Consider the following 57,671-nt stretch of genomic DNA (forward strand, 5'->3'; position numbering starts at 1 on the left):
TGGTCGAATGCACCGGTCTTGAAAACCGGCATGGGTTTATAGCCCATCTAGGGTTCAAATCCCTATCTCTCCACCATATAACAAAACAGCCCGCTTAATTAGCGGGCTTTTTTGTGCCTCATATAAAATAACGCGTTTGTTTTGTAAGTTTAAATTACGACCATAGTCTCTATTTATAAGCTACCTCGCTTAGGGCATGCTTATATTATTGAGGCTTATGTTTGTATATTTAAGGATTTTACGATGAAACATCAACTTGCAAAAAGTGTCGGGCTTTCATTACTCTCCCCAATCATTATTGGTGGTATGTTGGGTGTTTATTATGGCCTTGCTATGAGTGGCGACTTTTTATCAATATTTTTTCAATTATTGATGACGGCAATAGCAAACGCACATATTGTAGGGTTAACGATGGCCGCATTTGTAGTGCCAGGTTACTTACTTATGTTTAAGTACGCTAAAGTAAATTATTCAGGGGTTTTAACGCTTGGTTTATTAGGCGGCGCTATTTTTAGTTACTTACTTAGTGCTACTACGGGCGAGATATTTTTAATAAATAGTGTGATGTCTGGGTTTGCTGCAGGGCTGTTTTTGTTTGGGCTGCGTAAAACCGCAAAAAAATAATCGTAGCATTATTAAGCAAGCATGCTGATAAAGCGTGCATTTTCCTTTTTTTTAGCCGCAAAAGGTTTCAATTTTTCACGACAAAGAGTACCTTTAGCTACTGTATGTTTAATAAGAAGTAGTTTGGTATGCAAAAGCACGATTTTTACCAGTCATTAGTTAAGCAAACGCAATCGCTGATAGGCGGTGAATCGAATGTAATTGCTAATATGGCAAATATAAGCGCGCTGTTATTTACTTCATTAGATGATGTAAATTGGGCGGGCTTTTATTTTATGGATTCACCTACCGAATTAGTGCTTGGTCCGTTTCAAGGTAACCCAGCTTGCATTCGAATTCCGGTAGGAAAGGGTGTATGTGGAACCGCCGCTGCAACCGGACAAACACAATTAATAGAAGATGTTCACGCTTTTGATGGGCATATAGCCTGTGATGCAGCGTCAAATTCTGAAGTAGTTGTACCTATTATGAAAGCTGGTAAAGTATTTGCTGTACTTGATATAGATAGCCCAAGTATTAGCCGATTTGATACTGACGATCAAGCGGGTCTTGAAGCATTAGTAAAATGCTTAGAGGCAAGCCTATAATGAAAGACTTGCTAAATGTTCAAGACTACCTTTTTGCCGTACAAGATGTGGGCGATTGGGAAGGCGATGAAGAACATGTAGCGGAAACGCTCAATGATTTGATTCATATTGCTTGGGATCGTCTACCAGACGAAGCCGAGTGTGAATTTATCGATGAAACAATTAATGGTATTTGGGAACACCTTCGTGGTGATATGGCTGTAATTGAGGCCGACTTCGAAGAATTGGTCGACTGGGTAATACACTATGTTGATTCGTCCCTTGATGAAAAGATGTGAAAAATAGGTTCTAAAATGGAAACCACAAACAAGCTAAAAGATATGAACGAAGTGTTGGAATTTTTATATCAAGAATTCCCGCAGTGTTTTAAACAAAAAGACGGTATCAAACCGCTTAAAGTCGGTATTTTTAAAGATATTGCTGAGCGTATTGAAGGGTCTGAAAAAGTAAGCAAGACTCAAGTGCGCCAAGCGCTTAGAAAATACACGTCTAACTGGCGTTATTTAGAAGCTGTGACTAAGTCAGAGTTTCGTATTGATCTTGATGGTAATCAAGCTGAAAAAGTTGAGCAAGAGCATATCGACCATGCACAAAAAGCATTGGAAGAAAGCCGCGCGAAAATGGCTAAACGCAAAAAGCAGCAACGTCCGCGTCCAGATGCAGATGCAAAATCTTTCAAAAAGAAACCTGCTCATGCCGCTAAAAATGCTACTTCAGCAGATAAAACAGCTAAAGCCGCACCGGTTAAGCGTTCAGGAAAAATTGAACCTTTACCAGCAAGTGAGGTCAAGGTTAATAATAAGGTTAAGGTTAAACTTGGCCAAGCACTTGTTAATGCAATAATCACTGAAGTGAACAAAGACGACGTTCATGTTGAATTAGTGACTGGTATGCAAGTTAAAACCAAAGCTGACAGCTTATACATTATTTAAGCTGAAAATAAATTAAGGAGTTGTGTATGAGTAAAAAGTTTACGCTCATTCCGTTAGTTGCTGCCCTGTTTTCAGGTTCATTATTTGCTGCCGTTGAAGCCGTTACGTTAAAAGACTTACCGTTGCTCAAGCAAGAAAGTCAACATGCTACAGCCAGCAAACGAGTGGTTAACTTATTTACTCGTTCACACTATACACCGGTTCGATTTAACGATGAGCTTTCAAGTAAAGTGTACGATCGTTATATCGAATCCCTTGATTTTAATAAAAGTGTATTCTTAGCCAGCGATATTGCGTCATTTGAGCAATATCGTAATGGCTTTGATAACGCATTGGTAACCGGCAAGTTAGGCTTTACGTTTGATATTTTTAACCTAAGCCTTAAACGTCGCTTTGAGCGTTATGATTACTCGCTTTCATTACTTGAAAATGAGATGACGTTTGATAAACAAGATGAATACTTTTTTGATCGAGAAGATGCTGATTGGGTAACCACCCAAGACGAACTTGATGAAATATGGCGTGAGCGCGTTAAATATGACGCACTACGCTTAAAAATGACCGGTAAAGATTGGGAAGGTATAAAGGATGTACTTGTAAAGCGCTATAAAAATGCACAAAAGCGTTTAGTACAATCAAAATCCGAAGATGCCTTTCAAATAGTAATGAATTCGCTTGCACGCAGTATAGAGGCGCATACCTCTTATTTATCGCCGCGCCGTGCAGAGCAATTTAAAATGGATATGGACCTAGAGCTTGAAGGCATAGGTGCAGTATTAAGCCCAGACGAAGACTATACCGTTATTCGCAGTTTAGTACCGGGTGGTCCTGCCGATAAATCACAACAAATTAAAGCCGATGACCGCATTATTGGCGTTGCCCAAGACGGTAAAGAGTTTGTTGATGTGATAGGTTGGCGCTTAGATGACGTGGTTGATTTAATTAAAGGCCCTAAAGGTACAAAAGTACGTTTACAGTATCTAAAAGGCGCTGATGCGCACGGTACGCCTAAAATAGTTGAAATAACCCGAGATAAAATACGCCTAGAAGACAGAGCAGCCAAATCTGAAGTGTTTGAAGCACAGTATTCCGATTTAACCAGTAAAATAGGCGTTATTGAAATACCTGGCTTTTATAATAACTTGTCGCAAGATGTAAAAGTTGAACTAGCTAAACTAAAAGAAGCTAAAGTAGACGGTGTTATTATAGATTTACGTCAAAATGGTGGTGGTTCTTTATACGAGGCAACACAGCTTTCTGGATTGTTTTTCGACCAAGGTCCTGTGGTACAAATTCACACTCTTAATAATCGTATTGAAGAGCAGAAAGACCGCGATGGTATTACGTACTACGATGGCCCGTTAACTGTTCTAGTAGACAGATACAGTGCATCTGCTTCTGAAATTTTTGCAGCAGCGATACAAGATTATGGTCGCGGTATTGTGATTGGCGAGCAAACCTTTGGTAAAGGCACTGTGCAACAGCACAAAGGCTTAGGGCGAGCGTACGACCTGTACGACAACGAGCTTGGCAGTGTGCAGTATACAATTGCTAAGTTTTACCGCATAAATGGTGGTAGCACACAACACAAAGGCGTTATTCCTGATATTTCGTTTCCATCTGCAATCGATCCCGCAGAGTGGGGAGAAAGCAAACAAGATAATGCACTGCCGTGGGATAGCATAGTACGCGCTAGATACCAAGAAATGGGTGACTTAAAACCGATTATTACGTATTTAGATAAGCAACATGCGCAGCGTATTCAGTCAGAGCCAGAGTTTAATTATGTATTTGAAGACATTACTCGCTACAACGAAGAGAAAGACCGCAAAACTATTTCGTTAGTAGAAGCTCAGCGTATTAAAGAAAAAGATGAAAATGAAGCACGCGCTTTAGTGCGTACTAATGAGCGTTTAGCGCGTTTAGGTGAAAAACCAATCGAAAACCTAGATGATGTGCCGGAAGTAATTGAAAAGCTGGATCCATTTTTAGAGGAAGCAGCCCTGATCACTCAAGACTATATTAAATACGGGCGTATAGCCAAAAAGTAATAATTGGTTTACCTCTATAAAAAAAGGCGCAATTGCGCCTTTTTTGCTACCCATAATTTACAAGATTGTTATAATCGCTGATTACACAAAGTTGAGCTAGATCAATGTTGCTCGATTAATGCGCTGTATGTGCTAAGAAGAATAATTAACATGCATTAGATGTGTGTAGGAGTCTTTATCTTGAAGTCATTAGAAGAAAAACCAATAAAACCCGCCTCGTTTTTTGATGCACTCATTCCAATCTCAGTTCTCATTTGTTTACTTGGTGCGGCTGTTTATCTATTTGGTGATAATTCCTCTTCTGGGCCAAATCAAATAGCTTTGTTATTTGCTACTTTTGCAGCAGCATTAATAGGTCTAAAAAATGGCTACAATTGGAAAAAACTAGAAGATGCGATGATTGAAGGGATCACCTTGTCGTTAGGTGCTATCTTAATTTTACTTATGGTAGGTGCGTTAATAGGCACTTGGTTGCTTTCGGGCACAGTACCTACGCTAATTTACTATGGCTTACAGGTTATTAATCCGAGTTGGTTTTATGCAGCTAGTTGTTTAATTTGTGGCATTGTAGCAATGAGCATTGGTAGTTCGTGGACCACAGCGGCTACAATAGGTGTGGCTTTATTAGGCGTTGCTACAGGCTTAGGGTTAGAGCAAACAGTAACGGCTGGTGCGGTTATATCGGGCGCGTATTTTGGCGATAAGCTTAGTCCACTATCAGAGACTACTAATTTAGCGCCTGCGGTTGTGGGGGCAGATTTATTTGAACATATTCAGCATATGCTATGGACTACAGTACCGAGCTTTGTAATTGCCTTAATAATCTTTATATTTATGGGGTTTAACGCGACTGCATCGAGTGAAGCAGGGCGTATTGATGAAATTACTGCTATTTTGCAGCAAAACTTTAATATTGGTTTAGAAATGCTAGTGCCTTTAATTGTACTTTTGGTACTTGCGATACGCAAAATGCCAGCGTTTCCTGCCATATCGATAGGCGCGGTACTTGGCGCTGTGTGGGCTGTGTTGTTTCAATCTGATTTAATTGCCAGCCAAATAGACATAAGCCAAGGCCAGCTAATAGGCTACTTTAAATTAATTTGGACCACTTTTTTTGATGGTTTTAGTATTAGTACCCAAGACGACAATATGGATGCGCTCCTCAGTGGGGGCGGTATGTCAGGTATGCTTACAACAACCTGGCTAATTATGACGGCACTGATGTTTGGCGCTATTATGGAAAAAACGGGGCTGTTAGATGTGTTTGTTAAGAGTATTCTTAAAATCGCAAAAAGCACAGGGTCGTTAATCACTGCAACTATAGCGACTTGTATTGGTACAAACGTCATTGCGGCGGATCAATATATTGCTATTGTGGTACCGGGGCGGATGTTTAAAGAAGAATATGCAAACCGTGGTTTAAAACCGGTTAATTTATCGCGTACCTTAGAAGATGGCGGCACAATTACCAGCCCGCTGATCCCATGGAATACCTGTGGTGCCTATATGCAAAGCGTGTTACTGATCAATCCATTTGACTATGCACTGTATGCTTTCTTTAATTTAATTAACCCTGTATTGGCAATTATTTATGCTTATTTAGGTATTAAAATATTACGTATTAAACCAAAACAGACTGCTTAATTTAAACAGCCTCTTTTAAACATAAAAGGGGCTTTTTTTGGAGTATTTATGACTGCCGCACAAAAACCGCAAACACAATATTTAAAAGATTACCAAGCGCCAGACTTTTTAATTAATCACACCGAGCTTAACTTTGATTTACAGCCGTTAACAACAAGAGTCACTGCGCTACTTACATTGAGCCGCGTGGGCGCTAAAACGGCACCTTTAGTACTCGATGGCATTGATTTACGCTTAGTGTCGCTTTCAATAGATACTCATGATATTAGCGATTATAAAATAGTGGGTGAGCAACTCATTATTAATAACCTACCAGAACACTGCCAACTTAGTATAGTGACCGAAATTTCTCCGCAAACAAATACTTCTCTAGAAGGACTTTATTTATCGGGTGGGGCTTATTGTACTCAGTGTGAAGCGCAGGGTTTTAGAAAAATAACTTACTATATGGACCGTCCAGATGTTTTATCAACATTCGATGTAACCATAATAGCAGACAAAAAATACCCGCAGTTACTCTCTAATGGCAACATGGTAGATAGCGGTGAAACGCAAGACGGTCGTCATTTTGCTAAGTGGCAAGATCCGTTTAAGAAGCCAAGTTACTTATTTGCTTTAGTGGCGGGTGACTTTGATGTGTTAAATGATAGCTATACTACAAAAAGTGGTAAGAATGTTGATTTAGCCTTATTTGTAGATAAAGGTAACTTGTCAAAAACACCACATGCAATGAGCTCACTTAAAAAAGCGATGCAGTGGGATGAGACACGCTTTAATTTAGAGTATGACCTTGATATTTATATGATTGTTGCCGTTGATTTTTTCAACATGGGAGCGATGGAAAATAAAGGGCTTAATATTTTTAATAGTAAGTGTGTTTTGGCAAATCAAGAAACCGCTACCGATAAAGACTATCACACCATTGAATCTATTGTTGGGCATGAATACTTTCATAACTGGACCGGCAACCGCGTAACCTGCAGAGATTGGTTTCAGTTATCGTTAAAAGAAGGTTTAACAGTATTTAGAGATCAAGAATTTAGCAGTGATTTGGGCTCGCGAGCGCTAAACCGTATTGATGCCGTTAAAGTAATGCGTACTCACCAGTTTAGTGAAGATGCAGGGCCTATGGCGCATCCTATTCGTCCAGAAAAAGTAATTGAAATGAATAACTTTTACACTGTGACTGTATACGACAAAGGTGCTGAAGTTATACGTATGATGCACACCTTGCTTGGTGAAACTAACTTTCAAAAGGGCATGACACTTTACTTTGAACGCCACGATGGCCAAGCGGTTACCTGTGACGATTTTGTAAGTGCTATGAGTGATGCATCTAATATTAACTTAGAGCAATTTAAACGCTGGTATAGCCAATCGGGTACTCCTCGTTTAAATGTACAACAAAGTTACCATAGCGAGACGCAAACGTTTAGCCTTACCATTGAGCAGGCTGCGCCAATTAATCAGCCACAAAACGATACTTTGCATATTCCTTTTGCAATTGAGCTGTTAGATAGCAAGGGGAAAAGTGTACCGTTACAATATAAAGGTCAGAGCGTTGGTCATGTGCTTGATGTAACTAAAGCAACGCAAACATTTAATTTTGATCAGCTAGCAGAGCAACCTGTTGCCGTTTTATTGGAAGACTTTTCAGCCCCGTGTATATTAAAGCAGCACAGTAACGATCAAGACCTATTGCACATAATGCGCTTTGCGCGTAGCGACTTTTCGCGTTGGGATGCACAGCAACAGCTATTTATTAATGCGGTTAAGCGTGGTATTGCAAGTAAAAACCCTGAACCATTAAGTAATGAAATAATAGCAGCATTACAGGTATTAATAGCCAGTAGAGCAGGTGACTTGGCATTACTTGCTGAACTGTTAAAACTCCCTAGCTTTGATACCTTAGCAGCTGAGTTTGAGACGATCCCAGTTGATGCTATTCTTACTATTACGCAGCAGTTTGAACAGCAAATAGCCGATACCCTTGAACAAGAATTTATTAATTGTTACCAAGCACTTGAAGACGATGGCAGTGTTAATGCGGCTGCTGTGGCAATACGTTCATTAAAACAACAATGTTTGTATTACCTAGCAAAAACAGACAGTTTACCAGCGGCTGAATTTATAAAAGAAGCTGCAAGCTCAACTAATATGACCAATGTGCTCGGTGCGCTCAGTGGTGCTATAAAAGCGTCGCATACATTAAGTGACACCTTGCTTGCACATTTTGATAGCCAATGGCGACACGACGTATTAGTAATGGACAAATGGTTTGCACTGCAAGCCATGCAGTCGGGTGATGATGCAATTGACAATATTAAAGCACTGTATGAACATCCTTGTTTTGACTTTTCAAACCCTAACCGAGTGCGTGCTTTAATTGGCAGTTTTAGTCACTTTAATACCGCGCAATTTCATCGCCTAGATGGTCAAGGTTATGCTTTGCTTGGTGATTTACTCATTAAGCTCAATACTATTAATCCGCAAAATGCATCACGCATGTTAACGCCTTTTATGTCGTGGAAACGTTACGATAAAGTACGTTCTGCAGCAATGAAAACACAACTGCAGCGTTTAGCTGATTTAGATACGCTGAGCGACGATTTATTTGAGAAGGTTGAAAAAGCCTTAAATTAAATCATGATTGAATATTATTTTAGATTAAATTTGAGCTACAACGAATGCATGGATTACTACCATGGACGTTATAGCTCAGTACAAGTTGTAGATGACAGCGGTAAAACCATTCGATTTGCCGCAAACTACCTGCGCCCCTACATTTCTAGTTTAGGGGTGCGAGGTAGGTTTAGATTGATACTTACCCCCGAAAATAAGTTTATCCGCCTCGAACGAGTAGCCTAAGCGCTTGTATTTATGTTATAGATATACATAAATATTGCCTTTTTGTTAATTTCGATTTGTCCTATTGTTAATTTGCGTGTATAAATTACTGGTATGACGTCTTACCATTGCGTAAACGTCAGTGAATAAAAAAAGATTATGACTGATTGAAGGCGACTGTTTGTAATTTGTTTAATTCGCTTCTATCGTTACGATTACACTAAAAACAATAACTTGATCACACAAAATGACCCGCGACAGGGGGGAAACCAAAATGATAAGAAGATCGCTTTTTGTTAAAAATAAAATCGCTATAGGTTTAGCAGCCGCAAGCTTAGGGTTATCTGCAATGACTGCACAAGCGGCAGTTTTTGAAGCCGGAGGTTTTGATATAACTTTCGACTCCACTTTTTCTTATGGGCAAAGTATTCGTGTAGAAGACCGAGACTTTGGCTTAATAGGTAAAAGTAACAACCCTTCATTCGATTGGACGGGTTATAACCCAGCCTTAAACAATACCGTTTACTCATCGCAAGATGTTTGGGCGCAACCAGGATCATATTCAAACAATGGTGATGCAGGCGATTTAAACTTTGATAGTGGTGATTCGTTTTCAAAACTATTAAAGGGCACCCATGATCTATCTATCAGTAAAGATAATTATGGTTTGTTTACTCGATTTATGTATTTTTATGACTTTGAGTTAATGGATGGCGATCGTGCTTATGTAAACCCTACCTCAGGCCAAGGCGTCGATCCATGTGATGACAAAGATACAAAAGCACAAAGCTGTGCTGACATCCGTTTATTAGATGCGTATGTATGGGCAAGCTTTGATTTAAATGAAGGAAAAAATCCGCTATCAATTCGCGTTGGTCAACAAGTAATAAATTGGGGTGAAAGTACATTAATATCGCATGGTATTAACGTTAACCCAGTTGACATAGACCGTTTAAAAGCGCCTGGTGCAGAGCTTAAAGAAGCCTTTATACCTGTTGGTATGTTATGGGCATCGTTAGGTATTACTGATAACGTAACCTTAGAGGGTTTTTATCAATACCAATGGCAAGAAACACGCTTACCAGCAACGGGAACGTATTTTTCTACCAATGACTTTGCCTCTGAAAATGGTTATCAGCAAAATGTGCAGTTAGGTTTTACTTCAAATCCTGATATTGATTTAGCATTTTTAACCGACAGTTTAAATAATTTAACCTCTGACTTTGCCCTAGCAGCCTCACTCAAAGGCGTTGATCCTTCAAGTGCTCAAGGCAAAGCGCTACTGGCCGAAATGTATTTAGCCTATCCAACTAAGGTAGCACTAAAAGGTAAAGGCGATGAAGGTAAAGTAGAGCCGGATGACGGCGGCCAATACGGTTTACGTTTAGGCGTGTTTTTACCTGAATTTAATGACACGGAAGTGGCATTTTATCATGTGAATTATCATAGCCGTCGCCCGTTAGTATCTGGTCGAGTGTCTAATTTCACTCAAGCTTCACTTGCCCAAGATTTAGCAATGATTACAACGACCGAAATCACTGAAGATAATATTCATAATTTAAGAGCTTTCTCTTTAGCAAAAAATGAATACCCAGAAGACATTAAACTCTATGGTTTGAGCTTCAACACATCTTTAGGTGAAACTGCGTTTGCCGGTGAGTTTACTTTTCGCGAAGATGAACCACTACAAATTGATGACGTAGAGCTACTTTACGCTGCAATGCCAGAGCAATTAGCAGTGGCAGGTTTACGCCCTGAATTTGCAGGTATTTCACAAATGAGCCAAGGCAATGCTGTCAGTGTTGTTGGCCCAGGCGAGCTAGCAAAAGGTTATATAGAGCGTAATACCAGTCAATTACAATTTACCGCGACGCATTTATTTGGCCCATCTTTGGGTGCAGATAGCTGGGCTGTGGTAGGTGAGGTTGGTGGCGTGCGTATTCATAGTATGCCGGAGTACGATGAAATGCGTTTAAACGTTTCTGGTACTGGGCGTAGTGGCATTATGACCGGCCCAGGCAGTTCTGATTATTCTGCGCTACATATGGCGTTATCAAATGGAGCAGAGCAAAAACAATTTGCTACGGCTACATCGTGGGGTTATCGCTTAATTGCTAAAGGTGATTATTATAACCTGTATAACGGTATTAACTTTTCGCCACGTTTTGTATTTTCTCATGACGTAAATGGTAGCACGCCAGATCCTATGTTTTTGTTTATAGAGGATCGTAAATCGTTAGGTGCAACCATGAACTTTAACTATCAAAATGCGTGGTCATTAGATGTTAGCTACAACTCATTTTGGGGTGGCGGCGACATTAATACCTTCTCTGATCGCGATTACATTTCATTTAACTTAAAATATTCTATTTAGGGGTAATATTATTATGATTAAAAAACCTACCCTCATTGCTACTGCATTTTGTAGCTTGTTTGCAAGTCACGCTGCTTTAGCTAAAATTAGCAGCGAAGAAGTTGCGCGCTTAGGTGCAGACTTAACGCCACTAGGCGCTCAAAAAGCAGGCAATGCAGATGGTTCTATTCCTGCGTGGAATGGTGGTATTACCGCAGCACCGGCAGGTTATAAAGCAGGTATGCATCACTTAGACCCGTTTAATACGGATAAAGTGTTGTTTACTATTGATAAAAGCAATATTGAAAAATATAAAGCGAACTTAAGCCCTGGCCAAATTGCGTTATTTGAAGCGTATCCTGATACCTTTAAAATGCCAGTATATGCAACTCGTCGCTCTGCTTCGTTCCCGCAATTTGTATATGATGCAACTAAGCAATTTGCACCCACTGCAGAGCTAATAGAAGGCGGTAATGGGATTAAAAGTACAGCAATTGGTATTCCATTTCCTATTCCTAAAACTGGTTTAGAGGCAATTTGGAATCACTTGCTACGTTACCGTGGTCAGTCTATTGAGCGTTTTGGCGGCCAAGCAGCACCTACCGCTTCGGGTTCGTATAACTATGTTGGTTTTGATGAGCAACTACTAGTTAAATACTCAGATCCAAGTGCTACACCTGCGCAACTGCAAGACTCAAATATTTTGTTTAAGTTTAAACAAAAAGTAACCGAGCCTGCACGCCTAGCGGGTACTGCGTTATTAGTGCATGAAACCATGGACCAAATATTAACGCCACGCCAAGCATGGACCTACAACAGTGGTCAACGTCGTGTTCGTCGTGCACCTAACGTTGCTTATGATGCACCAGGTACAGCAGCTGACAGCTTACGTACTACTGATGACTTTGACATGTTTAACGGGTCACCAAACCGTTACACCTGGACATTAAAAGGTAAGCAAGAGCTTTATATTCCATACAATAGTTATAAGCTCCATAGCGATAAACTAAGCTATGACGAAATATTAATGCCAGGACATATTAACCCTGAGCATACACGCTACGAAAAGCACCGTGTGTGGGTGGTTGAAGCTAACTTAAAAGATGATACGCGCCATATTTATAAAAAACGTGTGTTTTATATTGATGAAGATAGCTGGCAAGTACAGGTTACCGATATTTACGATAACCGTGACCAACTTTACCGTGTAGCTATGGCTTATGGCCTTAACTACTATGAAGTACCAACGCAGTGGAGTACGTTAGAGGTTTATCACGATTTAAACTCTCGTCGTTACTTAGCAATTGGTTTAGATAATCAGCACAAAATGTATGATTTTTCTCAGTCGTTTAACGACAATGAGTTTACATCAAGCGCATTACGTCGCGAAGGTAGATAGTTAATAGTAGGCACCTAACCGATTGGTTAGGTGCCTTTTTTCCTTTCTCATCGCGTTTGTCTTTTTGACGCGCAGGGCTTTTCCTCACCTAAATAGACAAACAATTCCCCAGTTCAAGGCGATTTAAATTTATGAAGTATTTGGTATATGCCAGCCTGATCCTCAGCGGTGCGAGTGTTGCACAAGAAACTCCTCAATTTGCTATTAGTGCAATAAACGCCGATAAAACGTTATTGACTGATATTACCCAAACTAAAGCGGGTTTAGTGGCTGTTGGTAAGCATGGCACTGTAATTACAAGTATTAATGGTATTGATTGGCAACAAGCAGAATCGGTGCCAACTCAAGTATTGTTAACTGCGGTTGATTTTACTAATGAAAACAATGGCTGGGCCTGTGGGCACGATGCAACAATAATAAATACTACAAATGGTGGTAAAACGTGGCATTTACAACAAGCTAAGCCAGAGATAGATAAACCGTGTTTAGATATTTTATTTAAAGATGAGCTACATGGTTATGCTGTGGGGGCTTATGGCATGTTTTATCAAACCAGCGACGGTGGTAAGCACTGGCAAAAACGTTTTTTAGACTCGCTATTATTTAGTGACGATAGAGAATATTTGAGTGATTTAAAAGAACACGACCCAGAAGGTTATGAAGCAGAAACAGCCTCAATTTTGCCGCACTTTAACCGCATTGAGCAAACTCCAGACGGTTTAATGTTAGTGGGTGAAATGGGCTTAATGGCAAAAAGTACCGATGCAGGCTTAACATGGCAGCGAGTTGACGAAATTTACCCAGGATCATTTTTTGCATTTAGCGCCAATGCGCAGCAAGAGGTAGTGGCAGGATTACGAGGCAATGTTTTTACTCGCCAGCGAGGTGATCAAAATTGGCAGCACCTTGATAATAAAAAAACAGCAACGATTAACAACATCATAAATTATAACAATGAACAATGGCTAATGTTGGCCAATAGCGGCGTGATTTTTCATTTGCAAAACGCTGAGCTTACACATGAGCAGTTGGCCGACGGTAAAGCAATTCTAGATGGTGTGATTTTAAATAATAAACTAATCATGGCAACAGAAGATGGCATTAAAGTGAAGGAGTTGACCCCTTAATGCATAAGATTTTAGACTTTATAGAAAATGCGATATTTAAACATCGCTTAATTATGCTTATAAGCTTTGTGCTTATAACCTGTTTATTGGCATTTAAAGCGACACAAATTCAACTTGATGCCTCGTTTAATAAAAACATTCCGTTAAACCACGATTATATGAAGGTATACACCAAACACGAAAAGCAGTTTGGTGGCGCTAACAGTATTTTAATTTCGGTGTGTGACGACAGCGGCGATATTTTTAATCCTGAATTTTTTACCCAATTAAAAGCGGTACACGACCAGCTATATTTTATCCCAGGGGTTAATCGACCTTTAGTAAATTCAATATTTTCACCCAGCGCTCGATTTGTTGAAGTAGTTGAAGATGGTTTTGCCGGCGGGCCAATAATTCCTGCTAATTTTAAAGCCGATAAACAGGGTTTAGGGGTCGTTAAAGAAAATATCGAAAAAGCGAAAGTAGTTGGGCGCATGATTGCCAGTGACTATTCGTGTGCGATGGTGACAGCGCAATTAATGGAAACCGATCCGCAAACCCAAGAAAAGCTCGATACCTTAGCATTTGCGCAAAAACTCGAAACACAACTACGTGAACCGCTAAGCACCGACAAGGTGAGTATTCATATAATTGGTTTTGCTAAAATGGCCGGTGATATAGCCGAAGGTGCAAAAGGTGTGGTGGTATTTTTTGCCATCGCGATTGCCTTTACTTTTATTATGGTTTGGCTATTTTGTGGCAGTTTAAAGCTGACTATTTTACCTATAATGTGTTCGATCATTGCTGTAATTTGGCAATTAGGGCTACTGTCGAGTTTAGGCTTTGGCTTAGATCCTATGTCTATTTTGGTACCTTTTTTAGTATTTGCAATTGGTGTGAGCCATGGTGTGCAGATGATTAACGCGATAGGTAAAAAAGTAGGCGAGGGTAAAAGTACGCGAGAATGTTGTCAGTCAAGCTTTAGAGCATTATTTATCCCAGGCGGCATTGCGTTGTTATCGGATACGGTTGGCTTTTTAACTCTGCTAACCATTGACATTGGTATTATTAGAGAGCTTGCTATAACTGCTAGTTTAGGTGTTGCGGTAATTATATTTACTAACCTAATTTTACTCCCTGTATGGGCGTCGTATATGCACTTTGAAAATAGTGTACATATTCAATCGGGTGATGCTAAAAAACCAAATATGCTTGATGCAATTAGAGATTTATTGGTTAAAGCCACCGATCCTAAAATTGCTAAAATGATAATTGCTTTTACTTTAGTGTTATTTGCACTTGGTTATTGGCAAGCTGATAAAATGCGTATTGGGGACTTACATGCTGGCGCACCATCATTGCACCAAGATGCACGCTATAACCAAGACACATTTTTAATCTCGGACAAATACACCATTTCGTCTGATATCTTAAAGGTAATTGTAGAAGCGTATCCTGCAGCATGTACTGAGCATGATGTGATGCAGCGTATTAGCCGTTTTCAATACAAAGTAGAGAATGTTGCCGGTGTGCAATCAGCGGTAAGCTTAAGCTCGGTAGCGCAGTCGGTAAATGCCGGTTATAACGAAGGTAACCTTAAATGGCAAAGCCTGCCACGTAACTCTGCAAGCTTAGTACAATCTACCTCGCGGGTAGAAACCAGCACGGGATTACTCAACGGCGATTGCTCAGTGATGCCAGTGATTATCTTTTTAGATGATCATAAAGCGCAAACAATTGATCTTGTAATTGAAAGTGTTAAACGCTTTGCACAAGAAGAGGGTACAGATAAAGTTGCGTTTAAACTCGCATCAGGCCCAGTAGGTGTAATGGCAGCCACAAACGAGTCAGTGTCAGCGGCGCAAATTCCGATGATGCTGTATGTTTACGGCGCTGTAATTGTTTTGTGTTTACTAAGCTTTAGAAGCGTAAAAGCAACCATTGCAGTAGTGTTACCTCTGTATGTGGTATCTACTCTTGCACAAGCACTAATGGTACAGCTGGAAATTGGCTTAACCGTATCTACACTGCCAGTTATTGCATTAGGTGTGGGTATAGGCGTTGATTATGGTATTTATATATTGTCGTCGATGATGGGGCAGTTAAAACAAAATGTACCGCTGAGTGTGGCTTATCGAAATGCGTTAATTGAGCGCGGTAGTGCAGTATTATTTACCGGTATTACACTTGCTATTGGCGTGAGTACTTGGATTTTCTCTGATTTGAAATTTCAAGTTGATATGGGAATTTTGCTTACCTTCATGTTTTTAGTAAATATGCTGGGTGCAGTGCTGCTTTTACCAGCAATTGGTAGCTTGCTCTGGACTGACCAGAAAAAATAAAGTGAATAAGTTTGCTCCTAAATGGCCTGTAAAGGCCATTTATATCTATAATTTGTGAATAGATGACCAAATAGCTGAAAAGCTAAAAATGTTTTCATCGTAAAAGGCTGTTTATTAGTTGTAAACGAGTTAGAATTTGCTCGACTCCACGCTAATAAATGCTGTACAAATATTCTGCTATTAAGCAGTAATAGATTTAAGGAATAAACAATGACACGAAATGAAGGTCAAGCCTCAGTTATTTTAGATAATGTTTGTAAGCTTATCCACAAAAAAGTTCGCGCTGATAATGTGTTACTCGTTGAAAAATTCGCCAAAGCCTTGTACAGCAATATGTCTAAAGAGGATTTGGCTAATCGTAACGATAGTGACTTATATGGTGCTGCACTAAGCCTTTGGAATTCGCTAGAAAAGAACACGTCTGATGACGCGGTTATTCGCGTTTTCAACCCAGAAGTGGCAAAAGATGGCTGGCAGTCATCGCATACCATTGTTGAGATTATAGCTAAAGACATGCCGTTTTTAGTTGATTCAGTACGTATGGCCATGACTCGTGAAAATATTGCCTCTCACTTATTACTACATAGCCCGCTTAAAATCCAACGAGATGAAAATGACAAGATCTCAGGTTTATCTGGTTTAAAAGCAGAGCAAGAATCAACATCGACCAAAACAGTATTCTTTATTGAAATTGACCGTCAAACAGATTCAGCTGTGATTGAGTCTTTCAAACAAGAGTTAGAGTCTGTACTTACAGATGTATCGGTAGCGGTAGAAGACTGGCAGCCAATTCGCGAAAAGCTAATTGCAGTTAGTAAAGAGCTACCAAAACGTCGTGCTGGCAAAAATAATGCTGAAGTAGATGAAACGGTTGAGTTTTTAGACTGGTTAGTTAAAGACAACTTTACCCTAATGGGCTATCGCCAATATGAGTTATCGCCAATACAGGGTGATTACGAGTTAAAAGGCGTAATGGAAACCAGTTTAGGTTTGATGAAAAATGCCGGTGTAGAACACACTCGTCTACTTTCTGAATTACCAGAAGCTGCTCGCCAAGATGCGCGTAGTAGTAACTTACTAATTTTAACTAAAACTAACTCATTATCACGCGTACATCGCCCGGCTTATATCGACTATGTTGGTGTAAAACGTTTTGATGACAAAGGCAATGTTATTGGTGAGGATCGCTTTATTGGCTTGTTCTCGTCAAACTTTTATAACTACAGTGCGGCAGACGTACCGGTTCTTAAAAGTAAAATTGACCGTATTATGCAAATGTGTGATTTTGCCAAAGGCACCCATGCTTATAAAGCGGTGCTTAATATTTTAGAAACCTACCCGCGAGATGAACTTGTACAAGCCCGCGAAAGCGAATTGCTAGAAGTTGCAATGGGCGTGTTGCAAGTACAAGAGCGTGATATGTGTCGCTTGTTTGTACGTAAAGATGCCTATGGACGTTTTTTCTCATGTATGGTTTATGTACCACGTGAGCGCTATAACACGGCACTGCGTCATGAAACGCAAAATATTTTAGCAAATGCATTTAATTCTGACGAAAAAGTCGAATTTACAACCTATTTCTCTGAGTCAACACTAGCCCGTACTCATTATACCGTGCGTGTGACTGATAATAATATAGAGTATAAAGTGAAAGACATTGAAAACAATTTAGTTGAAGCGGCCCGTACTTGGGAAGATAAATTACAATCAGCCTTACTAGAGCAAGCTGGCGAAGCACGCGGTAATGAATTAAACCGTAAGTATGCTCAAGCATTTGCTCGCTCATATAAAGATGAAGTATTACCAAGTGCAGCTGTTGTTGATATTGAAAAGCTAGAAATGCTTAACGATGAAAACAAACTTGAAATGTTATTTTATCGCCCGCAAGAAGAAGCTAACAGCAATGTTGTGCGTTTAAGCTTATTTCATAAAGATGAGCCTATTCACTTATCTGATGTGATGCCGATGCTAGAAAACTTTGGCTTACGTGTCGTTGGCGAAACACCTTATTCAGTTAAAACTAGCGATGGTAGCATTAATTGGATCATGGATTTCTCTATGCTAATTGATAGCAAAGGGATGGCAGATTTTGATAAAATTTCAGCACGTTTTCGCGCTGCGTTAACCAGTGTTTGGAATAACCGCTTAGAAAACGACGGTTTTAACCGTTTAGTATTAATGGGTGGTCTTACTGGGCGTGAAGCGTCAATATTACGTGCGTACGCTAAATACATGCGCCAAATTGGGGTTACCTTCTCGCAAGCTTACATTGAAGGCACTTTTGCAAATTATCCACACATTGCAGCAAAAATTGTTAACTTGTTTACTAAAAAGTTCTCAGTTAAAAGCCCTGCAAGTGAAAAAACACTTGAAAAGCTTAGTACAGAAATATATTTAGAACTTGAAAACGTAGCCAATCTTGATGATGACCGTATTATACGTCTATACGTTGATATGATAGTGGCAACACTGCGTACTAGCTTCTTTCAAAAAGATGGCAATGGCCAATTTAAATCGTATGTATCGTTTAAAATTAAGCCAAGCTTAATTCCTGGCGTACCATTACCATTACCGGCGTTTGAAATTTTTGTATATTCTCCGCGTATTGAAGGTGTGCATTTACGATACGGTAGTGTTGCCCGTGGTGGCTTGCGTTGGTCAGATCGCCGTGAAGATTTCCGTACTGAAGTACTTGGCTTAGTTAAAGCACAACAAGTGAAAAATGCGGTAATTGTGCCAGTAGGTTCTAAAGGCGGTTTTGTTTGTAAACAATTGCCAACTGAGCGTGAAGCATTCTTAAAAGAAGGCCAAGAGTGTTACAAAATCTTTATTCGTGGTTTGTTAGATATCACAGATAATATTGTACAAGGTGAAATTGTTGCGCCTGTAGATGTAACTCGCCACGATGGCGATGATGCTTATTTAGTTGTAGCAGCCGATAAAGGTACTGCAACTTTCTCTGATATTGCTAATGGCATTGCAAATGAATATAACTTTTGGCTAGGTGATGCGTTTGCATCAGGTGGCTCAGTGGGTTATGACCATAAGAAAATGGGTATTACAGCACGTGGCGCGTGGGAATCAGTTAAACGTCATTTCCGCGAAATGGATATTGATTGTCAAACAACCGATTTTACCGTGGTAGCTATTGGCGATATGGCAGGGGATGTATTTGGTAATGGTATGTTGTTATCTAAACATACTCGTTTACAAGTTGCATTTAACCATATGCATATTTTTATTGACCCAACACCAGATGCAGCAGCAACGTATCCTGAGCGTGAACGTTTATTTAAATTACCGCGTTCATCGTGGGAAGACTTTAATAAAGATTTAATTTCTGCCGGTGGTGGTGTTTTCTCTCGTGCGGCTAAGTCGATTACACTAAGCCCAGAAATGAAAAAAATGTTAGGCACTAAAAAAGCCAGCATGACACCAACTGAACTGATCAAAGCTGCGCTAATGATGGATTACGATCTATTGTGGAATGGTGGTATTGGTACTTATGTTAAGAGCAGCAAAGAAACTGACGCCGATGTAGGGGATCGTGCAAACGATGCACTGCGTATTAACGGTGGCGAGCTAGGTGCTAAAGTATTTGGCGAGGGCGGTAACTTAGGTGCAACTCAGTTAGGACGTATTGAATTTGCAGCGAAAGGCGGCCGTGTTAATACTGACTTTATTGATAACGTAGGTGGCGTTACTTGTTCAGATAACGAAGTTAATATTAAGATTTTACTTAATGGTTTAGTTACCTCAGGTGACTTAACGCGCAAGCAACGCGATGAACTTTTATACGCTATGACAGACGAAGTGTCTAAGTTGGTATTGAATGATTGTTATCGTCAAACACACACTATTTCAATTACTCAATCTAAAGGCTCATCAACGCTTAAAGAGAAAATTCGCTTTATTCATGCTCTTGAAAAAGAAGGCAAGCTAAATCGTGCGATTGAGTTTATCCCAAGTGATGAAGAATTAGCAGAACGTGCAGCAGCTGGCAAAGACTTAACACGCCCAGAGTTAGCGATTTTAGTGTCGTACTCTAAAATGGTACTTAAAGAGTCATTTGTTACAGATGAAATTACGGAAAATCCATATTACCGTCAATTGTTAGTTAATTCGTTCCCGCTACCACTGCGTGAGAAGTTTAACGAAGCGATGGATAATCACCCACTTCGTAAAGAAATTATTGCCACTAAACTGGCTAATCAAATTGTTAACGATATGGGCCTTAACTTCATGGTGCGTATGCATGAAGAAACCGGTGCAAATGAAGCTGAAATTGCTTTATGTTATTCAATTGCCAGCGAGTTGTTCCAAATGAGCGATACGTGGGCCTCGGTTGTTGCACTTGATAATAAAATTCCGGCTGCTGTACAAACTGAAATGCTATACCAATTACGTCGCACGGTTCGTCGTGTAACACGTTGGTTCTTACGTCATCGCAACAAAGCACAAACAATTACCCAAACAGTTGAATTTTTTGCGCCAACATTTGCAGATTTAAGTGCTAATTTAACAACGTATATGGTTGATAAAGAAGGCGAGCTTTTAGTTGCAGCTGCCCAAGAGTTAACACAAAGTGGTGTGCCTGCAGAACTAGCTAATCGCTTTACTGGTTTATCTAGCTTGTTTTCTGCTATGGACTTAGCTGAAATCTCAGCAAGTTCGAAACAAAGTATCGATACTGTATCGCATACTTACTTCAAGCTTGGTGCAAACATGGGCTTACATTGGTTCTTAGAGCAAATTACTAAGCAACCAGTAGCAAACCATTGGCAGGCATTAGCGCGTGCATCGTACCGCGAAGAGCTTGATTGGCAACAACGTACATTAGCAGAAGTGGTATTAAACGGTTTTGCCGATGATAACAAAGATGTTAATGGCCAAATTGAGCAATGGATGGATAGCCAAGAGTTATTATTACAACGTTGGAAGCAAATGCTTGCAGAGTTTAGAACATCACAAACTCACGATTTTGCTAAGTTTTCAGTAGCACTACGTGAACTCATGTTATTAAGCCATAACTGCGTGTAATAGAATAAAAACCATAATTAATGCCTACTCATTATTTTCCTTGGTGAAAATAATGAGTTAATGGTTAAAATTGTTATACAATACCTCGGCCTAGTCTGAGGTATTTTTTTGTCTGCATTTTAAGAGGATTATATTCATGTTTTACGATTTAGCTCGCCGTTTTATGTTTACCCGTGATGCGGAGTGGGCGCATGAGTTCGCTCTTAATAATTTAAGTCGTTTTGCCAATACACCATTAAGCGCTGCTTGGTCACAAAATATTGTGAATAAACCAGTTAATTTTTTAGGCTTAGAACTTAAAAACCCCGTTGGTCTTGCTGCAGGGCTTGATAAAAATGCAGAGTGTATTACTGCATTTGCACAAATGGGCTTTGGTTTTGTTGAAGTGGGTACAGTTACTCCGCGCCCACAAGCTGGTAACGATAAACCACGTATGTTTAGATTGCCGCAGTCAAATGCCATTATCAATCGCATGGGATTTAATAACAAAGGCGTTGATAATTTAGTTAATAACGTTAAAGCAGCCAACTATACCGGTATTTTAGGTATTAACATTGGTAAAAATAAAGACACACCGAATGAGCAAGGCAAAGACGATTACATACATTGCATGCGCAAGGTGTTTGAACATGCCTCGTATATAACTGTTAATATTTCATCGCCAAATACCCCAGGGCTTCGTGATTTACAATACGGTGCAGCCCTTGATGATTTACTACAAAGTTTGAAAAACGAGCAGCTTGATCTTGTTGCTAAACATGGTAAACAGGTACCTATGCTGGTAAAAATTGCGCCAGATTTAGATCCAATCCAAATTGCTCAAGTAAGTGAATCTTTACTAAGCAATAAAATAGATGGGGTAATTGCTACCAATACTACACTTGAGCGTAGCATGGTTGCGGGTCAGCAATATGCTGACGAAGCCGGTGGTTTATCGGGGCAGCCAGTTAGGGAGCGTGCGACGCATGTAGTTAGCGAGCTAAAGCGCTTAACTAATGGGCAGTTACCTATTATAGGTGTAGGCGGTATTGACGATGTGTCATCGGCGAAAGAAAAAATAAACGCAGGTGCCGATTTAGTACAAATTTATACTGGCTTTATTTATAAAGGCCCACAATTAATTAAATCGATAGTTGATAGTTTATAAAAAATAGGGCTACTTAGCCTTAAAAGTTAAGTTTGTTTTAACACTAAAAGGCTAACTTGCCCTCTAAGCTTTTGATCGTTCAATAAATGTTCTAATAAAACATTTTAAAAATGATTAAAAGCGGCTATACTTTGTTCTTATTGTTCTTATTGTTCTTATTGTTCTTATTGTTTTTATTATATTTAAATGCTAAGCGTGGAGGGGATATGTTACAAGCATCAAAGCAATGGCAGTGGATATCTTGCGCCAAAAAAAACCGCTTATTACTTGATTTAAATGAAGATATGCAGCTCTGCACTCCTTATAAGTTAAGACAACTTACTGACAGTACATTTAAAAACCCTTATTTTAGCTTAGAAGATGCCGCTTTTTATGAACAAGTTTATCAATATCTTGTGCAATTTAAGCTGTGGAATCCAGCGCAATTATGTCAAATATCACTCAATGCAACCGCAGTGAAATTTCAATTAAAGCCAGTACTTGCTAAAAGTTGGTTTTTTGAGCAATACACAGGAAGCACTCCAAGTACTGAAGCCGTTATTAATTTAACCTCTAAAGCGCAGTCGGGAGAGTTTTTAATTGTAGAGCACAGCAGTGATGCATCTGTGTGTATTAACCTAAGTGAAAATTTTCAATTAGATGATAATTTATCATTAGTACAGTTTGAAGCCATTCGCGTTTTAAACAATCGTGTACATCCTCTCTTAAATCAGCATATTCATAGCAAAATAGCTTAATCTAATTTTATTTTCAGCCCGTGTTTATGGCGTGTTTGTATGCAAACCTATGTTATAATCCTGCGCAATTAGCTATTAAGGGTTACTACTTTGCAATTTATCGCACTTACTTCTATCGGAATCGAAAATTTATTGGTTGATGAACTAACAGAACTTGGCGCAACTGTGTCTAAGCAAACTGTTGGTTCTGTTCGCTTTGAGGCAGACTCATTATTGGCGCAAAAGGTGTGTTTATCGACTCGCTTTGCTACGCGCGTGCTTATGCTTATTGAAGAAAAAGAAGGCGTAGATGACAAAAATAGCCTGTATAACTTTGCTCGCTCACAACCATGGCAAGAATGGTTTGGGCCTACACAAACGTTTGCTGTCGACTTTAATGGCACCAACGACTCATTAAAAAATACACAGTTTTCTGGTTTAGTTATAAAAGATGCCATAGTTGATTACTTTAACGACTTATTCGAGCAGCGCCCTAATGTTGATAAACAAGACGCTAATGTGCGTGTGGTTGCGCGTTTAAATCGTTATGGCGTATCTATGTATATAGATTACTCTGGCCCGCGTTTATCTGAGCGTGGTTACCGACAGGGCCAAGGTAAAGCACCTATAAAAGAGCATTTAGCAGCGGCATTAATCAAACGCAGCGGCTGGCTTGAAAATGTAAATCAGCCTTTGTTTGACCCATGTTGTGGTGCAGGTACTATTTTAATTGAAGCTGCCGGTATGGCGCGCAACGAAGCTCCCGGCTTATTTCGCGAAGGCTTTGCATTTGAGCGCTTACCAAGTTTTAGAGCTGCGAAATTTAAAGAGCTAAAAGAAGAATTGCTGGGCAATGTTATAGACCCTAAATTATGGCTCATTGGCCACGATTACGACGCTCAAGTATTAGGTAAAGCAATTGATAACGCAAAACGTGCTGAGCTAGACGATATTATTAAGTTTAAACAAAGTGATGCAACTAAACTAACCGCAGTGGCTAAATTACCTGGCGTAGTTATATCTAACTTACCTTATGGTGAGCGTATTGGTTCTATGGCTGAGCTTGTAGATTTACATCGTAATTTAGGTGTGGGCTTTAAAAAGCACTTCAATCATTGGAAGCTTGCTTTACTGGGTATGGATGAGAGCTTATTTAAGCTGTTAAAGTTGGTTAGGCTGAAACGTTATAAATTTAAAAATGGCCCGTTAGATGTTGAACTTAACTTGTATCAACTTGATGACAAACAAGTAAGCCTGACAACCGATGATAAAAAAGCGCTGAATTTTGAAGGTTCAATGTCTTTTGCTAATCGATTGAAAAAGAACAAGCAGGGTTTAAAAAACTGGCTTAAGCAAAACGAAATTACAGCATACCGTGTATACGAAGCTGATATTCCTGAGTACAACGTTGCTGTAGACATTTACGGTGACTCAGCGGTTATTTTTGAATACGCAGCCCCGAAAGAAATTGATGAAAAAACGTCTGAAAAACGCTTACAAGATGTGATCAGCTTAACCGCTGAACAACTCAAAATAGCACCAGAGAATATTGCTGTAAAAGTACGTAAAAAGCAAAAAGGCGAAGAGCAATACACGCCAATGGCTAAACAAAACCGCACTATGGTGGTTGAAGAGTTTGGCGCTAAGTTTAAAGTGAATTTATTTGATTACTTAGACACTGGCTTGTTTTTAGATCACCGTTTAATGCGTCGTTATATTCAAGAAAACGCCAAAGATAAGCGCTTTTTAAACTTATTTGCCTACACAGGTACAGCGTCAGTACATGCAGCACTTGGTGGCGCTAAAGCAATTACCACGGTTGACTTGTCAAAAACCTATTTAAAATGGGGCCAAGACAACTTTGATTTAAATAATATTAGTAATACTCGCTACCGTTTTGAGCAAGCAGATTGCTTAAAGTGGCTAGAGCATGCGACGGCGCAGTACGATTTAATCTTTTTAGATCCCCCGACGTTTTCAAACTCTAAGCGTATGAAAGATGCATTTGATGTGCAGAGCGATCATATTAAGTTATTAACTTGGGTTAAAAAAATATTAAGCCCGTCGGGTACGCTTATTTTTTCTAATAATAAACGTGGCTTTGTTATGGATGAAGTGGGTTTAATTGGCTTGGGCTTAAAAGCGGTTAATATTTCTGACAAAACCTTATCGCCTGATTTTAAGCGTAATAAAAAAATTCATAATAGCTGGTTAATTACCCATGGCTAAGTGGATTTTATATCACACAGATGGTTGTCATTTGTGTGAACAAGCTGAGCAATTAATTAAGGGATTAGTTAATAGCCACAATGAATTATTGCTAGTAGATATTATGACTGATGATCAGCTTATTGCTGATTATCAGGTTAGTATTCCGGTATTTAAAAGTGAGCAAGGCCAACAATTATTTTGGCCTTTTACTGCACTAGACGTGCGTGAATTTTTAGCGCAAGCAGAATAAGAGCAAAGAAGAATTATGGATTTAATTAGAATTTTAAAAGCACAACTGGCCTTTGGTACTCATGCATTGCTTAATAAAGCAGATGCAGTGATTGAAAGTGGCGAGCGTGTGTGTGTTGTAGGTCGAAATGGTGCTGGTAAGTCAACGTTATTAAAAGTACTCGATGGTGAGGTTTTATTAGATGATGGCGAAATAAACCAGCTTGGCGGTATAAGAATTTCTCGTTTAGAACAAGATCCACCAAAAGGCGCAAGCGGCACTGTATTTGATTATGTTGCTCAAGGTATGCCTGAAATTGCCAACTTACTGATTGATTTTCATCATGTGAGTACAGAGCTACAAACCGTATGTACCGATAAGTTATTAAATAAACTTGAGCGTTTATCAAACCAATTAGAAGCGGTTGATGGCTGGCGTTTTGACAGTCGCATTCAAGTTGTTTTAACCCAATTAGAGTTAACACCTGATGCTAAGCTTGAGTCACTTTCAGGTGGTTGGTTACGTAAAGTTGCACTTGCTCGTGCACTGGTTAGTGAGCCAGACTTATTATTACTCGATGAGCCTACTAACCACTTAGATATGGCAAGTGTTATGTGGCTTGAGCAATTTTTAAAAGAATTTAAAGGCGGCATTGTATTTATATCGCATGACCGTGCCTTTATTCGTGCTGTTGCAACGCGTATTTTAGATTTAGACCGTGGTAAATTAATATCATACCCTGGCGACTATGCTACTTATTTAGAGCAAAAAGCCCACGACTTAAAAGTTGAAGAAAGCCAAAATGCTTTATTTGATAAGCGTTTAGCCGAAGAAGAAACGTGGATACGCCAAGGTGTTAAAGCACGAAGAACCCGTAATGAAGGGCGCGTACGTGAACTTAAGCAACTACGTAATGAGCGTAAACAACGTGTTGACCAAGTAGGTAAAACAGACTTTAATATTGAAACCGCAGATCGTTCGGGTAAATTGGTATTTGAAGCTAAGCATCTTTGTCATGCATTTAAAGATAAAGTGATTGCAGATGATTTTTCAACCTTGGTTATGCGCGGCGATCGTATTGGTTTAGTTGGTCCTAATGGCATTGGTAAAACAACGTTATTAAAATTAATGTTTGGTAGCCTAGCCCCAGATAGCGGTGAAACTAAGCAAGGTGTTAATTTAGAATTTGCTTACTTTGACCAATACCGTGAAAAATTAGATGAAGAAGCAACAGTACAAGACAACGTTGCTGAAGGTAAGCAAGAAGTAATGATGGGTGGTCGCTCGCGCCATGTATTAGGTTACTTACAAGACTTTTTGTTCCCGCCAGCACGTGCCCGTACACCAGTTAAAGCGCTTTCGGGTGGTGAAAAAAACCGCTTGTTATTGGCTAAACTGTTTTTAAAACCGTCAAACATATTGGTACTCGATGAGCCAACTAATGATTTGGATATAGAAACATTAGAGCTTTTGGAAGATATTATTAACCAGTATCAAGGCACAGTATTAATAGTAAGCCATGACCGTGAGTTTATTGATAATACCTGCTCTAGTGTTTGGGCATTTGAAGGTAATGGCAAAATTACTGATATTGTTGGCGGCTACAGTGATTACGAAGCCTATGTTAATTACTTAGCAGAGCAACAAAAAAATCAACCACAGCAAGCAACTAAAAAAGTTGAAAAAGCACCTGCTGCGCCAGTAGTTAAAGCAGAGGCTAAAGGTAATAAACTCTCTTACAAATTAAAACTTGAATTAGAGCAACTGCCTAATAAAATGGAACAACTCGAAGCCGATGTTGAAATTCAACAAGCCATAGTTAGTGATGTTGATTTTTTTAAGCAAGACAGTGATATAACGGCTAAGGCATTGAACCATTTGGCAAAACTTGAGTCAGACCTTGAGGCCGCGTTTTCGCGCTGGGAAGAACTTGAAGAATTAAAAAATCAGTAGTAAGGACTAAAATGAAATATAAATTACTCGCTGCCAGTATTTTAGCAACAATGAGTACTTCAGCATTAAGTGCGACTTATCAATTAACGGAATTGGGTGCACTTGAAGGCGCGAAATATTCTTATGTTACCGATGTAAGTGAAAGTGGTCATATTATAGGTATAGCTAATGGCTTATATAATTTACCTGTAGATATTGAGCATATTGATTTTTCACTGAGTTTAATTCAAAACGCTTACACTAATGAAGTTAATGCATTTGAGCTTAGTGATAAAGAGATTACTTTTACGTTAGAAGACATAGAAAAAAACAATGCTGTAGCAACTAATGTAGATGCGCATAGCTTCATGATTCGTTTTTTAGCTAATGTGTCGGCTAATTATCAGTTTCAAAAGTTAAGCTCTCTAACGGCAATAAAATATGATAGCGGCGCTGCTGTTGAGCAAACTTTGTTTGATATAAACTCGCCTGATTACCCAGGTGTTACCCGCTCTGTGACTAACTTTTACAACGCTGTTGCAGAAGATGGCACTACAGTTGGTTGGGGTAGTGCTCCTTTTGATAAAATAGAGTTTACTATAGAGGACGAAACTGATCCTAAACCGTGGTTTACCCGTGACTTTATAGAGCGCGGTATTGTTATATCTGAAAGCGGTATGGAAGTTCCTTTAGTACCCCAATTTAGTGAATATGGTGGTACCAGCCAAGCCTCTGATATTGTAAAAACCGCAGATGGTTATATTGTTGTTGGTAATATGTCACTTGGTATACCGCAAACGCGTCAAACCAATATTACTGATAACTGTGATGATAAATATCAGCCATTTTCAACCTGTATTGAAGTTATTAACAACCAAACAACCCGCGGACTATTTAACAAGCATGCAACTAAATGGACGCTCGATAACGCATTTAATATCACATCTACAGAAGTACTTGGTTTAGCTTTAGTGCCAGATGAAGATGAAACTGAAAATACCACGTTTATCAGTAATGCATTAGCAGTTAACAGCCAAGGGGTTGCTGTTGGTGTATCAAACACGCGTTATTTTGACCGTGAAAGTACTATTTTAACCATGCCAGCTTATTTTAAAGATGGCGAAGTAATTGATTTTATTGAACAGCGGGATGACTGGCAAGGTGGAATGTCTTTAGCGATCAACGATAATAATATTATTACTGGTTATGCAACAAAACGTCTTGAGGGTACCTTACGTAATAAGTTTTTCTATCATGATATAGCAACAGGTACTACCGTTTATCCAGATAGCTATTTTACGAGCTCAAGCTCATACGGTAACAGTATAAACAATCAAGGTTATATTGTTGGCGAAGGTGAGGTTGGTGTTTCTGATAGTTCACGTAGATCAGCTGCGTTCATTTATAAAATAGGCGATGATAAAATCACTAATTTAAATGATTTACTGCCGTGTTACGACATGGACGGTACAAGTAGTTATGGCTATAGCATGAGTGAAGCTAAAGTGATTAACGAAAACAATGAAATATTTGGTGTGGCCACTAAAACTGTTGAAAAGCGTAACTCATTAGGTGAAGTTGTAACCGATGTTAACGGTAAAACTGAATATGAAAGTGTTGCTGTAGCAGTAAAGCTTTCGCCAATACCTAATGGCACGATAGAGGATTGCGCACCACCTGATGCCGAAGTGTATGAGCGTCGCTCTGCAAGCTTCTCTTGGTATGGATTATTATTATTACCACTGATTGCGTTTAGACGAGTATTTAGATTTTAATAGAATTTAAATCGAAAATTTAAGCCGAGAAACTAAAAAAGCCCAAACTTGTTAAGTTGGGCTTTTTTTGTCTATAGTCATTATAACTATTGGCTACTTGTTACGTATTAACCATGCTTTTCTAACTGAACGCCGCCAAACAATATCTATTCCAAAATAGCCGATAATCGCGGCAACTGATGCCGACACCAAGGAGCCAACTAAAAATGCTGGACCAATAGTCGTTAAGCTTTCGATAAACCAAGGCCAGCTTGCTTCAAAGGAAAAATGTTGTTCTGGCTGGTTTAGTACTAGGGTGCCAATAAGATAAGAGCAGTAAAAAATAGGTGGCATGGTAACGGGGTTAGTTATCCACACTAAGGCCACTGAAATGGGCAGGTTTACCCTAAACACTATAGCGGTTGCTGCAGCTAGAACCATTTGAAAAGGAACAGGGATGAACGCAAAAAATAACCCGACAGCAAATGCACCACGCGCAGAGCGTCTATTTAAATGCCAAAGGTTCGCGTCTTGTAACAAACGGCCAAATATTTTAAGTGATTTGTGATGCCTAATTTTATTTGGATCGGGTAAAAATCGTTGGATCGTTTTTTTAGCCATTTAAAGCAACCATTTACATCAATGTGGATTAGTCTTGGATTTGTGTGCGGAAGTATTGCAACCGTATTTTATTTTCAAACCCTCGAATTTATACTCATCACAATTTCAATCCTAATTGCGAGCGCTTATTTTAAGCCGTTTTCAAATGTTTTGTTAGGCTTTATTTGCGCTATTTTTGCTATCTTAGTGCATTTCACACTTTTTTACTCGTTTGAGCTACCAGCGCAGGGTGAAAAGTATGCATACTCAGTAAAGTTAGTTGTTGAAGACGTTGTATCAGCTAATGCTCCGCAATATATAAAAGCAAAAATTATTAAGCTTGATGAGCAAGATTACGCTTATTTTACTGCCCCCAGTGCTATGTTAAGTGTTGATTCAGCGCAAATATTAGAAGTAGGCGCAACCTTCAGTGCTCACGCACATTTAAAAAACTTTAGAAGCACAAAAAATTTTACTGTTTTTGACAATCAACTTTATGCATTTACACAAAAAATATTTTTTAAAGGCAAAGTACTCAATAAAAATTTAATTATTACTGATACAAAAAGAAACCAACACGTTATAGCTTATCGCCACTATATTAAACACATATTTAAAGAGTCTAAGCTTAACTGGCTTTATTATACGCTGCTGACGGGCGACAAGTCTTTAATGAACTTTGAACAAAAGCTGACCATGCAAACGCTGGGGTTAAGCCATTTACTGGCAATTTCTGGGTTGCATATTTCGTTAGTATTTGGCTTTGCTTTTTTTGTAACACGCTCACTTGTAAGCCACGCCAGAATTAGAATAAAACAAACAATTAACCTTGCAACTTGTTATAGCTTAATGGGCTTTATAGCGGCATTTGTTTATGTATATTTAAGCGATTTTATTGTCTCTGCGACCCGGGCTTTAATAATGTTAGGGTGCTACTTATTATTGTATTACCTAGCTAAACAATCGCTACGTTGGCGCAGTATTTTATACGCCTTGGTTTTAGTTTTAATGATTAACCCTTTTAATGTATTAAATCCTGGTTTGTATTTTTCATTTTTAGCTGTGGTTATCATCTTTATTGTTATTACAAAAGTACCCTTTAAGGGGGCCTCTGTTATCGCTAAAGTAGGCATGTTATGTGCTATACAAGGGGCACTATTTATAGGCTTATTGCCTTTGTCTTTATACTTTTTTAATGGTGTGAGTTTGGCAGGGTTAGTCTTGAACTTAATCGCTATTCCGTTGCTCGCCTTTATCATTATGCCATTATTATTAGTGGTTGCGATATTGAGCAGTGTTATTGATATGAGCCTGATAGTGTCGTTATTTGACCCCGTATTGTATTTTTTGTATCAACAATTAATGGCAATACCGCCAGGCTGGCGTTGGTTTAATGTAGGAACAATTACTTTAGATATAGTAATGTTTAGTTATGTAATCATGCTACTACTGTATTTAGTGAAATTTAAATGGCTTGCTTGTATCCCGTTAAGTGTATTGCTGGTTGATAGTTACTTTACTTCCAAAAGTGATTGGCAAGTAAACATATTTGATGTTGGCCATGGTTTGATGGTGTTGTTAGAAAAAGATAACAATGCATTAATTTATGATTTTGGCCCTAGTTATTTTAACCGCTTTAGCCGTACACGTAGTATTTTACTGCCGTATATAAAAGCTAATAACCTGAATGTTGCGACCGCTATTTTAAGCCATCAAGATAACGACCATGCAGGAGGAGTTAAACATTTTATTGAGGCAGGCTTTGAATCGACTCTCAGTACTTTTCATCCAAATGGTATACCGAGTTTATGTAAAACCATGACTATGGATTTTTATGGGCTTAAAATACAAACGTTTAGTTCAATTACTTTTAACAATAACAACGATGACTCCTGCGTAGTTAAAATTAGTAGCGCGCAACACAGTGTACTTTTTACTGGTGATATTTCTAAGCAACGAGAGCACGCACTAATTGCCGCAGGATATAATTTAGCAAGCAATGTATTAATAAGCCCGCATCATGGTAGCGCTACTTCATCAAGTAGTGAGTTTATTGCGGCTGTTAACCCTAAAGTTGTGGTGCATTCGAGTGCTTACAAAGGGCAATGGCATTTTCCTAATGATGAAGTGGTTGCGCGGTTTAACAAAATTGGCGCTGCGCAATATATTACTGGGCAGCAAGGACAAATTAGAATTAAATTTTATAGTACTAATCTGCATGTTGAAACGGCGAGAGAGCGTGAAAGTTATTGGTTTATTAAAGATTGACGTTTTGTTTTAGCCTCCCTGAGGATACAATAGGGGCTGTAACTGTATAAAGAGAGTGTTATGGACCAAAGTACTACACAAATTTATAAACGTCTTATTTCTTACGTTGGTGCGTACAGAGCAGTCGCCATCGTCGCTATTATTGGCATGATAGGGTATTCAGGTATGGATGCTTTATTTATTCAGCTTATGAAGCCGTTTATTGACGAAGGTCTTAATGAGCGCAATGCTGATGTATTAAAATATGCACCATTTGTAGTTATTGCTTTGGTAATAGGGCGTGGTGTATTTAACTTTATGTCGTCTTATTGTTTGAGTTATGTAGGCTCACAAGTTGTACGCTCGCTGCGCCAAGAGTTGTTTGAACATATTCTACATTTACCGGTATCGTTTCATGATAAAAATTCCACCGGCGATCTTATTTCCAAAATAACCTTTGATACCGAACAAGTACAACAAGCTATTACCAAGGCATTATTAATTGTAGTGCGTGAAGGCGCTTTTGTGGTGTTTTTACTCGCAGTTATGTTTTATACCAGTTGGCAATTATCGCTGATATTTTTAGTTATTATTCCTTTAGTTGCTGTCATAGTCACTGTGGTGTCAAAGCGCTTTAGACACATTTCTAAAAGTATTCAATCAGCTATGGGGCAAGTTACTCGTAGCTCAGAGCAAATGCTAAGCGGTCATAAAGTGATCCATGGTTTTGGTGGCCAAAATCAAGAAATAGATCAGTTTTCAAAAGTAAATAATCATAATCGTCAGCAACGAATTAAAATGGACGCAACTAAAGCCTTGAGTGTATCAATCATTCAAGTATTGGCTGCCAGCGCTATGGCGGTTATTTTATGGGTTGTGTCAATGCCTTCGATGATTGACACCATAAGCTCAGGCGACTTTGTAGTATTAATTTCATCAATGATGATGTTACTTCGCCCGCTTAAACAGCTAGCTAATGTAAACAGTGATATGCAGCGAGGAGTTTCAGCCGCGCAAAGTGTTTTTTTAATACTCGACGAGGAAGTAGAAAAAGACACAGGTACTGTAAGCGTAGATAAAGTAAAAGGCTTGATTGAAGTTAAAAATGTCACCTTTAAATACCCAACTAAAGATGAGCCGGTATTAAACAATTTATCGTTAACGATTAAAGCGGGTGAAAGCATTGCTTTAGTTGGGCGTTCGGGCTCAGGTAAATCTACTATTTCTAACCTATTGCCACGTTATTATGATTTAGAAGCGCCTAGTGAAATTTTACTCGATGGCATTGCACTGCATGATTATAAGCTAACCGATTTACGTCGTCAGTTTGCGCTAGTGTCGCAACAAGTGGTGTTATTTAACGACTCCATTGCCAATAATATTTGTTACGGTTTACAGCGTGAAATATCGGAGCAAGAACTGGAAAAAGTAGCCAAGCAAGCGCATGTATGGGAGTTTGTAAAAGACTTACCAGAGCAGCTAAATACTATGGTTGGCGAAAATGGGGTAATGCTCTCTGGTGGTCAACGCCAACGTATTGCTATTGCTCGTGCAATATTAAAAGATGCGCCTATTTTAATCCTTGATGAAGCAACATCTGCGCTCGATACCGAATCAGAAAAACTAATTCAGCAAGCACTCGAGGCATTAATGAAAGACAAAACCTCGATTGTAATTGCGCATCGCTTATCAACGATTGAAAATAGCGATCGAATTTATGTTATAGATAATGGCAGTGTTATTGAAAGTGGCGATCATTTAAGTTTACTGGCAAATAATGGCACTTATTCAGCATTATGCAAAATGCAATTTGGTGAGCAAGGGTGAGCAAAATTGAACAAAGCTGGTATCAGCCTGTCAGTTTAATTACTATATTATTACTGCCTTTAGCTGCACTGTTTTGGCTAATATCAACATTACGTAAATGGCTTTATACATGCGGTATATTAACGCAATTTAGTAGCAAAACACCTGTAATTGTAGTGGGTAATATTAGTGTTGGCGGCAATGGTAAAACGCCATTTGTACTGTGGCTACACGCTCATTTAACTCAGCAAGGTTTATCTGTAGGTATTATTAGCCGAGGCTACGGCGGGCATGCTAAGCAATATCCATTGCTTGTTGATCATAACAGTACTACGCTTGAGGCGGGCGATGAACCGATACTTTTATATCATCGTTTGCAGTGCCCCATAGCGGTTGGCCCAAACAGACAACAAAATATAGAATTACTTGAACAAACCTCTGCTATTGATGTAATTATATCTGACGATGGCATGCAACATTATAAAATGGCACGTAGTATTGAATGCTGTATTGTTGATAGTGCACGTCAATTTGGCAACGGTTTGTTAATGCCAGCAGGCCCGCTTCGCGAAACTAAAAAGCGTTTAAAGAGCGTTGATTTAGTGATAGAAAATGGCGGCAACAACCCACAACGTTATAATTTGCAGCCTGCAGCTTTAAAATCTGTGCTCAATAATAGTATGCTAACAGAGCCTATATTAACAGCCCACGCTGTGAGTGCTATTGGTAATCCGCTGCGTTTTGAGCAGTCATTACAAGCACAAGGCATTACCTTAGTATCAACCCATCATTATCGAGACCATTATGCATACACTGCTGATGATTTTACTCAGTTTGGTGATGAAAATGTGTTAATGACCGAAAAAGATGCTGTAAAGTGTAGTGCTTTTGCAAAACAAAATTGGTATTACTTACCAGTGGATGCTCAACCTACCGATAGCGTTATAAACAAATTAAATTCATTATTAAAAGATAAAGGGATCCTCAATGGCCTTTGATACAAAATTACTCGAAATTATCGCCTGCCCAGTATGTAAGGGTAAATTACGTTTTGATAAAGAAAACAGCGAACTAATAAGTACAGCCGCTAAGTTGGCGTATCCGGTTATCGATGACATTCCAGTATTGCTTGAAAATGAAGCGCGTGAATTGTCACTTGATGAGGTACAAAAGTGGAATTCGTAGTTGTTATTCCTGCGCGTTACGCTTCTAGCCGTTTACCAGGCAAACCACTAGCCGATATTTGTGGTAAGCCAATGATCCAGCATGTTTACGAAAAAGCCTGTTTATCGGGTGCGAGTAAAGTTGTTATTGCGACCGATCATCAAAAAGTATTTGATGCTGTGAGTACCTTCACAAGTGATGTATTAATGACGCGTGAAGATCATCAGTCAGGAACGGAACGTTTAGCAGAGGTTGTTGATTTACTTAAGCTTGATAACAACACTATTGTAGTTAATGTGCAAGGTGATGAGCCATTATTGGCACCAGAAAATGTATCTCAAGTTGCCACGTTATTAAATGAATCAACTGCACCTATGGCCACTTTAAGTGTAGCGATAGAAGAGCAAGAAGACGTTTTTAATCCTAATGCAGTTAAAGTCGTTAGCGATATTAATAAAAATGCATTGTATTTTTCGCGTGCCAGTATTCCGTTTGATCGTAGCGCCATGATGGGCGAGCAGAGCACGCTGGATTTAACGCCGTTTCAACGCCATGTGGGTATTTATGCCTACCGAGCTGGTTTTATTAAGCAATATATTGAGCTAAGTGTGTCGCCGCTAGAGCAGCTAGAATCACTAGAACAATTACGTGTGCTTTACCATGGCTACAATATTAAAATAGAGCAAGCGCATATTACTCCAAAAGCGGGTGTCGATACGCCAGAAGATTTAGCTAAAGTAATTAGCTATTTGCAAAGTAAACACGCGTGAGCATTACGAATAAAGCCTATTTAAAAGTTGTGCATAGTCATAGCGACTTTTATATTTTAGCAAAACCTGCAGGGCTGAATTTTCATTCAGAAGACGCCGCAGGTTTTGTGGTATTAGCAGAGCAGCAATTAAATGAAAAACTCTTTGCAGTACACCGCCTCGATAAAGTGACCTCAGGCTTGCTTATTTTAGCGCGCAATAAACTCGCCGCCGCTAAATTTACGCAAATGTTTACTGAGCACACAATTAATAAGTTTTACTTGGCTATTAGCGACGCCAAGCCTAAAAAAAAGCAGGGTTGGATAAAAGGCGATATGGCAAAATCACGCCGTGGTACTTTTAAGTTACTTACAACAACAGCTAATCCTGCTATTAGTCGTTTTTATTCTGTAAGTTATAAACCCGGTTTTAGGGGATATATTTTAAAACCTTACTCAGGTAAAACGCACCAATTAAGAGTAGCGCTAAAAAGTATAGGCGCACCTATATTAGGTGATACCTCTTATGCAGGTGCGCATAGCGCACGTACTTACTTGCATGCATTTGCGCTTGATTTCTTATGGAATGAGCAGCAAATACAATTTACTCTTTTACCCGATAATGGGGATGAGTTTACACAATTAATTAAACATCAAGATTTTCAAGCATGGAAAACACCATGGCAACTGGATTGGTAAATGACTGAAAAAGTAACAGACATACGTTTTGGCGGGATCAAACGTTTATACGGACAACAACAGTTTGACTGGTTACAGCAGGCACATTTTTGTGTTGTTGGCATTGGTGGTGTTGGTAGTTGGGCCGCAGAAGCATTGACGCGCACTGGGGTTGGCAAATTAACCCTAATAGATTTAGATGATATTTGTGCCACTAATGTAAATAGACAAATACACGCACTTACCGGCACCATTGGCCAAGCTAAAGTGGAGGCGATGAAAGCGCGTTGTGAGTTAATTAACCCACAATGTGAAGTGCAGGTGATTGATGACTTTATTACTTTAGATAACATTCATGAGCATATTCAGGGCTTTGATTATGTTATTGATTGTATTGACGCAGTGAAAGAAAAAGCGGCATTAATTGCGCATTGTAAACGCAATAAACTAGCTGTAATTACTACCGGCGGCGCAGGTGGGCAAACTGATCCGGGGCAAATTACGTTTGGCGATGTGGCTAAAACTACCCAAGATCCACTCTTAGCTAAAGTGCGTTATATTTTACGCAAGCAATATAATTTTAGTAATAACCCTAAGCGTAAGTTTAATATTGATTGTGTATATTCAACAGAGCAGCTGGTATACCCAGGCAGTGATGGCAGTGTTTGCCATGCTAAGCAAAATGCCGATGGTAGTATGAATATGGATTGTAATAATGGCTTTGGCTCAGTGACTATGATCACTGGCAGCTTTGGCTTTTTTGTAGCTGCAAAAGCCGTTCGTAAATATTTAGATAAAAAACAGCGTTTACTTAGCTCCCAAGCATAACGCTGCTTATAACTTAACCTGATCTTGGGTTAATTTAACTTATTTTTTGTTTAGCCATGGTTTGAATCGTCTCTACCATGGCTTTAATACCATTCCCTCTAGATGGACTTAAGTGGCTAATTAACCCTAGTTTTTCAAACTCTTGATAGGCGTTTATCTCCAGTACTTGCTCTGGGGTAAGGCCATTGTATAGCGCTAATATTAAGGCAAGTAAGCCCTTTACAATACGGGTATCAGAATCACCTATCACCACGAGTGTATTTTCGGTTAAATCAAACTCCACAAATAGCCACACTTTACTTTCGCAGCCAGGAACTAATGCGCTGTCTATTTTCAAAACGTCAGCAAGTACTGGTAATGTTTTACCAAGTAACATTATTTCTCGGTATTTTTGCTGCCATGCAGGTGCATTTTTTACCCCTTGGGCTGCTTTATTAAAAGTATTTGTCATATTCTTATCCAACATTAGTCTAATAGAGCAATGCATTTTTGTAGTGCATCAATAAAATTATCTACATCTGTATGGTTATTATAGAAAGCTAAGCTTGCTCTAAGGGTGCCATTGACCCCTAAATGCGCCATTAAAGGCTGAGTGCAATGATGGCCACTGCGCAGTGCAACCCCATATCCGTCAAGTAAAGTTGCCAAATCGTATGGATGCTCATCTTTATAGTTAAAACATAAAGTGCCAATATTATGCTTAAGGTCACTAAATAGGGTGATGCCATCAATTTGCTGTAGTTTATTGGCTGCATAATTAAATAGCGTTTGTTCATATTCAATTAAAGCAGGGTGATTTAATGCATTTATATACTCAAGTGCTGCACCAAAGCCTAATACGCCGGCAATATTTGGCGTGCCCGATTCAAACTTTGCCGGAGCATCGCTATAAGTGCTGTGCGTTAAGGTTACGGTTTGGATCATTTCTCCCCCGGTTTGGTATGGGGTGAGGGCATTTAATTGCTCGTAGCGGCCATATAAGCCGCCTAAACCGGTTGGCCCCAGCATTTTATGGGCAGAAAAAACGTAAAAATCACAATTAAGTGTGCTTAAATTAGCTTTTAAATGCATTGCCCCTTGTGCGCCATCAACCAATACTAATGCGCCTACCGCTTTCGCACTGGCAATTAACGGCGCTAAATTAGTGATATTGCCAAGCGCATTAGAGGCTTGGCTAATGGCCAATAACTTAGGTTTATGCTGCTTTATAAATTCACAGCATGCAGGTATATCAAAGGTGGCATCGTCGTTAAGCGGTAAAATAGCAAGCTTAGCACCAGTTTGCTGAGACAAAACCTGCCAAGGTACAATATTAGCATGATGCTCAATAGGCGTAATAATGATGGTATCGCTGGCTTTTATTTGATTTTTTAAGCCATTAGCGACTAAGTTTATAGCTTCAGTTGCCCCTTTAGTCCATACAATTTCATTACTATTAACACCAAAAAATTCTGCAGCCTTATCGCGTACTTGCTCATAACGATAAGTAGCCTGCTCACTGAGGGTATGGCGTCCACGATGTACGTTCGCGTTTTGCGCTGCATAAAACTGTGCCGTGGTATCAATAACGCATTGTGGCTTTTGTGTGGTTGCCCCAGAGTCTAAATAAGTTAAAGTTTGGCTATTAATCGTTTGATTTAGGATTGGGAAATCATTACGTATTTTAGTGATATCAAACGTGGAAACAGACATAAGCTCATTTAATTAGTCAATTTAGGGCGAGAATTGTAATCTGTTTAAGATAATTCTCAAGTGCTGAGTAACAAAAAAGGTCGCAATAGCGACCTTTTAAAATACTTAAGCAATATTACAGCGAATTAACGCTTGTCAGCTGCTTTGTAGTCACGTTGTGTGTAACCCGTGTAAAGCTGACGTGGGCGGCTGATCTTATGACCAGGTTGAGATAGCATCTCATCCCAGTGAGTGATCCAACCAACAGTACGTGCCATTGCAAAAATTACAGTGAACATGCTTGTTGGAATACCGATCGCTTTTAAGATAATACCTGAGTAAAAATCTACGTTAGGGTAGAGTTTCTTCTCAACAAAGTACGGGTCTTCAAGCGCAATTTGCTCAAGCTTCATTGCAATATCAAGCAATGGATCTTGAATATTTAGCTCAGCAAGTACTTCGTGACACGTTTGACGCATTACCGTTGCACGTGGATCAAAGTTTTTGTAAACACGGTGACCAAAGCCCATAAGACGGAACGGGTCTGACTTATCTTTTGCTTTAGCTACGTATTCGTCAATGCGATCAACAGAACCAATTTCTTCTAACATGTTTAAACATGCTTCGTTAGCGCCGCCGTGTGCAGGGCCCCAAAGAGATGCGATACCAGCAGCAATACAAGCATATGGGTTAGCACCAGATGAACCTGCAAGACGTACAGTAGACGTTGATGCGTTTTGTTCATGATCAGCATGAAGCATGAATATTTTATCCATAGCTTTAGCCGTTACAGGGTTAACTTTATACTCTTCAGCAGGTACAGAGAACATCATATGTAAGAAGTTTTCGGCGTAGCTTAAATCGTTACGTGGATATACAAATGGTTGGCCAATGTTTGTTTTATAAGCCATAGCTGCAATAGTAGGTAACTTAGCTACTAATTTAATTGCACTTGTTTTGCGTTGGCTTGCGTCTGTAATATCAAGATCTTCATGATAAAAAGATGATAAAGCACCAACCACGCCACATAGCATTGCCATAGGGTGTGCATCAAAACGGAAACCTTGGAAGAAAGTTGCAATTTTTTCATCTAGCATAGTGCTGCGAGTGATTTGTTGTGCAAATTCTTCATACTGCTCTTTTGAAGGTAACTCACCGTTTAATAGTAAGTAACATAGCTCTACATAGTTAGAGTCTTCAGCAAGCTGCTCAATTGGGTAACCACGATGAAGTAGAACACCTTTGCCGCCATCAATATAAGTAATTGTAGATTCACAAGAGCCAGTCGACATAAAACCTGGATCGTAAGTAAAGTGACCATGTGAACCTAATGTACGTACGTCAATTACATCCTGGCCAGCAGTACCTTGATAAATTGGAAGTTCGATTGGATCTAGACCATCAATATGGACTGTGGCTTTCTTATCCGCCATCTATGTATCTCCTATTAAGATAACTATTCTGATTTTATACTCTAAAATCTGTTTTAAGCACATCTTCTCATTTTAACGTGAAAGAGGGGTATAAAGTCAATTTTTATAAGCATTATGCGTATACGTATAATAAATATTCGGTATGGTTTGAATATTATACCATTGGCTAATTTGCAAATGGCTCTAACTAAACAAGAATTGTAAAAAGGCCTGCGGCTATATATACTGTCGAAGGTTTTTAACCGTATTGTATTTAGGTAAACATATTTTTACATTATAATTTTTGCATTATAGTGAACTTTATTTGTAAAGAGACGTTTATTTTGATAGTTCCATCAGAAATATTTGGTGGGTTTTAGAAAAACAAGTAGATGAGCCCCACTGTGGGCAAGATGGGCAAGTAACTGTGAAAAAGCAAAGACCTGTAAATCTAGATCTAACAACTATATCTATGCCGGCAACGGCTAAAGCGTCAATTTTCCACCGCGTCACCGGTGTTGCATTATTTTTTGCTTTAACGTTTGTCATTTGGGCTTGGTCAGAGTCTCTTTCTTCTGCTGAAGGTTTTGAATTCGTCAAGGGTCTGTTTAACGGATTCATTGCCAAATTTATTGCTTGGGGCACCGTGTCTGTATTGGGTTATCACCTTATTGGTGGTATTCGCCATATGATTATGGATATGGGACATTGGGAAGAACTTGAATCAGGTAACCTCAGCGCTAAAATTGCAATGGCTCTTGGCGTTGTGTTTGCCGTATTGGCAGGGGTGTGGATATGGTTTTAAATCAAGCAACTCTTAAACGTGATGGTGTACAAGATTTCGTATCTTTACGTACCACGGCATTAATAATAAGCGCGTATGCGATTTTTATTATCGGCTATTTTTTAGCAACGCCAGAAGTCACTTTCGAAGCCTGGACAGGCCTCTTCTCTAACCTAGCAATGAAAGGGTTTACTTTAATTGCCCTGGTTTGCATTATGGTTCATACCCGCATTGGCCTTTGGCAAGTTCTAACAGACTATGTTAAGTGCGCTAAGCTTCGTGCTGTTTTAGGCTTTGTACTAAACCTAATGGCCTTTGCTTACGTAGCTATTGGTCTAATCGTATTATGGGGTGTATAAGTGAAATATTCTGTTCGTGAATTTGACGCCGTAGTAATCGGTGCCGGTGGTGCAGGTATGCGCGCTGCTTTAGCTATTACTGAGTCTGGCAAAACGTGTGCTTTAATCTCTAAAGTATTTCCAACTCGCTCACACACTGTATCAGCACAGGGTGGTATTACAGTAGCGCTTGGTAACTCGCACGAAGATAACTGGGAATGGCACATGTACGATACCGTTAAGGGCTCCGATTTTATCGGTGACCAAGACGCTATTGAATATATGTGTCAAACAGGCCCAGAAGCTATTACTGAATTAGAAAACATGGGTCTCCCATTTTCTCGCTTTGAAAATGGCCGTGTTTACCAACGTCCTTTCGGTGGTCAATCGAAAAACTTTGGTGGTGAACAAGCTGCACGTACTGCGGCAGCTGCCGATCGTACTGGTCACGCACTATTACACCTTCTTTATCAACAAAATGTTAAAAACAAAACAAATGTATTCTCAGAATGGTATGCACTTGATTTAGTTAAAAACGATAATGGTGATGTAGTAGGTTGTACTGCAATTGAAATTGAAACAGGTGAAATTACTTATTTCAAATCTAAAGCAGTAGTATTAGCAACAGGTGGTGCGGGTCGTATTTTTGCATCAACTACTAATGCGCACATCAACACCGGCGATGGCGTTGGTATGGCAACACGTGCTGGTATTTCTATGCAAGATATGGAAATGTGGCAGTTCCACCCAACGGGTATTGCTGGCGCGGGTACGCTAGTAACTGAAGGTTGTCGTGGCGAAGGTGGTTATCTTTTAAATAAAGATGGCGAGCGCTTCATGGAACGTTATGCACCAAACGCAAAAGACTTAGCGTCTCGCGATGTGGTTGCACGTTCAATGATGACTGAGATCCGTGAAGGTCGTGGTTGTGATGGTCCTTGGGGTCCTCACCTTAAGCTAAAACTAGATCACTTAGGTGCAGAAACACTAAATCTGCGTCTTCCTGGTGTATGTGACCTTGCTAAAACATTTGCTCACGTTGACCCTGCAAAAGAACCAATTCCAGTAATTCCTACATGTCATTACATGATGGGTGGCGTGCCAACCAACGTAAATGGTCAAGCGCTACAAATCGACGCAAACGGCAAAGAAACAATCGTTGAAGGTTTGTTTGCGGTAGGTGAGATTGCCTGTGTATCAGTACACGGTGCTAACCGCTTAGGTGGTAACTCATTACTTGATTTAGTGGTATTTGGTCGTGCGGCCGGTAACTTCTTAGGTAAATACCTAAATGATGTTGAAATTTCTAAAGCGGCATCAGAGTCTGATTTAGAAACATCACTTGCACGTTACAATCGTTGGGAAAATTCAACGGCTGGCCAAGGTGAAGATCCAGTTCAAATCAAAAAAGACTTACAGCAATGTATGCAACTTAACTTCTCGGTATTTCGTGAAGGTGACTCAATGGCTGCTGGTCTGCAAGAACTTAAAGAAATTCGTGAACGTCTGCAACATGCACGTCTTGATGATAAATCATCAGACTTCAACACGCAGCGTATTGAATGTCTTGAACTAGATAACTTAATGGAAACAGCTTACTCAACTGCAGTAGCTGCAAACTTCCGTACCGAAAGCCGTGGTGCACACTCTCGCTTTGACTTCCCAGATCGTGATGACGAAAACTGGTTATGTCACTCAGTATTTAATCCGTTAACGGATGAAATGAGCAAGCGTGACGTAAACTACGCGCCTAAGTCGCGTGAAGCTTTCCCACCTAAAGCACGTGTGTACTAGGAGATAGACGATGGCACAAGTACAATTTTCAGTTTATCGTTATAATCCCGATGTTGACAACGCACCTCGTATGCAAGAATACACCTTGCAAACAGAGGAAGGTCACGACATGATGGTTTTGGATGCACTTATTCTTTTAAAAGAACAAGATCCAACATTATCTTTCCGTCGTTCATGCCGTGAAGGCGTGTGTGGATCTGATGGTGTTAACATGAATGGTAAAAATGGTTTGGCATGTATCACTCCTTTATCTACGCTGCAAAAAGGTGGCAAAGGTAAAATAGTAGTGCGTCCATTACCAGGCTTACCTGTGGTTCGTGACCTTGTTATTGACATGAGTCAGTTCTACACTCAATACGAAAAAGTTAAACCGTATCTAATTAATGACACGCCAGCAGCTGGCGAGCGTCTTCAAACAATCGAAGAACGTGATAAGTTAGATGGGCTTTATGAGTGTATTTTATGTGCATGTTGTTCAACATCGTGTCCTTCGTTCTGGTGGAATCCAGACAAGTTCATTGGTCCAGCAGGCCTTCTTCATGCTTACCGTTTCTTGGCTGATAGCCGAGATACAGCAACAGAAGAGCGTTTAGCTGACTTAGACGATGCTTTCAGTGTGTTCCGTTGCCACAGTATAATGAACTGTGTTAGCGTTTGTCCTAAAGGTCTTAATCCGACTAAAGCAATTGGACAAATAAAATCTATGTTATTAAACCGAGCGGTTTAATTACTTAGTAAATGTAGGATGGCTAATACTAATTAGTCATCCTGTTATCATAACTATTAATTTCTGCGCTAAAGAAAAGGGCTTATAAATGCACGAAGGTGTGATGAAGGCATGGCTAGAATCTTCACATTTAAACGGCGGTAACGTTGCTTATATTGAAGAGCTTTATGAAGCGTATTTAGACGATGCGACTTCGGTGCCAGAAGAATGGCGAGAAGTGTTTGAACAATTACCTAAAGTTGATGGTGTGGATGTTGAAGTAAAACATTCAGAAGTTCGAGCACAGTTTGCGGCGCTTGCTAAAAACAAGCATAGAGAAGTAGTGGTAGCAGAGGGCAGTGGCGGTGACCTTAAACAGGTTAAAGTATTGCAACTTATTAATGCTTTCCGTTTTCGTGGACACCAAAATGCTAACTTAGATCCGTTAGGTATTTGGCAGCGAGAGCGCGTACGAGATTTAGAGCTAGATTACCACGACCTATCCAATGCTGACTTTGACCGCGAATTTAATGTAGGATCGTTTGCTGTAGGGCGCGATACTATGCCTCTAGGTGAGTTATACCAAGCACTAAAAACCACATATTGTGGTTCTATTGGCGCCGAGTATATGCACATCACATCAACAGAAGAAAAACGTTGGTTACAACAGCGTTTAGAGTCTGTTCAGTCTAGGCCAAAATTCAATAAAGACGAAAAGCTACGTATCCTTAAAGGATTAACCGCAGCCGATGGTCTTGAAAAATATTTAGGGGCTAAGTTCCCAGGTGCTAAGCGCTTCTCACTTGAAGGTGGCGATGCGTTAGTACCTATGCTTAAAGAGCTGATTCACCGCGCTGGTGAAAGTGGCCAAAAAGAAGCTGTTATTGGTATGGCTCACCGCGGCCGTTTAAACGTTCTTGTGAACGTACTTGGTAAAAATCCATCAGAGTTATTTGATGAGTTTGCCGGTAAACACAAAGACACGTTAAGCTCGGGTGATGTTAAATACCACATGGGTTACTCATCTGACTTTGCTACTAAAGGTGGCAATGTGCACATGGCACTTGCGTTTAACCCATCGCATCTTGAAATTGTAAATCCAGTGGTTATGGGCTCAGTACGTGCTCGTTTAGACCGCTTAGGTGACAGCTCAGGTATTAAAGCACTGCCAATTACTATTCATGGCGACTCAGCAATTGCTGGTCAAGGTGTTGTACAAGAAACATTTAACATGTCACAAACAAACGCCTTTAGCTGTGGCGGTAGTATTCGTATAGTAGTAAATAACCAAGTTGGTTTTACAACGTCTAAACAAGACGATGTACGCTCTACTCCATACTGTACTGACATTGCTAAAATGGTGCAGTCGCCAATATTTCATGTTAATTCTGACGATCCAGAAGCAGTGGCATTTGTTACTCAACTGGCACTTGATTTCAGAAACCAATTTAAGCGTGACGTTGTAATTGACCTTGTTTGTTACCGTCGCCATGGTCATAACGAAGCTGATGAGCCTAATGCTACTCAGCCTGTTATGTATCAAAAAATTAAAAAGCATCCAGTTCCACGTTTAATTTACGCTGATCAATTAATTGCCGAAGGCTCATTCACTGAAGATGAGGTTAAAGCACTTGTTGATGATTACCGTAATGGTTTAGACGAAGGTAATTGTGTGGTTGATGAAATACAGCCAGAAACATCACATTCATCAGATTGGGCAAAGTATGTTGGCCATGAATGGAGTGTTGATTACGATGCAAGTGTCTCGGTTGAAAAACTAAAAGAACTTGGCAACATAGTGTCTAGCTACCCAGAGAGTCATAAAGCGCAATCGCGCGTGAAGAAAATTTACGACGATCGTAAGCTAATGGCATCTGGCGAAAAGCCGCTTGATTGGGGCATGGCAGAAACACTCGCTTATGCAACTATTGCAGCAGAAGGCACAGATATTCGTTTTACTGGACAAGATTCTGGTCGTGGTACTTTCTTCCATCGCCATGCGGTAGTACATAGTCAAGCCGATGGTGCGACTTACACTCCACTTGAGCATGTTGGTAAAGATCAAGGTACTTTCCAAGTATTCGATTCAGTTCTTTCTGAAGAAGCGGTTGTTGCTTTTGAATATGGTTACGCAACCGCAGAGCCAACGTCATTAATTATTTGGGAAGCACAGTTTGGTGACTTTGCAAACGGCGCACAAGTTGTATTTGATCAGTTTTTAAGCTCGGGTGAGCAAAAGTGGGGGCGTTTATGCGGCCTTACTATTTTATTACCACATGGTTACGAAGGCCAAGGTCCAGAGCACAGCTCTGCACGCTTAGAGCGCTTTTTACAACTTTGTGCTGATCACAATATGCAAGTATGTGTACCTTCAACGCCAGCGCAAGTATATGCAATGCTTCGTCGTCAATCAGTTAGACCATTGCGTCGTCCACTGATTGTTATGACGCCTAAGTCATTACTACGCCATCCGTTAGCAGTGTCTTCGCTAGAAGAACTCTCTGCAGGTGTTTTTCATAATGTGATTGACGAAATTGATGATATTAACCCTGAGAAAGTAGAACGCGTTATTTTTTGTAGTGGTAAAGTTTACTATGAACTATTACAAGAGCGCCGCAAGCTTGAACAAGATAATATTGCAATCGTACGTGTAGAGCAGCTTTACCCGTTCCCACACGACGAAATGAAAACTATTATAGAGCGTTACCAGCACGTAACTGATTTTGTATGGTGTCAAGAAGAGCCGCAAAACCAAGGTGCATGGTATTGCTCGCAACATCACTTCAAAGATGCTATTCCACAAAACGCTAAACTAACGTATGCGGGTCGTAAGGCTTCAGCATCACCAGCATGTGGTTATATGTCAGTACATACTAAAGAACAACAAGCGCTCGTTGCCGACGCGCTTACTATCGAAAATAAAGGATAAGCAATGAGCACAGAAATTAAAGTTCCTGTTCTTCCTGAGTCGGTTGCAGATGCTACCGTTGCTACATGGCATGTAAGTGTTGGCGACAAAGTAACTCGCGACCAAAACTTAGTAGACATTGAAACAGATAAAGTGGTTTTAGAAGTTGTTGCGCAACATGACGGTGTGATTACTGAAATTACACAAGAAGAAGGCGCTACGGTACTTGGCGATCAAGTTATCGGTTTACTTGGCGATGCTGATGCAGCACCAGCAAGTGAAGATGCACCAAAAGAAGACTCTTCAACTGAAGAATCTGCAGCAACTAAATCAGAAGACGCGCCAGCGGCGCAATCAGCACCAGCATCAGAAGGTAAAGAAGTGGATATTAAAGTTCCTGTACTTCCAGAATCAGTTGCAGACGCAACAATTGCTACATGGCATGTACAAGCAGGCGACGCAGTAACTCGCGATCAAAACTTAGTAGATATTGAAACTGATAAAGTGGTACTTGAGGTTGTTGCTCAAGAAGACGGTATCATGGGTGAAATAATCCACGGCGAAGGCGACACTGTATTAGGCGAGCAAGTAATTGGCTCGGTTAAAGCGGGCGGCGCTCCAGCAGCACCAGCTAAAAAAGCAGACGCAGCTGCACCAGCAGCAAGTGAGTCAAACGACAGCTCTGATGTGTTAACACCTTCAGTACGTCGTTTAATTGCTGAAAAAGGCCTAGACGCTGCAAAAATTAAAGGCACGGGTAAAAACGGTCGTGTAACTAAAGAAGACGTAGATACTTTCTTAAAAGCACCTGCACCAGCGGCAAAAGCAGCACCAGCGGCGGCACCTGCAGCAGCAATGGGCGATCGTACACAAAAACGTGTTCCTATGACGCGTTTACGTAAAACAATTGCTAAGCGCTTACTTGAAGCGAAAAACTCAACTGCAATGTTAACAACATTCAACGAAGTGAACATGGAACCTATCATGAGCCTTCGTAAGCAGTATCAAGAAGTGTTTGAAAAGCGCCACGGTATTCGTTTAGGTTTCATGTCTTTCTACGTGAAAGCGGTTACTGAAGCACTTAAGCGCTTCCCAGATGTAAATGCATCAATTGATGGTGACGATATTGTTTATCACAACTACTTCGACATCAGCATCGCTGTATCTACACCTCGTGGTCTAGTAACGCCAGTACTTAAAGATTGTGACAAGTTATCAGTTGCAGAAATCGAAAAAGGTATTCGTGAGCTAGCACTAAAAGGTCGTGATGGTAAGCTAACACTTGATGATATGACGGGTGGTAACTTCACTATTACAAATGGCGGTGTATTTGGTTCTTTACTATCTACTCCTATCATTAATTTACCGCAGTCTTCAATTTTGGGTATGCATAAAATCCAAGATCGTCCAATGGCTGTAAACGGTAAAGTAGAAATACTTCCTATGATGTATTTAGCACTTTCTTATGACCACCGCATCATTGATGGCAAAGAATCTGTTGGCTTCTTAGTAACAATTAAAGAGTTACTTGAAGATCCAACACGCTTATTACTGGATGTTTAATTTAGTTGTATGAAATGTAAGCTGTGAATGAACATTCACAGCTTTTTTTTTGCGCCTTTGGTCATACTGGGGTTTTCATGTTAAGCCTTGGGATCTATACTATGGTCGCAATTTGGGATAGTTGTTTATTTGAAAAAATATTCGGCTCTTTTAGTATAAAAATTTGGATAAAGCATCATGAATTTGCATGAGTATCAGGCAAAACAACTTTTTGCCGAATATGGTTTACCAGTTTCTACAGGTTACGCTTGCGATACACCTGAAGAAGCTGCAGCTGCTGCTGAAAAAATTGGCGGCGATATGTGGGTTGTTAAAACTCAGGTTCACGCAGGTGGACGTGGTAAAGCTGGCGGTGTAAAGCTAGTAAAAACTATCGACGAAGTTAAAGCGTTTGCAGCTAACTGGTTAGGTAAAAACCTAGTTACTTACCAAACAGACGAGAAAGGCCAGCCAGTTGCTAAAATTTTAGTAGAAAGCTGTACTGACATCGCCAACGAATTGTACCTAGGTGCAGTTGTTGACCGTGCATCTCGCAAAGTTGTTTTCATGGCGTCTACTGAAGGCGGCGTTGAAATTGAAACTGTTGCTGAAGAAACACCTGAGCTTATCCACAAAGCTGAGATCGACCCATTAGTAGGTCCTCAAGCTTATCAAGCACGTGAACTAGGTTTCAAATTGGGTCTTAACCCAGTACAAATGAAACAGTTTGTTAAGATCTTTATGGGTCTTGGTAAAATGTTCACTGATTTTGATTTCGCATTACTTGAAATCAACCCGCTTGTGATCACAGACGAAGGTAACCTTCACTGTCTTGACGGCAAAATCGGTATCGATGGTAATGCACTTTACCGTCAACCTAAAATCCGTGAATTCCACGATCCTTCACAAGAAGATTCACGTGAAGCACATGCAGCAAGCTTTGAGCTTAACTACGTAGCGCTAGATGGCAACGTTGGTTGTATGGTTAACGGTGCAGGCCTAGCAATGGGTACTATGGACATCGTAAATCTACACGGTGGCAAACCGGCTAACTTCCTAGATGTTGGCGGCGGCGCGACTAAAGAACGTGTTTCTGAAGCATTCAAAATCATTCTTTCTGATGATAATGTTAAAGCTGTTTTAGTTAACATCTTTGGCGGTATTGTACGTTGTGACATGATTGCTGAAGGCATCATTGGCGCAGTTAAAGAAGTAGGCGTAAACGTACCAGTAGTTGTACGTTTAGAAGGTACTAACGCTGAACTAGGCCGTGAAGTTCTTAAAAACTCTGGTCTAGACATCATCGCTGCTGAATCACTAACAGACGCAGCTGAAAAAGTAGTTGCTGCTGCGGAGGGCAAATAATGTCTGTATTAATCAATAAAGATACAAAAGTTATCTGTCAAGGTTTCACCGGTGGCCAAGGTACTTTCCACTCAGAGCAAGCGCTTGAGTACGGTACACAAATGGTTGGTGGCGTAAGCCCAGGTAAAGGCGGTCAAACGCACCTTGGTCTTCCTGTATTCAATACAGTGCGTGAAGCAGTACAAGAAACTGGCGCAACTGCGTCTGTTATCTATGTACCAGCACCTTTTTGTAAAGATGCAATCTTAGAAGCAATCGATGCAGGCATCGAGCTGATTGTTTGTATTACTGAAGGTATTCCTACACTTGATATGGTTGATGTTAAAATCAAACTAGATCAAACAGGTACACGTATGATCGGTCCTAACTGCCCAGGTGTTATTACTCCTGGTGAAACTAAGATTGGTATCATGCCTGGTCATATCCACAAACCTGGTAAAGTAGGTATTGTTTCTCGCTCTGGTACATTAACGTACGAAGCAGTTAAGCAAACTACTGATGCTGGTTTTGGTCAGTCTACATGTGTTGGTATTGGTGGCGACCCAATTCCAGGTACTAACTTTATCGACGTTTTAGAAATGTTCGAAAAAGATCCACAAACTGAAGCGATCGTAATGATCGGTGAAATTGGTGGTACTGCAGAAGAAGAAGCTGCAGAGTACATCAAAGCACACGTTACTAAACCTGTAGTATCTTACATTGCTGGTGTTACTGCACCAGAAGGTAAGCGTATGGGTCACGCTGGCGCAATCATTGCCGGTGGTAAAGGTACTGCTGATGAGAAATTTGCTGCACTAGAAGCTGCGGGCGTAAAAACTGTACGTTCACTTGCTGATATCGGTAAAGCACTTAAAGAGAAAACAGGCTGGTAATCGCTTTTTTACTCTAAAAAGGCTCGCTAATGCGAGCCTTTTTGTTATCTGCACTTTTACTTTTACACTTAGTATAGGTAGCTTATATGCTGATAAAACCGCACTGATAAATCTTGGCGTTGTTTATTTATAGCTAACTCATCGCACAAAGTATGAATCGTTTTCTCTACTTGATTCATAAACCGCCCATAGCCCATTTCATTATTATTATGCTGCGCAGCTACCACTACAAAATGCAGTGTTTCTACTAATTTATCTTCATTAAATAGCGCTTTAATTTGCACTTGATCAGTCTCTATGTCAAAGCTTAACTTTTGTAATTCTTGATTACCGTCATTTTTATCAATGCTGCTATTACGAATAATAGGTATAGCGCCATTAGCAACCATAGCCCCGTGGGTTAACTTATTGGTATTACAAATTTGGGTAAATAAATCGGTAAAGTATGTATAAAATTGCTTAAAATCACGATTATTTATTTGTGTTTGAAATTGCGTTTTGATTGCTCGTGACACTGGAATAGCGAAGGTTGCATAGCTCATTTGGGCATGATCACTGGGAATATTACACTGCCTTGACTGGTAGCGAGGGTAGAGGCTACGCAGTTTATAACCGTAGGTTTGTTTATTGCCTTTATCTTTAGCAAATAAGTCATAGGTTAAATGTTGATGATCGCGCAGTTTAAACAGTGGTTGTTCTAAAAATAACTGCTGTTGTAAATTATTTAATACCTTTTGTACTTTGCTATGAAACAGTGCTGAATTTGCACGCAGATCGTCACCGGTTGCTAAAAATAACAGCCTGATTTTTTTACTGGCTATATTTTCAGTGTAGTACGCTTTATGTGCTTCGTGGTAGCGAGGGTTATAAAAAAACAACATTTGTTTATTCGTTTCAAGCTGATACGACTCATCGTTAAAGCGTACTACAGGTAGTTTGTCGTTCGCTAATAAATGCACATTGTGTAAGCCAAGCTCATCACAGCAAGAAAAAAGCTCACGTGCTATACGCTCATAACAACAGTTAATATTACTAAAGCTTTTATAAAAATCAGTGGTAGGGGTTATTTCAGCTAAAAGGTAGTGATTGGTACGGGCATTGGTTGGAATATAAACACGGTGTTGATTTTGTATAGCCATCATGGTTCCTTTAAGTCAGGTTATTTGCTTACTATAATGGCCTTTGATGACGTTATTATTGCGCTAAAACAAAGTTTATTCATTAACTGACTCGTTACTGAATTAAAGTTAACCAAGATCTAAAATAAACCTTAATCTATTGCTGTATGTTAGTGTATGTTTTTGTAATAATGCATTAGTTTTGTTATCACGCACTATTTTGAGGATCATACTCCTATGGCGGAAATCGAGAATCGCCCAAGTAATTTTATTAGAACCCGCATTGACCAAGATTTAGCAAGTGGAAAGCATGCGTCTACGCATACTCGTTTTCCACCCGAACCAAATGGTTTTTTACACATTGGCCATGCAAAATCAATTTGTTTAAATTTTGGCATCGCAAAAGACTATAACGGTTTATGTAACTTACGCTTTGACGATACAAACCCAGAAAAAGAAGATATTAACTACGTTAATTCTATTAAAGAAGACGTGCAGTGGTTAGGCTTTAATTGGGATGGCGAAATTAAATACTCGTCTAATTACTTCGATATATTATACGATTATGCAGTTGAGCTAATAAATAAAGGCTTAGCGTATGTGTGCTTTTTAACGGCAGATCAAGCCCGTGAATACCGTGGCACATTAAAAGAGCCGGGTAAAAACAGCCCATACCGCGATACAGCAAGTGATGAGAATCTCGCGTTATTTGAAAAAATGCGTAATGGCGAGTTTAAAGAAGGCGAGTGTGTACTGCGCGCTAAAATTGATATGGCAAGCTCATTTATGGTGCTTCGCGATCCTATTATTTATCGTGTACGCTTTGCTCATCATCATCAAACTGCAGATAAGTGGTGCATTTACCCAATGTACGACTTTACTCACTGTATTTCTGATGCGCTAGAAGGTATTACTCATTCATTGTGTACACTGGAGTTTCAAGATAACCGTCGTTTATATGACTGGGTACTTGATAACATCAGTTTAGAGTGTCATCCACAACAAATTGAGTTTTCACGCTTAAACCTAGAGTACACTATTATGTCTAAGCGTAAGCTCAGCGACTTAGTAGTGAATAATCATGTAGAAGGGTGGGATGATCCACGTATGCCTACGATTGCAGGCTTACGTCGTCGTGGTTATACCCCAGCCTCCATTCGTGAGTTCTGCTTACGTATTGGTGTAACCAAACAAGAAAACATGGTTGAAATGGGCATGCTTGAAGCCTGTATTCGTGAAGATCTTAACGAAAATGCACCACGTGCAATGGCGGTACTTGATCCCGTTAAAATCGTTATTGAAAACTACGATGCAGATAAAGTAGAAACCTTATCTGTGGCTAATCACCCAAATAAAGAAGAAATGGGTCGTCGTGATGTGCCATTTACACGTGAAATTTATATTGAACGTGAAGACTTTAAAGAAGAAGCTAATAACAAGTTCAAACGTTTAGTACTTGATAAAGAAGTACGCTTACGTGGTGCTTATGTTATTAAAGCACAGCGTGTTGAAAAAGACGAAAACGGTGAAATTACCACTATTTACTGTACTTATGATCCAGAAACGCTAGGTAAAAACCCAAGTGATGGTCGTAAAGTTAAAGGGGTTATTCATTGGGTATCGGCAAGTGAAGCGATTACAGCAGAAGTACGTTTGTATGACCGTTTATTTAGCGTACCAAACCCAGCAGCAGCCGATGAGTTTGAAAGCACCTTAAACCCTGACTCATTAGTTATTTTAACGAATGCTAAGTTAGAGCCATCGTTGGCTAATTCAGCAGCCGAGCAAGGTTTTCAGTTTGAACGTACTGGCTATTTTTCGCGAGATTCAAAAGCGAAAAACATAGTATTTAATCAAACAGTGGGTCTGCGTGACTCATGGTCAAAAACCCAGTAAAGGTTAACGCCTCTGTACTCATTATTACCTAGGAAGTGTTAGTAATGAGTACTGGGAATTTTACTGACAAAAAAACCTGCATTAAGCAGGTTTTTTTTGTTTATAATACAAGCTTAACTTATATTATTAGCAAAATTTTTGCACGCTTCTTTGTCTTCGCATTCACCATACAAATATAAAGAATGATTGGTTAATTTAATACCATTTCTTTCAGCAACTTCAAGTTGGCGACGTTCAATAACATCATCTTCAAACTCAACCACTTTACCACATTTTAGACATACTAAGTGGTCATGGTGAGTGCTGGTTGCAAGTTCAAATACTGATTTACCACCTTCAAAGTGATGGCGAGTAACAATACCAGCGTCATCAAATTGATTAAGTACGCGATATACAGTTGCAAGACCGATTTCTTCACCCAAATCTAGAAGAATTCTATAAACATCCTCAGCACTAATATGCTGGTTATCAGGTGATTGTAAAATCTCTAAAATCTTAATTCGCGGTAAAGTAACCTTTAAACCGGCTTTTTTTAATTCCAAATTATGATCAGTCATTAAATCTGTCTCAATTTTGTTTGGTTATACTAGACACCTTGCAAGGATGTACACGAATAGATGTACACGACACATCAACCGGTAAGGGTAACGTGCCTAGCTACTAAGTGCAAAGGTCAAAGCTAATAAATACCGATAAAAACGCATTTACTAATATATTGCTACTAATTTAAGCAAAAACCAAGAAAAAATAAAGTTAATCAGCAAGTTCGCTTAAACACATTTCTTCATAAACTTGGGCAGACCAGGCTTTAACACGCTGCTCAGTAAGTTCTGGTTGACGGTCTTCATCGATACCTAAACCAACAAAATGTTTGTCATCAGCAATACCTTTAGATGCTTCAAAGTTATAACTTTCACTTGGCCAATGACCAACCACAATAGCACCACGTTCAGTAACTATATCGTTAATCATGCCCATTGCATCTAAAAAGTACTCTGCGTAGTCTTCTTGGTCACCACAACCAAAAATAGCAACCAGCTTACCTTCAAAGTCTACTTCTTCAAGCTCAGGAAAAAAATCATCCCAATCACATTGCGCTTCGCCATAATACCAAGTAGGAATACCAAATAAGATTAAATCAAATTCCGCAATCTCTTCTTTAGAGCTTTTTGCAATATCATGTACAGCTACGAGCTTTTTACCCAATTCTTTTTGGATCATTTTTGCTACGTGTTCTGTATTACCTGTGTCACTTCCGAAAAAAATGCCTACACTTGCCATGGATTAAACCTTTTATCTATCAATAGCCAATCTTTCTTGTAAAATTGTTTCAATCAACACACTGCGGCTAATATTTTGTGCATCTGCCATATCACTAAGTGCCTGATATAACTGTGAAGAAACTTTAAATTCAACACGCTTTAAACCACGTGCTTTATCTCTTTTTATTTGATTACGTTTATTAACCTTTAACTGCATATCCCGTGGAAGGGGATTGGTTTTAGGTCTGCCTGGGCGTTTTTCGTATTCAAATAAATCGAGCGTTGTTCTATCTGTTTCTGACTTGGCCATGCTTAACCTACACCTGCGCCTTGCCAAAATACTTGAATAAGTCCTTTAGCAATAAAGCCAGAACACCCTAAAAAGAGTACAGCCCAAACAATGTAACGACCAAACTTGGGTACATTGCCGCTTTTTAGTACGTCTTTAATTGCCATACCGATAAATATAAAAATACCGGCTAAGCCAAAATACAACCCTAAGGTATCAAATTCGTTAATTAACTGACTGACCATCAACGTGTAACCTTTAAATTAAACGGCGCATACTATAGCATATAAATATACGACTTTTTAGTACGCAAAATCAAAAACAGGCGATTAAAATGAGTTTAAATCGCAGTTAAAAAGTCATTTATTGCTTTATTCACTGCTAATGGCTTTTGCGCATGCAACCAGTGGCCAGCACCGTGAATTATTTTGGCACGGGCATTACTAAAGCGCGCATTAATAGCCGCTCTATGCTCAGCTAATATATAGTCAGAATCATTACCTTTAATAAATAGAGTGTCGCACAAACAAGAATTGTTTTCATTAACATTGTCGGTAATTATCGAATAATTTTTATCAAGACTCAATAAATTAAACCGCCATGCAAAATTGCCTTCATCGTTTTTAGCTAAGCTTTTTAATAAAAACTGACGCACACCCATCTCGTCTATAAAAGGCTGCATAATTGCATCGGCATGCTTTCTATCTGTAATAGATTCGTTTGCAACCGCTTTAAGCGCTTGAATAATTTTAGTGTGACGAGCAGGGTAACTAACAGGTGCTATATCAAGCACAATTAATTTATTAACGTGCTCTGGATGGGTTAATGCCAATTCCATTGCTACTTTTCCGCCCATAGAGTGGCCTATAATGTGCGCTTTATCTATGTTCAAATGCGTTAATAATTCAATAATATCTTGGGCCATTGCCGCATAAGTCATTGTATCGCTATGGGGCGATTTGCCATGGTTACGTAAATCGACATTGGTTACGGTATAAAATTCACTAAGGGGTTTTGCGATCACGTTTAAGTTCTCTAATGATCCAAAAAGCCCATGAATTAAAATAACATGTGGGCCTTGCCCTTGTTGCTTATAATTTAACTGCATATTAGCCTCAGTGTAAAATTCGCCATAGTGTGACGAGCATTTGCTTAAAAAGCAAAAAATACAGTCACAAAATATAATATTGGGCTGTAGCCTGTTTTATCAACAATATTTAGCTATTTAATCGTGCTAAATAGTAATTTAAATAGCGCACATAAGTAATTTAAAATATATGTTTACAGCGGGGTTTGTTGTAACTCGCATTTCTAACTGGTTTGGGTATAATCACACGGAAAGAAAAATGTGGCCGTAATGACAGGAAGAACATGAAACAAATCGACATAGACGACGAGTTATATCAGTATATTGCCAGCAATACGCAAAGTATTGGTGAGAGCGCATCCACTATTTTACGTCGTTTATTAAATCTGAGCGGCGAAAAAATTCAGACCGCAAACGTAGAGCTTAATCAAAATAATCAAACAACAACTACCTTGCCTAAAATTCCCCCTGTAGCAGAGCAAACACCTGCGCTTGCTGCTAAGCCAAGTGCAGTAGCTGAGAAGTCTGTGCAGCAAAAAAATGCGAATGTATTTAATGTATTAAATAAAGAAGAGTTGGCAATGCAGAAAGGCGTTGTGGGTCGGTTTTTATTTATTTTAAGTGCATTTTACCGTACCCATAAAACTGACTTTCGCGCCGTATTAGATATCAAAGGCCGTGATCGCGTTTACTTTGCTACTAGCAAAGAAGACTTAGTTAATAGTGGTAGCAGTATGAACCCTAAAAACATCACCGACAGTGAGTACTGGGTAATGACAAACTCTAACACTACACGTAAAAAAATGATGCTTCATGAAGTTGCTTTGTGTTTAGGTTATAGCACAGAACAAGCTGAAAAAATTCGCGACTACCTGTAAGGAAATACTATGGCTATTCATCCAGGTGCGGGCAAACCAGCTCCACAATCGGTATTAATAAATGTACCTAAATTAGTCTCTGCGTATTATTTAAATGAGCCAGACCTTGAGCAGAATCCAGAGCATTGTGTTGCATTTGGTACATCAGGGCATCGTGGTTGCTCCTACGATGTTAAATTTAACGAGTCGCACATACTCTCTATTACTCAAGCTATTTGTGACTACAGAAAACAAAACGATATTTTTGGCCCGTTATTTTTAGGAAAAGACACCCACGCTTTAAGTGAAGCGGCCTTTAATTCGGCAATAGAAGTATTAGTAGCCAACGAAGTGCAAGTGATCACCCAAGACGATGGTGACTTTACTCCAACACCGGTAATTAGCCACGCTATTGTAAGTTACAACAAGCTGCACCCAAATGAATTAGCCGACGGTATTGTAGTTACGCCTTCGCATAACCCACCAGAGGATGGCGGGTTTAAATACAACCCACCCGATGGCGGGCCTGCCGATACCGACGTGACTAAATGGATAGAAGACAGAGCTAATCAGTTATTACTAGAGGACTTAGTTGAAGTGGAATTATTTCCGTTTGCTAAAGCCTCGCGCTCAGGGTTTATTAAATACCAAGATTTAATGACCCCGTATATTAATGATCTAGAAAATATTGTTAATTTAAAAGCGATTAGCGAAGCGGGTATTAAAATTGGCGTTGATCCGCTGGGCGGCTCAGGCATTAATTTTTGGCCGGTTATCGCTAAAAA

47 protein-coding genes (1 of these 47 running past the window's edge) are annotated in these 57,671 nt (G+C 39.6%); 37 read left to right on the forward strand and 10 right to left on the reverse strand.

Going from position 1 to position 57,671, the window contains the following annotated elements; translation table 11 throughout:
- The first annotated feature begins 243 nt into the window (after positions 1-243).
- From AAEZ18_RS09020 to AAEZ18_RS09110, 19 genes are all read left to right on the forward strand, one after another.
- Entirely contained in the window at positions 244-624 is a 381-nt protein-coding gene (locus AAEZ18_RS09020) for a hypothetical protein (protein WP_011328360.1), read from the forward strand.
- Positions 625-752: 128 nt separating this feature from the next.
- A complete protein-coding gene (gene msrC, locus AAEZ18_RS09025; protein WP_011328359.1) occupies positions 753-1,211 on the forward strand; it encodes a free L-methionine (R)-S-oxide reductase MsrC in 459 nt (152 codons plus the stop codon).
- Entirely contained in the window at positions 1,211-1,489 is a 279-nt protein-coding gene (locus AAEZ18_RS09030) for a hypothetical protein (RefSeq protein WP_011328358.1), read from the forward strand. Before msrC ends, AAEZ18_RS09030 begins: the two co-directional genes overlap by 1 nt.
- A gap of 15 nt (positions 1,490-1,504) precedes the next feature.
- The gene (gene proQ / locus AAEZ18_RS09035) at positions 1,505-2,143 is read left to right on the forward strand and encodes an RNA chaperone ProQ (RefSeq protein WP_086998613.1); all 639 of its coding nucleotides are present in this window, start codon (positions 1,505-1,507) and stop codon (positions 2,141-2,143) included.
- Between the two features lie 26 nt (positions 2,144-2,169).
- Positions 2,170-4,194 (forward strand): carboxy terminal-processing peptidase, encoded by a 2,025-nt coding sequence (gene prc / locus AAEZ18_RS09040; RefSeq protein ID WP_011328356.1) that lies wholly within the window; start codon positions 2,170-2,172, stop codon positions 4,192-4,194.
- 159 nt (positions 4,195-4,353) lie between these two features.
- A complete protein-coding gene (gene nhaC / locus AAEZ18_RS09045; protein ID WP_011328355.1) occupies positions 4,354-5,838 on the forward strand; it encodes a Na+/H+ antiporter NhaC in 1,485 nt (494 codons plus the stop codon).
- Positions 5,839-5,886: 48 nt separating this feature from the next.
- Positions 5,887-8,481: an aminopeptidase N gene (gene pepN, locus AAEZ18_RS09050; RefSeq protein WP_350594553.1), complete on the forward strand. Its 2,595-nt coding sequence runs from the start codon at positions 5,887-5,889 to the stop codon at positions 8,479-8,481.
- A 3-nt stretch (positions 8,482-8,484) separates the two neighbouring features.
- On the forward strand, positions 8,485-8,706 hold the full coding sequence (locus AAEZ18_RS09055; protein ID WP_086998601.1) for a DUF2835 domain-containing protein: 222 nt from the start codon (positions 8,485-8,487) through the stop codon (positions 8,704-8,706).
- A 253-nt stretch (positions 8,707-8,959) separates the two neighbouring features.
- Positions 8,960-11,059, forward strand: coding sequence for a DUF1302 domain-containing protein (locus AAEZ18_RS09060; protein WP_011328352.1), 2,100 nt, complete (start codon positions 8,960-8,962; stop codon positions 11,057-11,059).
- A gap of 13 nt (positions 11,060-11,072) precedes the next feature.
- A complete protein-coding gene (locus AAEZ18_RS09065) occupies positions 11,073-12,437 on the forward strand; it encodes a DUF1329 domain-containing protein (RefSeq protein ID WP_011328351.1) in 1,365 nt (454 codons plus the stop codon).
- Between the two features lie 131 nt (positions 12,438-12,568).
- A complete protein-coding gene (locus tag AAEZ18_RS09070) occupies positions 12,569-13,564 on the forward strand; it encodes a YCF48-related protein (RefSeq protein WP_192531491.1) in 996 nt (331 codons plus the stop codon).
- Positions 13,564-15,885, forward strand: coding sequence for an efflux RND transporter permease subunit (locus AAEZ18_RS09075; protein WP_192531492.1), 2,322 nt, complete (start codon positions 13,564-13,566; stop codon positions 15,883-15,885). The genes AAEZ18_RS09070 and AAEZ18_RS09075 overlap by 1 nt, the downstream gene beginning before the upstream one ends.
- A gap of 210 nt (positions 15,886-16,095) precedes the next feature.
- On the forward strand, positions 16,096-20,925 hold the full coding sequence (locus AAEZ18_RS09080; protein WP_350594556.1) for an NAD-glutamate dehydrogenase: 4,830 nt from the start codon (positions 16,096-16,098) through the stop codon (positions 20,923-20,925).
- A gap of 136 nt (positions 20,926-21,061) precedes the next feature.
- Positions 21,062-22,072 carry a quinone-dependent dihydroorotate dehydrogenase gene (pyrD, locus tag AAEZ18_RS09085; protein ID WP_011328347.1) on the forward strand — a complete coding sequence of 337 codons (1,011 nt, stop codon included), beginning with the start codon at positions 21,062-21,064 and terminating at the stop codon, positions 22,070-22,072.
- Between the two features lie 206 nt (positions 22,073-22,278).
- A complete protein-coding gene (locus tag AAEZ18_RS09090; protein WP_011328346.1) occupies positions 22,279-22,809 on the forward strand; it encodes a cell division protein ZapC in 531 nt (176 codons plus the stop codon).
- A gap of 90 nt (positions 22,810-22,899) precedes the next feature.
- The gene (gene rlmKL, locus AAEZ18_RS09095; protein WP_350594558.1) at positions 22,900-25,017 is read left to right on the forward strand and encodes a bifunctional 23S rRNA (guanine(2069)-N(7))-methyltransferase RlmK/23S rRNA (guanine(2445)-N(2))-methyltransferase RlmL; all 2,118 of its coding nucleotides are present in this window, start codon (positions 22,900-22,902) and stop codon (positions 25,015-25,017) included.
- The gene (locus AAEZ18_RS09100; RefSeq protein ID WP_041454446.1) at positions 25,010-25,249 is read left to right on the forward strand and encodes a glutaredoxin family protein; all 240 of its coding nucleotides are present in this window, start codon (positions 25,010-25,012) and stop codon (positions 25,247-25,249) included. The genes rlmKL and AAEZ18_RS09100 overlap by 8 nt, the downstream gene beginning before the upstream one ends.
- Positions 25,250-25,264: 15 nt before the next feature.
- A complete protein-coding gene (gene uup, locus AAEZ18_RS09105; RefSeq protein ID WP_011328343.1) occupies positions 25,265-27,181 on the forward strand; it encodes an ATP-binding cassette ATPase Uup in 1,917 nt (638 codons plus the stop codon).
- An 11-nt stretch (positions 27,182-27,192) separates the two neighbouring features.
- Positions 27,193-28,935 (forward strand): DUF3466 family protein, encoded by a 1,743-nt coding sequence (locus AAEZ18_RS09110; RefSeq protein ID WP_350594561.1) that lies wholly within the window; start codon positions 27,193-27,195, stop codon positions 28,933-28,935.
- A gap of 93 nt (positions 28,936-29,028) precedes the next feature.
- Here the strand turns inward: AAEZ18_RS09110 and AAEZ18_RS09115 are convergent, their stop codons facing one another.
- Positions 29,029-29,535 (reverse strand): DUF2062 domain-containing protein, encoded by a 507-nt coding sequence (locus AAEZ18_RS09115; protein ID WP_011328341.1) that lies wholly within the window; start codon positions 29,533-29,535, stop codon positions 29,029-29,031.
- Here AAEZ18_RS09115 and AAEZ18_RS09120 point away from each other — a divergent pair.
- The 7 genes from AAEZ18_RS09120 to tcdA are packed head-to-tail and all read left to right on the forward strand — an operon-like array spanning position 29,515 to position 36,985.
- A complete protein-coding gene (locus tag AAEZ18_RS09120; protein ID WP_350594563.1) occupies positions 29,515-31,782 on the forward strand; it encodes a DNA internalization-related competence protein ComEC/Rec2 in 2,268 nt (755 codons plus the stop codon). The genes AAEZ18_RS09115 and AAEZ18_RS09120 overlap by 21 nt on opposite strands.
- 60 nt (positions 31,783-31,842) lie before the next feature.
- Positions 31,843-33,588 carry a lipid A export permease/ATP-binding protein MsbA gene (gene msbA, locus AAEZ18_RS09125; RefSeq protein WP_192531496.1) on the forward strand — a complete coding sequence of 582 codons (1,746 nt, stop codon included), beginning with the start codon at positions 31,843-31,845 and terminating at the stop codon, positions 33,586-33,588.
- The gene (gene lpxK, locus AAEZ18_RS09130) at positions 33,585-34,565 is read left to right on the forward strand and encodes a tetraacyldisaccharide 4'-kinase (RefSeq protein ID WP_089368349.1); all 981 of its coding nucleotides are present in this window, start codon (positions 33,585-33,587) and stop codon (positions 34,563-34,565) included. The genes msbA and lpxK overlap by 4 nt, the downstream gene beginning before the upstream one ends.
- Positions 34,555-34,752, forward strand: coding sequence for a Trm112 family protein (locus tag AAEZ18_RS09135; protein WP_011328337.1), 198 nt, complete (start codon positions 34,555-34,557; stop codon positions 34,750-34,752). Before lpxK ends, AAEZ18_RS09135 begins: the two co-directional genes overlap by 11 nt.
- Positions 34,740-35,501 carry a 3-deoxy-manno-octulosonate cytidylyltransferase gene (gene kdsB / locus AAEZ18_RS09140; RefSeq protein ID WP_306287997.1) on the forward strand — a complete coding sequence of 254 codons (762 nt, stop codon included), beginning with the start codon at positions 34,740-34,742 and terminating at the stop codon, positions 35,499-35,501. Before AAEZ18_RS09135 ends, kdsB begins: the two co-directional genes overlap by 13 nt.
- A complete protein-coding gene (locus tag AAEZ18_RS09145) occupies positions 35,498-36,178 on the forward strand; it encodes a TIGR01621 family pseudouridine synthase (protein ID WP_011328335.1) in 681 nt (226 codons plus the stop codon). The genes kdsB and AAEZ18_RS09145 overlap by 4 nt, the downstream gene beginning before the upstream one ends.
- Positions 36,179-36,985 carry a tRNA cyclic N6-threonylcarbamoyladenosine(37) synthase TcdA gene (gene tcdA / locus AAEZ18_RS09150; protein WP_306287998.1) on the forward strand — a complete coding sequence of 269 codons (807 nt, stop codon included), beginning with the start codon at positions 36,179-36,181 and terminating at the stop codon, positions 36,983-36,985.
- 34 nt (positions 36,986-37,019) lie between these two features.
- Here the strand turns inward: tcdA and AAEZ18_RS09155 are convergent, their stop codons facing one another.
- From AAEZ18_RS09155 to AAEZ18_RS09165, 3 genes are all read right to left on the reverse strand, one after another.
- Positions 37,020-37,436, reverse strand: coding sequence for a SufE family protein (locus AAEZ18_RS09155; RefSeq protein ID WP_306287999.1), 417 nt, complete (start codon positions 37,434-37,436; stop codon positions 37,020-37,022).
- Between the two features lie 14 nt (positions 37,437-37,450).
- Positions 37,451-38,677 carry an aminotransferase class V-fold PLP-dependent enzyme gene (locus AAEZ18_RS09160; RefSeq protein ID WP_350594565.1) on the reverse strand — a complete coding sequence of 409 codons (1,227 nt, stop codon included), beginning with the start codon at positions 38,675-38,677 and terminating at the stop codon, positions 37,451-37,453.
- 125 nt (positions 38,678-38,802) lie between these two features.
- Positions 38,803-40,089 (reverse strand): citrate synthase, encoded by a 1,287-nt coding sequence (locus AAEZ18_RS09165; RefSeq protein WP_208833830.1) that lies wholly within the window; start codon positions 40,087-40,089, stop codon positions 38,803-38,805.
- Positions 40,090-40,495: 406 nt separating this feature from the next.
- Here AAEZ18_RS09165 and sdhC point away from each other — a divergent pair, with 406 nt between their 5' ends.
- The 8 genes from sdhC to sucD all read left to right on the forward strand — a co-directional run bounded on the left by sdhC (position 40,496) and on the right by sucD (position 50,377).
- Positions 40,496-40,873 (forward strand): succinate dehydrogenase, cytochrome b556 subunit, encoded by a 378-nt coding sequence (sdhC, locus tag AAEZ18_RS09170; RefSeq protein WP_011328329.1) that lies wholly within the window; start codon positions 40,496-40,498, stop codon positions 40,871-40,873.
- Positions 40,864-41,211: a succinate dehydrogenase, hydrophobic membrane anchor protein gene (gene sdhD, locus AAEZ18_RS09175; RefSeq protein WP_011328328.1), complete on the forward strand. Its 348-nt coding sequence runs from the start codon at positions 40,864-40,866 to the stop codon at positions 41,209-41,211. The genes sdhC and sdhD overlap by 10 nt, the downstream gene beginning before the upstream one ends.
- Positions 41,212-42,984, forward strand: coding sequence for a succinate dehydrogenase flavoprotein subunit (gene sdhA, locus AAEZ18_RS09180; protein ID WP_011328327.1), 1,773 nt, complete (start codon positions 41,212-41,214; stop codon positions 42,982-42,984).
- Between the two features lie 10 nt (positions 42,985-42,994).
- Complete coding sequence (locus tag AAEZ18_RS09185; protein WP_011328326.1) at positions 42,995-43,711, forward strand: succinate dehydrogenase iron-sulfur subunit; 717 nt, start codon at positions 42,995-42,997, stop codon at positions 43,709-43,711.
- Positions 43,712-43,799: 88 nt separating this feature from the next.
- Positions 43,800-46,619, forward strand: a complete 2,820-nt coding sequence (sucA, locus tag AAEZ18_RS09190; RefSeq protein WP_011328325.1) for a 2-oxoglutarate dehydrogenase E1 component — start codon at positions 43,800-43,802, stop codon at positions 46,617-46,619.
- Positions 46,620-46,622: 3 nt separating this feature from the next.
- Positions 46,623-48,161, forward strand: a complete 1,539-nt coding sequence (gene odhB, locus AAEZ18_RS09195) for a 2-oxoglutarate dehydrogenase complex dihydrolipoyllysine-residue succinyltransferase (protein WP_011328324.1) — start codon at positions 46,623-46,625, stop codon at positions 48,159-48,161.
- Between the two features lie 177 nt (positions 48,162-48,338).
- Positions 48,339-49,505, forward strand: coding sequence for an ADP-forming succinate--CoA ligase subunit beta (gene sucC / locus AAEZ18_RS09200; RefSeq protein WP_011328323.1), 1,167 nt, complete (start codon positions 48,339-48,341; stop codon positions 49,503-49,505).
- A complete protein-coding gene (gene sucD, locus AAEZ18_RS09205; protein ID WP_011328322.1) occupies positions 49,505-50,377 on the forward strand; it encodes a succinate--CoA ligase subunit alpha in 873 nt (290 codons plus the stop codon). Before sucC ends, sucD begins: the two co-directional genes overlap by 1 nt.
- Positions 50,378-50,445: 68 nt before the next feature.
- Here the strand turns inward: sucD and AAEZ18_RS09210 are convergent, their stop codons facing one another.
- On the reverse strand, positions 50,446-51,516 hold the full coding sequence (locus AAEZ18_RS09210) for a DUF3083 family protein (protein WP_011328321.1): 1,071 nt from the start codon (positions 51,514-51,516) through the stop codon (positions 50,446-50,448).
- A 216-nt stretch (positions 51,517-51,732) separates the two neighbouring features.
- On the opposite strand from AAEZ18_RS09210, the gene glnS reads away from it, so the two are divergent.
- A complete protein-coding gene (glnS, locus tag AAEZ18_RS09215) occupies positions 51,733-53,391 on the forward strand; it encodes a glutamine--tRNA ligase (RefSeq protein ID WP_011328320.1) in 1,659 nt (552 codons plus the stop codon).
- Between the two features lie 113 nt (positions 53,392-53,504).
- On the opposite strand, the gene fur is transcribed toward glnS, so the two are convergent.
- From fur to AAEZ18_RS09240, 5 genes are all read right to left on the reverse strand, one after another.
- Entirely contained in the window at positions 53,505-53,948 is a 444-nt protein-coding gene (gene fur, locus AAEZ18_RS09220; protein ID WP_350594569.1) for a ferric iron uptake transcriptional regulator, read from the reverse strand.
- A 196-nt stretch (positions 53,949-54,144) separates the two neighbouring features.
- Complete coding sequence (fldA, locus tag AAEZ18_RS09225; protein WP_011328317.1) at positions 54,145-54,672, reverse strand: flavodoxin FldA; 528 nt, start codon at positions 54,670-54,672, stop codon at positions 54,145-54,147.
- A 12-nt stretch (positions 54,673-54,684) separates the two neighbouring features.
- Positions 54,685-54,963, reverse strand: a complete 279-nt coding sequence (ybfE, locus tag AAEZ18_RS09230; protein ID WP_011328316.1) for a LexA regulated protein — start codon at positions 54,961-54,963, stop codon at positions 54,685-54,687.
- Between the two features lie 2 nt (positions 54,964-54,965).
- Positions 54,966-55,187: a DUF2788 domain-containing protein gene (locus tag AAEZ18_RS09235; RefSeq protein ID WP_011328315.1), complete on the reverse strand. Its 222-nt coding sequence runs from the start codon at positions 55,185-55,187 to the stop codon at positions 54,966-54,968.
- A 95-nt stretch (positions 55,188-55,282) separates the two neighbouring features.
- A complete protein-coding gene (locus AAEZ18_RS09240) occupies positions 55,283-56,050 on the reverse strand; it encodes an alpha/beta fold hydrolase (RefSeq protein ID WP_350594570.1) in 768 nt (255 codons plus the stop codon).
- A 263-nt stretch (positions 56,051-56,313) separates the two neighbouring features.
- On the opposite strand from AAEZ18_RS09240, the gene seqA reads away from it, so the two are divergent.
- Together seqA and pgm are read left to right on the forward strand one after the other, a co-directional pair.
- Positions 56,314-56,907: a replication initiation negative regulator SeqA gene (gene seqA, locus AAEZ18_RS09245; protein WP_341255254.1), complete on the forward strand. Its 594-nt coding sequence runs from the start codon at positions 56,314-56,316 to the stop codon at positions 56,905-56,907.
- A gap of 9 nt (positions 56,908-56,916) precedes the next feature.
- Positions 56,917-57,671: the beginning of a phosphoglucomutase (alpha-D-glucose-1,6-bisphosphate-dependent) gene (pgm, locus tag AAEZ18_RS09250; RefSeq protein ID WP_011328312.1), read on the forward strand. Its footprint extends 883 nt past the window's final position; 755 of the gene's 1,638 nt are visible here — the first part of the coding sequence; the start codon lies at positions 56,917-56,919; its stop codon lies beyond the right edge, outside the window.

It is taken from the genome of Pseudoalteromonas sp. 19-MNA-CIBAN-0066, from assembly GCF_040308705.1.
Lineage (GTDB): Bacteria > Pseudomonadota > Gammaproteobacteria > Enterobacterales > Alteromonadaceae > Pseudoalteromonas > Pseudoalteromonas nigrifaciens.

What these genes read in the sequence shown, in the direction of transcription:
- AAEZ18_RS09055 (WP_086998601.1), top strand. Translation starts at nt 8,485, where the DNA reads ATGATTGAATATTATTTTAGATTAAATTTGAGCTACAACGAATGCATG.
- AAEZ18_RS09210 (WP_011328321.1), bottom strand. Translation starts at nt 51,516, where the DNA reads ATGGCTATACAAAATCAACACCGTGTTTATATTCCAACCAATGCCCGT.
- sdhD (WP_011328328.1), top strand. Translation starts at nt 40,864, where the DNA reads ATGGTTTTAAATCAAGCAACTCTTAAACGTGATGGTGTACAAGATTTC.
- AAEZ18_RS09240 (WP_350594570.1), bottom strand. Translation starts at nt 56,050, where the DNA reads ATGCAGTTAAATTATAAGCAACAAGGGCAAGGCCCACATGTTATTTTA.
- msbA (WP_192531496.1), top strand. Translation starts at nt 31,843, where the DNA reads ATGGACCAAAGTACTACACAAATTTATAAACGTCTTATTTCTTACGTT.
- AAEZ18_RS09070 (WP_192531491.1), top strand. Translation starts at nt 12,569, where the DNA reads ATGAAGTATTTGGTATATGCCAGCCTGATCCTCAGCGGTGCGAGTGTT.
- AAEZ18_RS09030 (WP_011328358.1), top strand. Translation starts at nt 1,211, where the DNA reads ATGAAAGACTTGCTAAATGTTCAAGACTACCTTTTTGCCGTACAAGAT.
- uup (WP_011328343.1), top strand. Translation starts at nt 25,265, where the DNA reads ATGGATTTAATTAGAATTTTAAAAGCACAACTGGCCTTTGGTACTCAT.
- AAEZ18_RS09100 (WP_041454446.1), top strand. Translation starts at nt 25,010, where the DNA reads ATGGCTAAGTGGATTTTATATCACACAGATGGTTGTCATTTGTGTGAA.
- AAEZ18_RS09155 (WP_306287999.1), bottom strand. Translation starts at nt 37,436, where the DNA reads ATGACAAATACTTTTAATAAAGCAGCCCAAGGGGTAAAAAATGCACCT.
- odhB (WP_011328324.1), top strand. Translation starts at nt 46,623, where the DNA reads ATGAGCACAGAAATTAAAGTTCCTGTTCTTCCTGAGTCGGTTGCAGAT.
- AAEZ18_RS09075 (WP_192531492.1), top strand. Translation starts at nt 13,564, where the DNA reads ATGCATAAGATTTTAGACTTTATAGAAAATGCGATATTTAAACATCGC.
- AAEZ18_RS09115 (WP_011328341.1), bottom strand. Translation starts at nt 29,535, where the DNA reads ATGGCTAAAAAAACGATCCAACGATTTTTACCCGATCCAAATAAAATT.
- pyrD (WP_011328347.1), top strand. Translation starts at nt 21,062, where the DNA reads ATGTTTTACGATTTAGCTCGCCGTTTTATGTTTACCCGTGATGCGGAG.
- msrC (WP_011328359.1), top strand. Translation starts at nt 753, where the DNA reads ATGCAAAAGCACGATTTTTACCAGTCATTAGTTAAGCAAACGCAATCG.
- pepN (WP_350594553.1), top strand. Translation starts at nt 5,887, where the DNA reads ATGACTGCCGCACAAAAACCGCAAACACAATATTTAAAAGATTACCAA.
- AAEZ18_RS09235 (WP_011328315.1), bottom strand. Translation starts at nt 55,187, where the DNA reads ATGGTCAGTCAGTTAATTAACGAATTTGATACCTTAGGGTTGTATTTT.
- AAEZ18_RS09080 (WP_350594556.1), top strand. Translation starts at nt 16,096, where the DNA reads ATGACACGAAATGAAGGTCAAGCCTCAGTTATTTTAGATAATGTTTGT.
- AAEZ18_RS09060 (WP_011328352.1), top strand. Translation starts at nt 8,960, where the DNA reads ATGATAAGAAGATCGCTTTTTGTTAAAAATAAAATCGCTATAGGTTTA.
- sucA (WP_011328325.1), top strand. Translation starts at nt 43,800, where the DNA reads ATGCACGAAGGTGTGATGAAGGCATGGCTAGAATCTTCACATTTAAAC.
- proQ (WP_086998613.1), top strand. Translation starts at nt 1,505, where the DNA reads ATGGAAACCACAAACAAGCTAAAAGATATGAACGAAGTGTTGGAATTT.
- ybfE (WP_011328316.1), bottom strand. Translation starts at nt 54,963, where the DNA reads ATGGCCAAGTCAGAAACAGATAGAACAACGCTCGATTTATTTGAATAC.
- AAEZ18_RS09135 (WP_011328337.1), top strand. Translation starts at nt 34,555, where the DNA reads ATGGCCTTTGATACAAAATTACTCGAAATTATCGCCTGCCCAGTATGT.
- AAEZ18_RS09185 (WP_011328326.1), top strand. Translation starts at nt 42,995, where the DNA reads ATGGCACAAGTACAATTTTCAGTTTATCGTTATAATCCCGATGTTGAC.
- AAEZ18_RS09110 (WP_350594561.1), top strand. Translation starts at nt 27,193, where the DNA reads ATGAAATATAAATTACTCGCTGCCAGTATTTTAGCAACAATGAGTACT.
- fur (WP_350594569.1), bottom strand. Translation starts at nt 53,948, where the DNA reads ATGACTGATCATAATTTGGAATTAAAAAAAGCCGGTTTAAAGGTTACT.
- seqA (WP_341255254.1), top strand. Translation starts at nt 56,314, where the DNA reads ATGAAACAAATCGACATAGACGACGAGTTATATCAGTATATTGCCAGC.
- fldA (WP_011328317.1), bottom strand. Translation starts at nt 54,672, where the DNA reads ATGGCAAGTGTAGGCATTTTTTTCGGAAGTGACACAGGTAATACAGAA.
- sucC (WP_011328323.1), top strand. Translation starts at nt 48,339, where the DNA reads ATGAATTTGCATGAGTATCAGGCAAAACAACTTTTTGCCGAATATGGT.
- tcdA (WP_306287998.1), top strand. Translation starts at nt 36,179, where the DNA reads ATGACTGAAAAAGTAACAGACATACGTTTTGGCGGGATCAAACGTTTA.
- prc (WP_011328356.1), top strand. Translation starts at nt 2,170, where the DNA reads ATGAGTAAAAAGTTTACGCTCATTCCGTTAGTTGCTGCCCTGTTTTCA.
- sucD (WP_011328322.1), top strand. Translation starts at nt 49,505, where the DNA reads ATGTCTGTATTAATCAATAAAGATACAAAAGTTATCTGTCAAGGTTTC.
- AAEZ18_RS09065 (WP_011328351.1), top strand. Translation starts at nt 11,073, where the DNA reads ATGATTAAAAAACCTACCCTCATTGCTACTGCATTTTGTAGCTTGTTT.
- AAEZ18_RS09020 (WP_011328360.1), top strand. Translation starts at nt 244, where the DNA reads ATGAAACATCAACTTGCAAAAAGTGTCGGGCTTTCATTACTCTCCCCA.
- AAEZ18_RS09160 (WP_350594565.1), bottom strand. Translation starts at nt 38,677, where the DNA reads ATGTCTGTTTCCACGTTTGATATCACTAAAATACGTAATGATTTCCCA.
- nhaC (WP_011328355.1), top strand. Translation starts at nt 4,354, where the DNA reads ATGTGTGTAGGAGTCTTTATCTTGAAGTCATTAGAAGAAAAACCAATA.
- glnS (WP_011328320.1), top strand. Translation starts at nt 51,733, where the DNA reads ATGGCGGAAATCGAGAATCGCCCAAGTAATTTTATTAGAACCCGCATT.
- AAEZ18_RS09090 (WP_011328346.1), top strand. Translation starts at nt 22,279, where the DNA reads ATGTTACAAGCATCAAAGCAATGGCAGTGGATATCTTGCGCCAAAAAA.
- AAEZ18_RS09165 (WP_208833830.1), bottom strand. Translation starts at nt 40,089, where the DNA reads ATGGCGGATAAGAAAGCCACAGTCCATATTGATGGTCTAGATCCAATC.